This is a genomic window from Xanthomonas nasturtii (assembly GCF_001660815.1).
Classification (GTDB): domain Bacteria; phylum Pseudomonadota; class Gammaproteobacteria; order Xanthomonadales; family Xanthomonadaceae; genus Xanthomonas; species Xanthomonas nasturtii.
This window is the reverse complement of the sequence record NZ_LYMI01000024.1, coordinates 1-57,671: the sequence shown is the minus strand read 5'-3', so window position 1 is coordinate 57,671 and position 57,671 is coordinate 1. Positions and strand designations below refer to the sequence as shown.

Below are 57,671 nucleotides of genomic sequence, written 5' to 3'. Positions count from 1 at the left end.
GGGGTTCGACATCGCGGTCGAGCCGCAAGGCGCGTTTTATCTCTATGCCGATATCAGCAGATTTTCCGACGATGCGCAGGCGTTTTGCGCGCACTTCCTGGAGACCGAACATGTCGCCTTTACCCCCGGCATCGACTTTGGCTTCCACCGCGCCAGCCAGCACGTGCGCATTGCCTACACCCAGAGCCTGCCGCGGCTTGAGCAGGCGGTGGAACGGATTGCGCGTGGGTTGCAGCATTTTTGATGACATGACGCGCGGTTTGTACGGCTTATCGCTATAGCTGCGCTTGGCCGCAGCATCGCTCGATGCGGTCGATAAAAGCAGCTGTTTTCAGGCGCTGCAGTTGTACTTGTGCACTCATGGATGCCCGGTTCTGCGTGTGCCCGTACCCTCATCCGCCCTTCGGGCACCTTCTCCCGGTGGGAGAAGGAAATAACAAAAAAGCCCTGGGCCACTCGGCCCAGGGCCTTGTTCGACACAACCTATTGAAAAAAATCAAGTTGCGGATTTGCGTTCGATCAATACCGCATCAATCCGCCAACCGCTCCCACAGGAAGCTGTACGCCAGCGCTGCCATATGCGCGGCCTGCGCGTTATTGGCCGCGCCACCGTGGCCACCTTCGATGTTTTCGTAATAGGTGACGTCCTTGCCGGCCTCGATCATCTTGGCCGCCATCTTGCGCGCGTGGCCCGGGTGCACGCGGTCATCGCGGGTGGAGGTGAGGAAGATCACCGGCGGGTAGGTCTTGTTCGCATCGAACAGGTGGTACGGCGAGAAGGTCTGGATGAACTTCCAGTCGTCGGTGTCCGGGTTGCCGTATTCGGCCATCCACGAGGCGCCAGCCAGCAGATGGCTGTAGCGCTTCATGTCCAGCAGCGGCACCTGCACCACCACCGCGCCGAACAGTTCCGGGTACTGGGTGAGCATATTGCCGGTCATCAGGCCGCCGTTGCTGCCGCCCTGCACGCCCAGGTGCCTGGTGGAGGTGATCTTGCGCGCCACCAGATCCTTGGCCACCGCCGCCATGTCTTCATAGGCCTTGTGGCGGTTCTGCTTGAGTGCGGCCTGGTGCCAGCGCGGGCCGTATTCGCCGCCGCCGCGGATATTGGCCACCACGTACACGCCGCCCTTTTCCAGCCAGGCGCGCCCCAGACCGCCTGAGTAATTGGGCGTCATCGAAATTTCGAAACCGCCGTAGCCGTACAGCAACGTCGGTGCGCTGCCATCGAGCTTCAACGCCTTGGGGCGCACCAGGAAATACGGTACGCGGGTGCCGTCCTTGCTGGTGGCAAAGTGTTGCTCGATGGTGTCCTTGCCGGCATCGAAGAACGCCGGCATGGTCTTGAGCGGCTGCGGTGCAGTGCCCACGTCCACCCACGACAACGTGGTGGGAGTCAGGTAATCGGTGACGGTCAACCACAGTGCGTCGCTGTCGTCGCTGTCCACCGCGCTGACATCGACCGTGCCGAACGCAGGCGCACCGACGAAGGCGCTTTTTTTCCAGCCATCCTGCGATGGGGTGACAACGCTCAGGCGGTTCTTGACGTCTTCCAGCACGTTCAACACCAGATGCGACTTGGTCCACGCCACACCGGCCAGCGAGGTGGTGTCGGTGGGCTCGAACAGCACCTCGATGTTGCGCTTGCCGGCCATGTAATCGTCAAAGCGCGTGGCCAGCAGCGAGCCGGACTTGTAGGTCTTGCCGCCCACCGTCCAGGGCTCGCGCAACTCCAATGTCAGCCACTGGCGCTTGACCGACTTGCTGGCCGAATTGGGCACATCCACCTTGACCAACTTGCCATCGGCGCCCTTGAAATACAGCTCGTCGTTGTAGAAGGCCAGGGTGCGGCTGACGAAGTCGCGCTCGAAGCCGGGCGTGTCGTCGTGCATCGCCGCGATGTACATGTCGGTCGGCTTGCCTTCGTACACCACCGAGGCGGCGCTGAGCGGCGTGCCGCGCTTCCACTGCTTGGCGATACGCGGGTAGCCGGAGCTGGTCATGCTGCCGGCACCGAAATCGGTGAACACATAGACCGTGTCCTGGTCGATCCAGCCCAGCCCACCCTTGGACTCCGGGCGGAAGAAGCCGTCCTTGACCCACTGCTTGCCGGCCAGATCGAACTCGCGAGTGACATCGGCATCGGCGCCGCCGCGCGACAGCGCGATCAGGCAGCGCTGGTACTCCGGGCGCAGGCAATCGGCGCCATGCCAGACCCAGTTCTCGCCCTCGGCCTTGTTGAGCGCGTCCAGGTCGAGCACCGTTTCCCACTTGGGCGCCGGCTTGCGGTATTCGTCCAGCGTGGTGCGCCGCCACAGGCCGCGCTCGTGCTGCTTGTCCTTCCAGAAGTTGTAGTAGTACGCGCCGATCTTCTGCACGCCGGGAATCTTGGCGTCCGAATCCAGCACTTCGCGGATGCTGGTCTCCATCTGCTTGAACGCCGGCGTGGTGGCCAGGCGCGTTTCGGCCTTGGCGTTCTGGGCCTTGACCCAGTCCAGCGGCTTGGCGCCGGTGACATCTTCCAACCAGGCGTAGGGATCGTTGGACACGGCGGTTTCCTCTGCAGAGACGGCGCCAGCGGTGATCAGGCCGGCAACCAGGCAGATCGAGGCGAACTTGGGCATGTATTTTTCCTGAAAAACCAATGCCGGAAAACCTAACACAGCCCTTTGCCCGGCCTCCCCTGCCGAAGGTCAGGCAGCCCGCGCAGGTGTCGCTGTCCGCGAAGCGACACGCCGGCGCTGCGCCTGCGGACCGCGCCGACGCGGCAAGGCCCGCCGCTGGCCCGACCGGGCCAGCGTGGGCAGCGCGAAGCGGTGCAAGCTCCACCAGGCCAGCATCGGCATGCCCACCAGCCACAGCGGCAGCCAGCCGATCCACTCGCTGTGCCCACGCGCAGCCGGCCACACCAGCACCAGCGCCAGGCCAGCGAGGGCGATCTGCCGCACCGGGCGCAGCACCCGCGGATCGGGACGGTCGGAACGAGAGGAAGGACGATGCGACATGGCGGCACTCCGTGGCAGAAGGGATGAAGACAGGCCGGCAGAATTGCCTGCCTCCATCTCACCGATTGCGACCTGGGAGGCGAAAGGTTGAGCCGCGCGGGGTCCGGCGCTGCATGATGTGCTTTGCGGCGGGGATTGGGGATTGGGGAGCGAGGGCTGAGAGTTGGCCGCGCCGGCTTTCAACCTTCTGCAATACCGCCTTGCGCCGCACCGGCCGCGCCAGACCAACGTCCATCGCCCTCCGGCCGGCAACGATCTACTGCCGATGACGCTGTCGCCGACGCCAGACCGGGCCGTTGACGCGAACTTGCCCCCTGCATGCGGTAGTGTGCTGCACCTATTGCCCCTTTGTGATGTTGCGATGCGCCTGACCGTTACGATCGCCCTCGCCTTCCTGCTCGTCCTCGGCCTGCCCGTGGCGCACGCCAAGGACACGTCCACCGCCGAGCCGGCGATCGATCTGTCCAAGATCATGGGCACCTGGTACGTGATTGCGCGCATGCCCAACCCGGTCGAGCGCGGCCACGTGACCAGCCGCGACGAGTACACGCTGGTCGAAGACGGCAAGGTGGCGGTGCGCTATCTGTACCGCGACGGCTTTGGCGAGCCGGAAAAGGAAGTCAGCGCACGCGCGTCGGTGGATGCGGACAGCGGCAATCGCGATTGGCGGGTGTGGTTCTACAAGGTGATCCCGGCCAAGCAGCGCATTCTGGAAATCGCACCGGATGGCTCATGGATGTTGATCTCCTATCCGGGACGCGATCTGGCCTGGATCTTCTCGCGCAAGCCGGACATGAGCCTCGACCAGTACCGCGCGCTGGTCAACAAGATGCGCGACGACTATTCCATCTACACCGACAAACTCAAGCGCGTGCCGCAGCTGCGCGAGCAGGTGGACCGCCTGGGCTTTGAAGTGCCGAACAAGCGCTGAGCCAGCGCTGCCGGTACGCTTCGACGGCTTGGCCACGCACTTGGCGTGCAAGCGTCATCGCGCAGGCGCCGGTGACCAGCGCTGTGCGAGCGGCAAAACCGTCGGCAGTGCACCTGCGGCGAATAGAGTGCTCGCCAGCCTGGATGCCGCTGAAGACCGCACCACATGCGCGCAAGACAAACGTGCGGACGCGGCCAGTTCGGCTCAGTCGTAATTGCTCAGCGCCAGCGACAACAACGCCTTGGCCTGTTCGCGTAGCGAGATGGGCTCGACGATCTCCGCATCCGAGCCGTAATGCAGCACGTCCATCAGCAACTCGCGCGAATTGCTGTACGGCAATTTGAGCTCGTAACGGCCATCGGGCAGGAACCGCCCCTGCTGCTTGGAATGCCAGTGCTCGTCGGCCACCCAGCGCGCGGCCTTGGCGCTGAACACGATGGTCGCCCAACCCTTGGGCGCACCGGAAAAAATGCCGTAACTGGCGGCAAGTTGTTCGTCCAGTTCGCTGTCGGGCACGTCGCGCGGCGCGGTCTCGAGCAGGCGCGCGTGATTGATGCGGTCCACCGCAAAGCTGCGCACGCCGTCGCGGCCGTGGTCCCAGGCATCCAGGTACCAGTTGTCGCGGTAGTGGGTGATGCGCTGCGGCGACACCGTGCGCTTGGTCGATTCGTCGGTGGAGCGCGCGCGGTAATCGAAGCTCAGCTGCTTGCGCTCCAGCACGCCCGAGGCCACGGTGCGGAAGCTGGCTTCGTCCAGCTTGCGGCCGCGGTGCGGAATCACCCGTACCCGGTCCACCGGCCATTGCGACACGCCGGCCTGCGCAGCCAGCAAGCCTTCGATACGTTGCTGCAGCGGCGCCAGCATCGAGGACAGCACCCCGCCACCGGTGCGCGCGAGCAATTGCTGCGAGGCCAGCAGCGCGTGCAGTTCTTCCGAGCTCAGCCACAGGCCGGGCAATTCGAAGCGATCGCTTTCGCCGGAGAGATAGCGGAAGCCGGATTCGCCGTCGCCTTCCACCGGCGCCATCAGCGCATCGCGCAGAAACGCCAGGTCGCGGTACACGGTTGCACGGGAACAGCTCAGCTCATCCTGCAGCCGCGCCACCGTGACCGGGTAGCGTGCCGACTTGAGCAAGCGATGCAGGGAGTTGATGCGTTCGTAGCGGTCCATGCGTCGATTATGTCCGAGTCTTTGCGCGACGGGGTGAGCGTCGCCGTCAGGGGATTGGGATCGGGGATTGGCGACAGGGCCAGGTTACGTCCGGGGCAGGTGCGTGGTCTGCCGTGTCGGTCGCAACATCCACCCAGCAGCATCCACGCGTGTCGCCGTCGCCGCTTGCACGCACGCAACTCGGCAGGTCGCTCGGCGCCACGCCACCTGCGGCGCCCGAACCACCGCCACCGGTTGCCATCTGCACGCAACCTCCCGGGCCACTGCGATCCCGCCACGTCGCGCACCCGGATCTCTCTTGCCGCCGCCAGTTTGCACGCCACCTGCCAGAGCGCTCCGGCCCAGCCCGCTTGCCGACCGAACCCCCAATGAAGCGCGGCGTTCATCCGGTTATGACGTGCCGCACAGTCCGTTATCATGAAATCGCTTTCACCCCTGCCCTGTCCCTCAAAGCGAGCCGCCCATGTCCCGCCGTGCCCCGTTGTCTGCCCTGTTGCCGCTGTTGTTGATCACGCCCGCCGTGTGGGCCCAGGCGGTCGCACCGGCGCCGGCAGACCCGGCCGCAGCGCTGATGCCCTCGCCCTGGGGCGGTAGCAGCGGCGAGCTTGGTTACGCCGCCGCGCACGGCAACAGCACCACCGACAGCCTCAATGGCCGCGTGCGCCTGCGCTACACCGACGGCGACTGGATCCACAGCCTGGATGCCACCGCGCTGCGTTCGAGTTCGGAATACACCAACACCAACGACGACGGCAGCACCGAGCGCGAGCGCCAGACCACCGCCGAGCGCTACACCGGCAGCGTCGGCAGCGCCTTGCAGCTGGGCGAACACCGCCAGCTCACCGCCACCGGCCGCTACGAACACGATGACTTCGCCACCTACGACCGGCTGGCCACCTTCGGTATCGGCTACGGCACGCGCCTGATCAACGCCGATCGCTTTTATCTGGACGCGCAGGTGGGCCCGGGTGTGCGCCGCGCGCACAACAGCGACGAAGACCGCAACGAGACCGGGCTGATCGGCCGTGGCCTGTTCGACCTGAAATACACCGTCACCGACAACACCGATCTGATCAACACGCTGCTGGTGGAATCGGGCGAATACAACACCTATGCGCAGAACGACTTCGGCGTACAGGTCAGCATGAACTCGCATTTCGCGCTCAAGGCCGCCTGGCAGATGCGCCACAACAGCGAGGTCAGCGACGGCGACAAGAAGACCGACACGCTGACCACGGTCAACCTGGTCTATACCTTCAAGTAAGAGCAGCTACCAGAACGTCGGAACGCACTGCAGGTCGTCAGCGGCGTTACAACTCGGCCAGCAGCTGGGCGGCGCCCTTGTCGAACAAGCCTTGCGCGACGCGGCGGCCAAGGTCTTCGGTGTCATCGGCGCTGCCTTGTGCCTGCGCGTGGATCAGCCGGCCGTCGCTGGCGCTGCCGACCATGCCCTGCAGGAACAGGCCCTGCCCTTCCCAGCGCGCGAACGCGGCCACCGGCACGTGGCAACTGCCGTGCAGCGCGCGATTCATGGCCCGCTCGGCTTCCACGCAGGCGCGCGTGCGGCCGGCATCCAGCACTGCCAGCAGGCTGTGGATGCGCGCATCGTCGCCGCGGCATTCCACCGCCACCGCCCCCTGCGCCGGCGCCGGCAACCACTCCGGCGCGTCCAGCCGCGCACTGATGCGTGCGTCCAGGCCGAGCCGCTGCAGGCCGGCGCAGGCCAGCACGATGGCGTCGTAGCCGCCGTTGTCGAGCTTGGCCAGACGCGTGTTGACGTTGCCGCGCAGGTCGATCAATTCCAGGTCCGGGCGCGCGGCGCGCAGCTGCGCCTGGCGGCGCAACGAGGAGGTGCCCACGCGCGCGCCCAGCGGCAGCGCCTGCAGGCTGGCGTAGAGATTGGACACCAGCGCATCGGCGGGGTCGCCGCGCTCCAGGATCGCCGGCAGCACGAACGGGGCGTCCAGTTCCATCGGCACGTCCTTGAGCGAATGCACCGCGCAATCGGCCTCGCCGCGCAGCATCGCCAGCTCCAGTTCCTTCAGGAACAGGCCCTTGCCGCCGATCGCCGCGAGCGAGCGGTCCAGCACCTCATCGCCGCGGGTGCTCATCGGCACCAGCACCACCTCCAGTCCGGGATGGTGCTGACGCAGCGCGGTGGCGACGTGGTCGCTCTGCCAGAGGGCGAGCGGGCTTTTGCGGGTGGCGATACGGAGCGTGGTCATCCCGGCATTATCGCGGAGCCGGCGCGGAACTCACAGTTGACGTAATTGATCGCGCAGGCTGGCCACGCAACGCCGGCTCACTTCCAGGGGCTGCGGCACGCTGCGCAACACCGCGTGCACCTGGCCATCGCCGCTGCGGCGCAGCTCCACCAGTTCGTCGCGGGCCACCAGACAATTGCGATGGATACGCACCAGGCGGTCGGCAAATTCGTCCTCCAATGACTTGAGCGACTCTTCGATCAGGTCCTCGCCACGGGTGTGGTGGACGATGACGTACTTCTCTTCGGCCTGCAGGTAGCGGATGTCGCCGATGGCGATCAGCCGCAGGCTGCCACGCAGGCGGGCGCACAGATGGGTGCGCAGCGGCCTGGGCGCAGTGCCGGGCGCGCGGCCGGCCAGGAAGGTGGCCACTTTTGCCAGGGCCGCGGCCAGCCGTTCCGGGCGCACCGGTTTCATCAGGTAATCCAGCGCGGCCGCATCGAATGCCGACAACGCGTGCTGGTCGTAGGCGGTGCAGAACACCACCGCCGGTGGCGGCTGGCTCTGGCGCAGCAAACGTGCGGTTTCCAGGCCGTCGACACCGGGCATGGCGATATCCAGCAGCACCAGATCCGGGTGCAGGTGTTCGCACTGCTGCAACACTTGCTGGCCGTTTTCGGCCTCGCCGATCACCTCGACCTGCGGATGCTCGCCCAGCAGCATGCGCAGGCGCTCGCGCGCCAGTGGCTCGTCATCGGCGATCAGCACCCGCACTTGCGTGGCCGTCATGGACTCCCCCTCGCTGCAGTGACTTTCCCCTCACGGCAGCGGCAATGTGATCTCGCAGGCATAGTAGCCTTCAGTCCAGCTGGCCGCCATCCGTGCCCCGGCACCGAACTGGAACGCCAGCCGGTGCGAGATGCTGGCCTGGGCGTGCCCGGCGCCGGCCAGCAGCGGCAACTGGGTGCCGGGCTGCGGGGCCGGGTTGACGATACGGATCTGCAGCTGGTTGCCGCGCTGACGCAACGACAGGTACAGCGTACCGCCCTCGGGCATGCGCGAGACGCCATGCAGCACGGCATTTTCGACCAGTGGCTGCAGCACCAGGCGCGGCATCGGCAGCTCCCAGGGCAACGGCTCCTGGCGGTGCCAGCGCACCTGCAGGCGCTCGCCCAGGCGCAGCGATTCGATCGCCAGATAGCGTTCGGCCAGTTCGCATTCGGCACGCAGGGTCGAGACGCCCTCGCCGGCCCCCAGCGCGGCGCGGAACAGATCCGACAGATCCAGCACCGCCTGCTCGGCCACCACCGGGTCGCGCCGCAGCAGGCTGGCGATGAGGTTCATGCTGTTGAACAGGAAGTGCGGGCGGATGCGCGCCTGCAGGGCGTCGGCCTTGGCGCGCGCGTTGGCCTGCACCTGCGCCTCCCAGCGGTCGCTGACGTAGAAATAGCGCAGCGCCAGCGCAGTGATCAACACCACCGTGGCCGCGCTGCCCAGGGTGAACCGCCAGAAGCCGACCAAGGGGCCAAGCGGCGCCTGGCCGAGCACCGCATACAGGCCATGCACGATGCTGGCCCCCAGCACCGCCACCACCGCGGCAGTCGACAATGCGGCCAACCCGCCCAGCTTGGGCGGCAACCGCGACAACCCGGGGCGCAATACGCACAGCAGCACGCTGACCGCCAATGCCAGCCACAACGCCAGGCCGCTGGCCGAGATAAACCGCGACAGGGTGATGCTGCGCGCGGCGCCGGCATCGGGCACCAGGGTCACCACCAGCACCACCAGTTCGGCCAGGCCCAGCATCGCGCCCAGCCGGGGCAGCCGGCACAGGTCCGGCATCCAGGCGATCTGTGGCGCGCGCTGGGCCATGGGCTCAGGCGGCGGTGAAGCGCGCCTGCATCCAGTCGCGCAGGGCCTCGATCTCTTCCAGACAGACCTGGTGCCCCATCGGATAGGTGTGCCAGTCCAGTGCGAAGCCCAGCGTGCGCAAGGTCTGCATGCTGGCCTGGCCGGCCGCGAGCGGCACCACCGGGTCGGCGGTGCCATGGGCCATGAACAGCGGTTGGCGCAGGGCCGCCGGCTGCAACTGGCTGGCGGCCGCGGCCGGATCCGGCAGATAGGTGGACATGGCGATCAGCCCGGCCAGTGGCACGCTGCGCTGCAGGCCAACGGCCAGGGTCACCGCGCCGCCTTGCGAGAAACCTGCCAGCAGGATGCGCTCCGGCGGCGTGCCGCGGGTCTGCTCATGGGCGATCAAGGCTTCGACCTGGGCCACGGATTCGGCGATGCCGGCCTTGTCGGCACGGCTGGCGAAGTCCATGCCGACGATGTCGTACCAGCCGCGCATGCGCACACCGTTGTTGATGGTGATCGGGCGGATCGGCGCATGCGGGAATACGAAGCGCAGCGCCGGCCATTGCGGGCGCACCAGCTCCGGCACCATCGGGGCGAAATCGCTGCCATCGGCGCCCAGGCCGTGCAGCCACAGCACGCTCCATTGCGGGTTCGGTCCGGTCTCGCGTTCGATCACTTCCAGCATCATCCAGCTCCGCTTGCGGGCTGGGCATTATGCCTTGCGCGACACGCTGGCCCGATCACGCCACGGCGGGGCGGCAGGAACGCAGTACCGGGAGCCACGCGCGTCTCGGCGCGCGCCGATATCGATCGCTGGTGGACGATGCCAGCGCGCGCTCAGATCAGCGAAGGTTCCAGTGCGGCGGCGCGGCGCAGCTCGGACGCACGCACCAACACCTTGGGTGGGTCGAGCTCTTCCGGGATGCAGAAGATGCCGGCGCGGCGCAACGCCAGGCCACTGCGACGCAGCGAGGTCAGCGCCACCACCGGGATCGACAACGCCATGCCCACGATCACCGGCGCCATCCAGGCCGCCAACGACGGCGACACCGTGTAGGCCACCGCGCCCATGAACAGGCCGAACACGGTCAGCCCGCCATAGCTGCGCAGCAAGGCTGGCCAAGAGAGTTTGCCGTCGTCGCGCACCTGGGCATCCCAACCGGAATCCTTGCCGGCCAGCACTTCGAACACGCCGCGCGACTGCAGGTACATCACCACCGGCGCCATCAAGGCGGCCAGCACGGTTTCCAGCAGGATGCTCAGCATGGCGCGGATGGCACCACCGCAGGCGCGTAGTTCGCGCGGGTTGAGCAGCAGCGCGATATAGCCCAGCAGCTTGGGCGCCAGCAGCACGAACATGGTGCAGACGAAGATCCAGATCGCATTGCCCTGGCTGCTGCCATGCCAGTAGCGCGCTGGCGAGAACGGCAGGTTGCCGGCCAGATCGATACCGCCGCCCGCCAGCGGAATGCCGATGCCGATCAGCATCAGCAAGCCCCACATCGGCGCAGTGAAGTAATGCCCGATGCCGATCAGCATGTGCATGCGGCTGATCCAGTGCAGGCCCTTGGCGCTGACCACCTTGGCGTGCTGCAGATTGCCCTGGCACCAGCGGCGGTCGCGGATCAGCAGGTCGGTCAGTGTGGGCGGGCCTTCTTCGTAGCTGCCCTGCAGGTACGGCACCATGTGCATGGCCCAACCGCCGCGGCGCATCAGCGCCGCTTCGACAAAGTCGTGGCTGAGCACATGCCCGCCGAACGGCTTGCGCCCGCGCAACGACGGCAGACCGGCGTGATCGGCGAAGGCCTGGGTACGGATGATGGCGTTGTGGCCCCAGTAATTGCTTTCGGCGCCATGCCACCAGGCCACGCCGAAGGCGATGATCGGCCCGTACACGCGGCCGCCGAACTGCTGCATGCGGGCGAACAGGGTCTGGCCGTTGACCACTGCCGGCAGGGTCTGGATCAGGCCCACGTCCGGGTTGTTTTCCATGCCGGCAACCAGCCGCACGATGGTGTCGCCGGTCATCACGCTGTCGGCGTCCAGGATCAGCATCTGCGGGTAGCTGCCACCGAAGCGGCGCACCCAGTCGGCCACGTTGCCGGCCTTGCGCGCGGCATTGTCGGCGCGGCGGCGGTAGAAGATGCGGCCGTGCCCGTCGACGCGGTCGCACAATTCGTTGTAAACCAGTTCTTCGGCAGCGCCGATGTGATCGCGGGTGGTGTCGCTGAGCACGAAGAAATCGAAGTGCTCCAGCTGGCCGGTTTCGGCCACCGATTCGTAGATCGCCTGCAGGCCGGCCAGCAGCCGGCGCGGGTCTTCGTTATACGTCGGCATCAGCAACGCGGTGCGCGAGCGCAGCGTGGGCAGCGGTTGTTCCGGGTCGATGCCGAGCTTGCGCCCGGCGCGCGCCACCACAGTGACGAAACCGGCCACCGCGCTGGCAAACGACATGGCGATCCAGGCGAACAGCAGCACGAACAGACCGAGCAGGCAGCCTTCCAGCACGCTGATGCCGTCGGGCCACAGCACGCTGAGCATCACCCACACTGCAATGGCGGTGGTGGCGAAGGTGCCGCCGATCAAATAGAAGCGCCGCACGCCGATGCCGACCGGCGAGGTGCGCTGGTGCGGAACCTGCAGCTTGCCCTCGCGCAGGTTTTGTTCGGGCATCGCCAACGGTGCTTCCGGCGGCAGCGTGGGCTGGCCGGCATCGAGGGCGGAAATAGGGGGCATTGCAGTTGGTGCGGGGGGAAGAGTCACGGTGCCATCCATCAGGGCTGCCCGTCGCACGGGGGCGACAGTGCGGGCTGAAACGGGAGATCCATCCCCGCCATGCAGTGCGATATCGCCTGGCACGCGGCCACGCGGGCAAACCCGATGGCGTGCGACCAAGACGCTCTGAAACCACTCCGATGCACAAGCTCTCCTGGCTGCGACCTGACGTCGCAGCGCATCTTAAAGAATCGACCGTTAAAGGAACGAAGGCCGCAGTTGCGGTCTCCGCCCCTCCCGACGAGGACCGCGCGGCAGACTACGCCGCAGCGACCGAACGCAACCCCAACAGATTGCAGCCTGCCACACGCGCTGTCACGGGCCGCTTGTCAGGCTGTCACGAAGAAGATGTGCAAGTGGTGTGCCATGACGTGCAATCGGTTGCACTGACGGAGCGTTGGCGTTGGGTTGTTGCGTTGCTTGGATGCGGTCAAAGACCGGGGATCAACGCAGGGCTGGTCGAGTGCGCGGTGCCCTCACCGCTCGCGGGACACACCGTTAATCCGTCCCGGGAGGCTCGCTGGCGGCATCCATGCCGCCAACGGTCCCGCAATCGGCAAGGGCACCGCACCAGACAGTTGACGGGTGCCTTCATGGTTACTTGCGCGCCGCCTCGCTGGCATCGCGGGTGGCGCGGAACTCCGAATCGCTGCTCCAGTTCGGCCACTGCCGCGAATCGGCCAACTGCTGGCCCAGCGTGTACAGCACACCCAGATCGCGTGCGGCGCCGGCGAAGGTCCAATCCGGCTTCCACTCGTCGCCTTGCTGGTGATAGCGCTTGGCGGTGTAGTCGTCCGATGCGGCCTTGCCTGCCGCCACGCCGCCTACTTCCCAATCCTGCCCGGCTGCATACGACAGCGCCGGCACGCCGCGCTTGGCGAAGGAGAAGTGGTCGGAGCGGAAGAAATACCCGGCCTGCGGCTTGGGATCGGGCGTGTAGCGCAGTTTGGATTGCGCCGCGGCGACGCTCTTCAGTTGGTCGAGCAGCTCGAGTTTTGCGGTGCCGTAGATGCCGAAATCGCGCGAGGGCACGAACGGGTTCATGCCGTCCATGTTGATCACTGCCACCGTGGTATCCAGCGGGTAGAGCGGCTTGGAGGCGTAGAACTCCGAGCCCAGCAGGCCCTTTTCTTCTGCGGTGACGGCCAGGAACACCACCGAGCGCTCGGGCTTTGGCCCCTTGGCGAAACCACGCGCCAGTTCCAGCAGTGCGGCGGTGCCACTGGCGTTGTCCAGCGCGCCGTTGAAGATGGTGTCACCGCGTGCGTCCGGCTTGCCGACGCCGATGTGGTCCCAGTGCGCGCTGTAGATCAGCGTCTCGTTCGGGCGCTTGCTGCCTTCCAGGCGCGCCACCACGTTGTGCGAGGTGATCACGTCGGATTTGACCTGGTAGCTGGCGCTCAGCCCCTGGCCCTTGAGTTCCACCGGCTTGAAGCCGCGCGTCTGCGCCTGCTTCTTCAAGGTGTCGAAATCCAGCCCGGCCTGCTTGAACAGGTCGGCGGCCAGATCGCGCTGGATCCAGCCTTCCAGGGTGGGATGCGCGGCGCGCGGGTTGTCGCGCACCACATCGAACATGGTGTTGGTGTTGGAGCTGGCCACGGTGTCCCAGCCATAGGAGGCGGGCGCGGTTTCGTGCACCACCAGCACGCCGAGCGCGCCCTGGCGTGCGCCTTCTTCGTACTTGTAGGTCCAGCGGCCGTAGTAGGTCATGCCGGCACCGTCGAAGGCGCCCTTGCCGGTTTCGAAATCCGGATCGTTGATCAGCACCACCGCGATCTTGCCCTTCAGGTCCACGCCCTTGAAGTCGTCCCAGTCACGCTCGGGCGCCTTGACGCCGTAGCCGACGAACACCAGCGGTGCGTTGGCGATGTCGACCTTGGACGAGCCATCCAGCGCGGCGCGGATGGCGATCTGCTTGCCCTGGGTCAGCGCCTGCGGCTTGCCGGCATGCTGCAGGGCGATGGTCGGCGTGCCGGCGATATCCGCGCGGCGCAGCGGCACCGCCTGGGTCCAGGCGCGCGTGCCGTTGGCCAGATCGCCCCCCGGCTGCAGGCCGGCGGTGGCGAACTGCTTGCTCAGGTAGGCAATGGTCTTTTCCTCGCCGGCGGTGGCCGGACCGCGGCCTTCATAGGCGTCGGAGGCCAGCTCCTTGACGTCGCGCGAGATGCGCGCACCATCGAAACTCGGCGTGGCCGCCATCAGTGCGGTCGAGACCGCCATCGCCAGAAGTCCTACGGCAACTCGCTTCATTGCACACCCCGTATCACGGATAGCGCTGGAGTGTAGCCAGCATCGCGTGTGGGCCGATACATGCCGGCGTGCCGATGCGTCGCTGCGAGTGCGATCTGCGTGGATGAACGTTGGTGCCTGTGTCAGCCGCGCGCAGGCCGCGAGCCGGTTTCAATGTGGCGCGATGGCTCAGAACAGATCGACGCAGGCCACCGGTTGCACGACCTGTTGCAATTGCCCGCCGGCGATCAATTCGGCATAGACAGCGGCGCGATTGCGGCCGTTTTGCTTGGCCCAGTACAGCGCCTTGTCGGCCTCGTCCAGCATTTCGCTGATCAGCCGGCCATGGGTCAGCGCGACGATGCCGGTACTGAGCGTGACCTGGCCCACCTGCGGGAACAGGTGCTTGGCCACGGCCAGCCGGAACCGTTCGAACAGACTCACGGCAGTGTCGCGGTCCACGCCGCGCACTACGATCACGAACTCTTCGCCGCCGAAGCGAAACAGCAGATCGTCCTGGCGAAATGCACGCTGCATCAACTGGGCGACCAGCAGCAACACCTCGTCGCCGTACAGATGCCCGAAGGTGTCGTTGACGCGCTTGAAGTGATCGATGTCCACGATGCCCAGCCACACGCCCTGCTCCGTTGAAGAGTCGGCACCACCGGCAAACAGCCGCAGGATCACATCGTCGAAGGTCTTGCGGTTGCGCAGGCCGGTGAGTGCGTCGCGCTGGGCGTCGTCGAGCAGGCTGCGGTAATTCTGGAACAAGCGCGTAAAGCCCTGCAGCATGGCCTGCTCGGCAACGCCGGGAATACGCGCGCCACCCACTCGCAGGCAGGTGCGGATGCCGCGCGCTTCCATCATCGGATAGACCAGCAAGGCGCGGCCGTCTTCCTGCAGCTGCACCACCTCGCCCGGCCCGTGCACCTCGGCCAGCTGCGCACGCGTCTGCGCATCGTGGATATCGGCCACCGTCAGCGACAGCCGGCCGTCTTCGCGCAGGCGGGTTTCGGCCATGCTGCGGCCGTCCGGGGCGATGCGCAGCAACGAGAGTTCTTCGGCCGCGCAGACCTCGCGCACGGTGCGCAACAGGCTGAGATCGAGCAGATCGGCGTCGCGGATGGCGGTCAGGTCCACCATGCGCTCCAGCAACGGTGCGTTGGTCATGGCCGCGCCAACCCGTGCACGGACATGGGCCCGCAGTGCCGGGTAAGGCACGCAGGCACACATCTCGGGGTGGAACGCACTGGCATCACGGCAACGACTGGCAATGAGGATGTCGGATCATCGGCGTTGCCCACCCGAACTTGAGCTTGCCCGCAGCTGCGCTCAGCGCACGGACAGCCCGCAATGCGCGCGCCGCATGCACGCTGGGCGCGCCCCTGCGTAACCGCAGTTCAGGGCAACGCCGACTCCAGCGCGTCCTCGCCCAGCGCATGCCGCTGCATCAGGCGCCGGCTGCCGGCGTTCAACCCTTTCACCTGCACCTCCAGATCGTGATGGCGCAAGCGCTGCACCACCTTGTCCAGGGCCGCGACCGCGGTGATGTCCCAGAAATGCGCGCGGCCCACATCGAGCAGCACCGCGCGGCCGGGCACCTCGCGTGCGTCGAAGGCGTCGATGAACACATCGGCCGAGGCGAAGAACACCTGCCCGCGCACGGTGTAGGTGCGCACGCCGTCCGCGCCGTCGCTGTGGGCAATCTGCAGCAGCCCGGCCACCTTGAAGGTGAAGAACACCCCGCTCAGAAGCACGCCCACCGCCACGCCGGCTGCCAGATTGTGGGTGATCAACGTCACCGCCACGGTGGCCAGCATCACCACGCTGGAGGTGCGCGGATGGGTGATCACGGTGCGCAGCGAGCGCCAGTCGAAGGTCTCCGCCGACACCATCACCATGATCGCCACCAGCGCCACCACCGGCACCTGCGACACCCACGGTTTGAGCAGCACCATCAGGATCAGCAGGAACACGCCGGCAAACAACGTGGAGAGCCGGCCACGGCCGCCGTACTTCACGTTGCCCACGGTCTGCCCGATCATGCCGCAGCCGGCAATGCCGCCAAACAGGCTGGCCGCCGCGTTGGCGATGCCCAGCCCGGTGCATTCGCGGTTCTTGTTGCTGGGCGTATCGGTGAGTTCATCGACCACGCGCGCAGTCATCAGCGATTCGAGCAGGCCCACCATGGCGATGGCCAAGGCCGGCAGCGCGATGATGCGCAGCGTCTCCAGCGTCAGCGGCACCGCCGGCCATTGCAGGAACGGCAGCGCGTTCGGCAGCTTGCCCAGGTCGGCCACGGTCTTGAGCGGCAACTGCAGCGCGCTGCCGGCAACGGTGAGCAGCAGAATGCATAGCAGCGGCGAGGGAATCGCCGACAGGCCGGGCACGCGCAACCGCGGCAGGCCGTAGATGATGGCCAGGCCCACGCCGAGCATGGCCCACGTGGTGAGGTTGGCGCCCAGCAGGTGTGGCAGTTGCGCGGCGAAGATCAGCACCGCCAGCGCATTGACGAAGCCGGTGCGCACCGAGCTGCTGACAAAGCGCATCAACACACCCAGCCGCAACAGCCCGAACAGGATCTGCACCGCACCGGCCAGCAAGCCGGCGGCCAGCAGATACGGCAGCCCGTGCGCGGCCACCAGCGGTGCAGCCACCAGCGCCACCGAGCCGGCCGCAGCAGAAATCATCGCCGGGCGTCCGCCACAGAACGCACTCACGATGCCGATCACGAAGGAGGCGAACAGGCCGACCTGCGGGTCGACGCCTGCCACGAAGGCGAAGGCGATCACTTCGGGAATCAGTGCAAATGTTGCGACCGCACCGGCCATCAGTTCGCGCGCAGGTGAAGCGCGCCATTGCGCCAGTTCGGCACGCAGGAAAGACATCGGGGACACTCCGGGGACAAAAAGGACAGCATGCGGAAAGTGCGCAGCGGCGATAGTGTGCGGGAAAGCGACCGCGCCCGCAGCCCACCTGTGACCTGTGCGCCAATGCGCTTTTTTGTGGCTGCGATCACGCCACGCGACGCGGCCGCAGACCAAGATGCCCCCCTTCGCCGCGCTCGGTTGTCGAGCTCGGCTATTTAGGGAGATCATCATGTCCATCTTCAGAACTGCAAGTACGCTTGCGCTGGCCACTGCATTGACGCTGACCGCCGCACCGGCCTTCAGCTATTCCATCAGCAACAACAAAATTGTCGACGACAACGGCAAGGTGGTGCAGCTCAAGGGCGTCAACGTCTTCGGCTTCGAGACCGGCAATCACGTCATGCATGGCCTGTGGGCGCGCAACTGGAAGGACATGATCGTGCAGATGCAGGGCCTGGGCTTCAACGCCGTGCGCCTGCCGTTCTGCCCGGCCACGCTGCGTAGCGACCAGATGCCCAGCAGCATCGACTACAGCCGCAATGCCGACCTGCAGGGCCTGACCTCGCTGCAGATCCTGGACAAGGTGATCAACGAGTTCAACGCACGCGGCATGTATGTGCTGCTGGATCACCACACCCCCGACTGCGCCGGCATCTCCGAGCTCTGGTACACCGGCTCCTACACCGAAGCCCAGTGGCTGGCCGACCTGCGCTTTGTGGCCAACCGCTACAAGAACGTGCCGTACGTGCTCGGCCTGGATCTTAAGAACGAACCGCACGGCGCCGCGACCTGGGGCACCGGCAACGCCGCCACCGACTGGAACAAGGCCGCCGAGCGCGGTTCGGCCGCGGTGCTGGCCGTGGCGCCGAAGTGGATCATCGCGGTGGAAGGCATCACCGACAACCCGGTGTGCTCGACCAACGGCGGCATCTTCTGGGGCGGCAACCTGCAGCCGCTGGCCTGCACCCCGCTGAACATTCCGGCCAACCGCCTGCTGCTGGCACCGCACGTGTACGGCCCGGATGTCTTCGTGCAGTCGTACTTCAACGACAGCAACTTCCCCAACAACATGCCGGCCATCTGGGACCGCCATTTCGGCCAGTTCGCCGGCAAGTACGCGCTGCTGCTGGGCGAATTCGGCGGCAAGTACGGCGAAGGCGATGCACGCGACAAGGTGTGGCAGGACGCGTTGGTCAAGTACCTGCGCAGCAAGGGCATCAACGAAGGCTTCTACTGGTCGTGGAACCCCAACAGCGGCGACACCGGCGGCATCCTGCGCGACGACTGGACCACCGTGCGCCAGGACAAGATGACGCTGCTGCGCACCTTGTGGGGCACGGTGAGCAGCACCACGCCGACGCCGACTCCCACACCAACCCCGACGCCCACGCCCACGCCTACCCCAACGCCGACGCCGACGCCCAGCGCTGGCTTCAGCACCAAGGTGACCGTGGACAGCCAGTGGAACGGTGGCTATTGCAATCGCGTGCAGGTCACCAACACCGGCACCGCCAGCGGCACCTGGACGATCTCGCTACCGGTCACCGGCACCGTCAATAACGCCTGGAATGTCACCTGGTCGCAAAGCGGCAGCACGCTTAAGGCCAGCGGCGTGGATTTCAACCGCACCCTGGCTGCCGGTGCAAGCGCCGAATTCGGCTTCTGCGCGGCAGGTTGATCGACACGCGCTGGGCATGCAGCTCGCGCCCAACGGTGCAGCGCAGACTGCAGCAGTCTGCGCTGCACGCCATAGCGACATGCAGCACGTTTGATTGAGGCATGTCGTTGTTGCAACCGGGCTGACTAAAGCAGATGTCTGTAGAAACAAAGCAGGAGCGCCCTTGAGCGCGATGCAGCGTTGTCGATAACGCCGCATCGCGCCCAAGGGTGCTCCTACATGGCAGTGACGCAGAATGTCTCGCACAAGCAGGCGCTGCCGCAGATAGTGTTCAACACCTGCGTGCATCAGCCGCTATCTATTACATGCGCTTCGGCGCGTTCTGGATGGCGTTGCCATGCTCGTTGTCTCCCTGTTACGTCGTCACGTTGCCAATCTGCCGCTCACTCGCAAGTTCGTGCTGTTGTGCACGCTGTTGACGGTGGGCGTGATCCTGCTGGCGATGGCTGCCGCACGTCTGCAATATCTGGACCTGGTGGAGGCGCGCAAGCTCAGCGTCAGGACCGAGGTGGAGATGGGCCTGACCGTGATGCAACACTACGCCGACAAGGTCAAAGCCGGTGAACTGAGCCTGGACCAGGCCAAGGAAGCGGCGCGCACCACGCTGGCGGACATGCGCACCAACGATGGCGTGGATTATTTCTTCATCGTCGACCCGCAGATGCGCATCCTGATGCATCCCAAGCGCGCCGTCGGTACCGACATGAGCGACTACAAGAGCGATGCCGGGCAATACGTGTATCGCGACATCAAGACCGCCATCGACAGCGGCGACGGCTTCAGCTATTACGACGCACCCAAGCCGGGCAAGAAAGAACAGCTGCCCAAGATCAGTTACGCCAGGACCTTCCCGGCCTGGAAATGGGTGCTGGTGATGGGCGTCTATGCCGAAGACATTCAAGTGCAGGCCTGGGGATTCACGCGCACCTTGACCTTGATCGGCGGTGCATTGGTGGCGCTGGTGATCGGCCTGTGCTGGTTGATCGCCTCGGCCATGGCCGCGCCGCTGCGTGCCGCCTCGCGCACAGCGGAAGCGATTGCCTCGGGCCGCTTCGACAACGACATCCGGGTTGAATCGCGCGATGAAACCGGCCAGCTGATGCACAGCATGCAGCAGATGCAGAACCAGTTGCAGCGCTTCAACGGCGAGATGCAGACCATGATCCGGCTGCAGCAGGGCGAGAACATCGCACACCGCATTCCGGAGGATTTCCCCGGCGATTACGGCACGCTGGCGCACGGCGTGAACACGGTGGTGTTCGAACATCTGGATGCCATCAACGAAGCGATGGACGTGATGAGCGACTACGGCCGCGGCGATCTACGCCGCGACATGCGTCGCCTGCCCGGCCAGCGCGCCGCCGTGCATCAAGCGCTGGATACCGTCAAAGAGAATCTGTCGGCCATCAACAGCGACATCGCGCGTCTGGCCGATGCGGCTGCACGCGGGGATTTCTCTGCGCGTGGCGAGCAGGCCCGCTACCAGTTCGCGTTTGCGGAAATGGTGCAGGCCTTGAACCGGCTGATGCAGCAGGCCGATGCCGGGCTGGACGATGTAGGCCGCATCATGGCCGCCATCGCCGACGGCGATCTGTCGCAGCGCGTGGAGTCGCATTACGAAGGCGCGTTCGGGCGTCTGGCCGATGCGGCCAACCGCACCGCCATTCAATTGACCAGCATCGTGCAGGGCATCCAGCATTCGGCCGAGATGATCAACACCGCAGCAGGCGAGATCGCCAGCGGCAATGCCGATCTGTCCACGCGTACCGAACATCAGGCTGCGAATCTGGAAGAAACCGCCGCCTCGATGGAAGAACTCACATCCACCGTCCGCCAGAACGCCGACAACGCGCGCCAGGCCAATCAGTTGGTCAAGGGCACTGGCGAAGTGGCCGAAAGCGGTGGCCGCGTGGTGCAGGAAGTGGTGAGCACCATGCAGGCGATCACGCGCTCGTCGGCGCGCATTTCCGACATCATCGGCGTCATCGACGGCATCGCCTTCCAGACCAATATCCTGGCGTTGAATGCGGCCGTGGAAGCGGCGCGCGCGGGCGAACAAGGCCGCGGCTTTGCCGTGGTGGCCACCGAAGTACGCGCACTGGCGCAGCGCTCGGCAGGTGCCGCCAAGGAAATCAAACAGCTGATTTCCGATTCGGTGGAGAAAGTGGCGCAAGGCTCGAACCTGGTGCAACAGGCGGGCAGCACCATGACCGAGGTGGTCAGCTCGGTGAAGCGCGTCACCGACATCATGGCCGAGATCACCGCCGCCAGTACCGAACAAAGTGCCGGCATCGAACAGGTCAGCACCACGGTGATGCAGCTGGACGAAATGACCCAGCAAAACGCGGCACTGGTGGAAGAAGCCACCGCGGCAGCGCGCAGCATGGAAGACCAGGCCGCGGATCTGACCCGTGCGGTGGCGGTGTTCCAGCTGGTGCCGGCGCAGGCCCCGGTGCATGCGAAGCGGCGAGTGGCCGAGCAGGCAGCCTAATGATGCTTAAGCCCCTCTCACTGCAGGAGAGGGGTTGGGGTGAGGGTGGCCCGAAGGCCGAATCTGCATCAGCAAGCGCTTTAGATGCATCTGCATCCGTACCCTCATCCGCCCTTCGGGCACCTTCTCCCGGGGGGGAGAAGGAATAGCGAAGCTACGCGTGCCAAGACCCCTCTCCCGCCGGGAGAGGGGTTGGGGTGAGGGTGCCCGGTAGCCGGAAGGCGTCAATGCACGCACCAATGCATTACTAAACGAAGAGATGCATCGACGAACAAGCATACATACCGACAGTCGGCGCTGAATCGGGAATCGGGAATCGACAAGTATTTATCGCTCGTCAAAAGATGGGCGACCGCCATCACCATCGGCAGACGTCCCTCATCCGCCCTTCGGGCACCTTCTCCTCCATGAAGGAGGACAATGTCCCGAAGGGAGAAGGAACTGCCTTTCCGCTCACTTCAACGCGCAGCGTCGCGGCCATTTATTGCGGCATCCTTGCTGCAGCGCGCATTTTTTGCCGCATACATCGCCTCGTCTGCCGCATGCATCAGGCTTGCAGTGTCGGCGTGGTCGCCGTGTTGCCAGGCAACCCCGATGCTGGGCTGGATCGGTAGCCGCTGCTCGCCGAACAGGGCACCAGCGGCGGCAGCATGACGGATGCGATCGGCGACCCGTGCGCAGTCGGCGTCGGGCGTTTGTAGATTGTCCAGCAGCACCACGAATTCATCGCCGGCCAGACGCGCCACCAGGTAACGGCCTTCCACCGCGCGTTGCAGGCAATGGCCGAACTCCACCAGCACTGCATCGCCGGCGCGATGGCCATAGGTATCGTTGATCCGTTTGAAGCCATCCAGATCCAGGAACATCACCGCCACCGCACGCTGCAACTGTTGCGCCTGCAGCACTGCTGCCTGCAGCGCCTCGGTCCAGGCGTGACGGTTGGGCAGGCCGGTCAGCGCATCGCGGGTGGCGCGCTCGTGCATCAGGCGGTGCAGTGTCTTGTGTGCGGTCACGTCCTGCGCCATGAGGAAAAACCCGTGTGCGCCGGCCAGCATGCGCCCGGTTTCCGGCACCAGGGTGATCTCGACATCGCGCGCGCTGCTTCCCACATGCAATACATGTTCGAAACTGGCGCGTTGCCCCTCGGCCACTTGCGCCAATGCGGTGCGTGCGGCCGCACCGAGCGGAGCGCCGAGCAGACGCGTGATCGTCGAGCCGACCAGGCTGGCCGGCTCGACGCCCAACCAATCGCGGTGCGCTTCATTGGCGAACAGGCAGCGTTGGCTGGCATCGAACTGGCTGACCAGCGCCGGGGTCGCGTCGCTGATCGCACGCAGGCGCGCTTCGCTTTCGGCCAACCGCTCGGCGGCCACATGGCGCTCGGTGACATCCTGGATCTGCGAGACGAAATGCACCGGCGCACCGCTGCCATCGCGCACCAGCGACACCGACAACTGCGCCCAGATCACCGCGCCCTGCTGGCTGATGTAACGCTTGCCCAGGCTGTAGCTATCGCGCTTGCCGTCGATCAGGTCCTGTACCAGTTGCAGGTCCATCTGCAGATCGTCGGGATGGGTGATCTGTTGAAAGGTCGTGCGCAGCAACTGCTCGCGCGGATAGCCGAGGATGCTGCACAAGGATGGATTGACGTCGCGCCAGGCGCCGTCCAGCGAGACGATCGCCATGCCCTGCGGCGCGGTTTCGAAGGCGCCGGTGAAGCGTTCGGCGGCCAGCTGCGCGGCGGCCTGCGCCTGCAATTCGGCGGTCACGTCGATGGCCATCGCCAGATACCCGGCCAGGCCCTGCTGCGCATCCTGGATGACGTTGAAACACAGCCGCACGCGACGCAGATCGCCGTCCTTGCCCACCAGCGTCCAGAGTTCTTCGGCCAGCACATCGCCGGCGGCGGCCGCAGCCAGTTTTACGTACGACGGTGGCGACAACGCCAGCGTGGCCATGTGGCGCTCCAGCTCGGCCGGCAGATGGAACTGCGCCGGACAGCTGCCCAGCACTTCATCGGCCGCGTACCCCAGCAGTTGTTCGGCACCGGGATTGAACAGCTCGATGCGCCCTTGCGGATCGAAGGCGATGATCGCCACGTCCTGCGAGGCATCCACCAGCGCCTGCAGCCGCGCGCGCTCGGCAGACAGCGCCGCCGATGCATCCCGGAGCTGGGTGATGTCGTGCATGACGCACACCGCGCCCAACGGTGTGCCCTTGTCGCCGACCACCGGGTCCGCATTGCACAGCACGCTGCGCGCCGGCTGGCCGTTGGCACGGATCACCAGTTCGGCATTGCGCACGTGTTCGCCGCGCCAGGCGCGCAACAGCGGAATGGCCTCGGTGGGCAACAGGTTGTTGCCGTCGGCCGTATAAAGATCGAAATGCTGCGCCCATTGCGCCGGTGGCAGCACGCGTGGGTCGGTGCCATGCCATTGCCGCGCGGCATGGTTGAACTCGCGCAGTAGCCCGTCGGTGCCGCAGGCCACCACGCCGTCGGACATGGCTTCCAGCAACATGCTCAAGGTCTGCCGCTGCGCCTGTGCATCGAGGCGGTCGCGGCGCGCTTCGAGCTGGTTGGCGGCCTGGCGTGCGAGGCGGATCAAGGCCTGCTTCTGGTGTTCGTCGAGCAAGCGCGATTCGGTACTGAGCGTGCACAAGGTGCCGTAGGCGTAGCCTTCGCGCCCGATCAGCGGCACGCCAACGTACGAGCGCACACCCGGCGCAGCAGTCACCAGCGGGTTGTTGACGAAGCGCGGGTCGGCCGCGGCATCGGGCACTTCCATCAGCTCACTGCCCATCACCGCGTACGAGCAAAACGACACGCTGCGCGGGGTGCCCTCCAGATCGGTACCGCAGCGCGCCTTGAACCATTGGCGGTCGGCATCGAGCAAGGACACCATTGCCATCGAGGCGCCGGCGACATGCGCCGCCAGCCAGGCGATATCGTCGAACTCGGGCTCGGCCTCGGTGTCCAGCATTCCCAACCGGCGCACCGCGTCCACGCGCAAGGCGTCGTCGGCGGGAATCGGTACGGGCGGCAACAGGACGGTCATGACGTGGTCGGTGTTCGGCATCTGGGCAAGGTAGGTCGCCCCAGGTAACGGCGAGGCGACGATCAACTTGAGCGGGCCCGGCCGTGCTCGCTTGCAGCCTTGAAGATGGTGTCGACATGCGCGAGAGGGCCGCAGCGGCCGAACCAGCAAGCCGGCATCCGTGCCAGGCGACCGAGGTGTTGCCGCCATGGCCCCTTCACCGCAGTCACGGCCGCCTGCCCCACCCCGTGCCCAACAGCATTTGCGGCGCTGCCAAGCAGCCACTACCCTCGGCCGATTGCCCCCTGCTCTGGAGTGTCACATGCTGCGTCCGCTGTCCCTGTTGATCGCCGGTGCGCTTGGTGTCGCCGCCGGTACCGTTGCCCCCGCCGTCGCTGCCGCCCCGGCCAGCCTGTCCAGGAGCGCGGCCAGCAGCGCCATTCCCGACATCGCCTACACCCGCTTCACCCTGCCCAACGGCCTGACCGTGGTGGTGCACGAAGACCACAAGGCACCGGTGGTGGCGGTGAGCATCTGGTACCACATCGGTTCGGGCGACGAGCCGGCCGGCAAGACCGGTTTTGCGCATCTGTTCGAGCACCTGATGTTCTCCGGCTCGGAGAACAACAAGGGCAGTTTCTTTGCGCCGCTGGAACAGGTCGGCACCACCGACATGAACGGCACCACCTGGTTCGACCGCACCAACTATTTCGAAACCGTGCCGACCACCGCGCTGGACACCGCGCTATGGCTGGAATCGGACCGCATGGGCCACCTGCTCGGCGCCATCGGCCAGCAGGAACTCGACACCCAGCGCGGCGTGGTACAGAACGAAAAGCGCCAGGGCGAGAACCGCCCGTATGGCCGCGTGGACCAGAACATCCTGTCCAACCTGTTCCCGGCCAACCACCCCTACCAGCACGACACCATCGGCTCGATGGAAGACCTGGACGCGGCCTCGCTGGCCGACGTCAAACAGTGGTTCAACGACAATTACGGCGCCGCCAACACCACCCTGGTGCTGGCCGGCGACATCACCGTGGCGCAGGCGCGTGCCAAGGCGCTGCAGTATTTCGGCGACATCCCGTCCGGCAAGCCGGTGGCGCGCCAGCAGCCGTGGGTGACCCCGCTGGCCGCGCAGAAGCGTGGCGTGCAGCAGGACCATGTCTCGCAGCCGCGCATCTACCGTACCTGGGCCGCGCCGCAGTTGGGCACCGACGACATGATCCAGCTGGATCTGGCCACCACCGTGCTGGGCGGCGGCAAGACCTCGCGGCTGTATCAGCGCCTGGTCTACCAGGACAAGCTGGTCGATGACGTGTCCGCGTCGGTGCAGCCGTTTGCGTTGTCCAGCCAGGTGCAGATCCAGGCCGACGTGAAGGACGGCGTGGACCCGGCCAAGGTCGAGGCGATCATCGACGAAGAGCTCAAGAAGTTCATCGCCCAAGGCCCGACCGCCGACGAATTGCAGCGCGCGCAGGTGGCCTACCGCGCCGGCTTCGTGCGCGGGCTGGAAAAGGTCGGCGGCTTCGGTGGCAAGGCGGTGATCCTGGCCGAGGGCCAGGTCTACCGCGGCGACCCGGGCGCCTACAAGCAGGATCTGCAGCGCGGCCAGGCCGCCACCGTGGACAGCATCAAGCAGGCGTCGGCCACTTGGTTCGGCAAGGGCGACTACCTGCTGACCGTGCTGCCGGCCGGCAAAAACTTCGACCCGGCCGCCGAAGACAAGGCCGTGGTTGCGCGTGGCGAAGAAGCCGGCAAGCCGGCGCCAAAGCTGCCGGCCGCAGGCAAGTACACCGTCGCCGCTTCCAACGTGGATCGCAGCAAGGGGGTGCCCAAAACCACCCAGTTCCCCGACCTGAGCTTCCCCAAACTGCAGCGCGGCAAGTTGAAGAACGGCATCGAGGTGGTCCTGGCCGAGCGCCACACCATTCCGGTCACCCAGGTCGAGTTGCTGTTCGACGCCGGTTATGCCGCCGACCAGGGCAGCAAGCTCGGTACCGCCAGCTTCAGCGCCGCGCTGATGAACGAAAGCACTGCCGCGCTGGATTCGGTGGAAGTCGCCCAGCGCAAGCAGCGCCTGGGCGCGATTACCGGCGTCGGCTGCGATCTGGATAGCTGCAGCGCCTCGCTCAATGCCCTCAACGACCAGTTGCAGCCCTCGCTGCAGCTGTTCTCCGACATCGTGCGCAACCCGGCGTTCAAGGCTGCCGACATCGAGCGCATCCGCGGCCAGTGGCTGGCCGGCATTGCACAGGAAAAGACCCAGCCCAACAGCCTGGCGCTGCGTGCGTTGCCACCGTTGTTGTTCGGCCAGAATCATCCGTATGGCATCCCACTCACCGGCAGCGGCACCGAGGCGGCGATCAAGAGCCTCAACGCCAAGGACCTGCAGGCCTTCCACAGCCAGTGGCTGCGCCCGGACAACCTGCGCATCCTGGTGGCCGGCGATACCACGCTGGCGCAGATCATCCCGCAGCTCGATGCTGCCTTCGGCGACTGGAAGGCACCCAGCACGCCGTTGCCGAAGAAGAACCTGGCCGATGTCGCTGCGCAGCCCAAGCCGCGCGTGTATCTGATCAACCGCCCGGATGCGCCGCAGTCGGTGATTCTGGCCGGCCTGCTCGCACCGTCCACCAAGGCGCCGGACAACCTGGCGATCGGCGTGGCCAATGGCGCCTTTGGCGGCACCTTCACCTCGCGCCTGAACATGAACCTGCGCGAAAACAAGCGCTGGGCCTACGGCGCCGGCACCCGCATGCTGGATGCGCAGGGCCAGCGGCCGTACATGTTCTCCGCGCCGGTGCAGACCGACAAGACTGCCGAGTCGGCCAACGAGATCCTCAAGGAGGCCACCGCGATCATCGGCGACAAGCCGCTGACCACCGAGGAGATCGAGAAGATCAAGAACCAGCGCATCCGCGCCCTGCCCGGCAGCTTCGAAACCACTGGCGCGGTGCTGGGTGCGATCGAAGGCATGGTGCAGTTCGACCGCCCCGATGATTACGTGCAGACGCTCAAGCCGCGCCTGGAAGCGATCGACCAGCCGGCCGCGCAGACCGCCATCAAGCAGATCATCGCGCCCAACGCGATGACCTGGGTGATCGTGGGCGACCTGAAGAAGATCGAAGCCCCGGTGCGTGCGCTCAAGCTGGGCGAGGTGCAGGTGCTGGACGTGGACGGCAAGCCGGTCAAGCGCTGATCCTGCCTGTCGCACCGGGTGCGCTGCGTGCGGCGCGCCCGGTGCCAACCCGGGCACGGGGCGATACACGCGCAGCAGCAAGCCCATCGCCACGCAGGTCATCAGCACCGACGAACCGCCGGAGGAGATCAGGGGCAGGGCCAGACACGGTGTACGCGTTGACGCGATGGCCGCGGTTGTCGGGAATTTCGGCAGCTGCGGCGCAGTGTCGCCGCTGCAACCAATTCTGGTCAGCGCCCGCAATCGGGTTCGACGGAGCCAGGGCACAGCTCGCGCATCAGCGCGCAGCGCGATCCTGTCGCGCGATCTACTTGCCGGATCGCGATCCGGCGGGCGTAGCCGGTACGCGCATCTTCATTGCCACGCGTGCCTGCAGGTTGCGCTGTTCGATTCCTCTCCGAACACCAGTCGTTTCCGAACACGAGTCGTTTGCTTATGAGCCACCTTCACTTCTCTCCCAGGCCGCGCACATGCGTGCGGCCGCATCCACGCCGCATTACCGGCCCTGCCGGTATCCTGGCGGCTTCCTCGTTCGCGCTCGCCTGGCTTATTCGATGAAAGACATGCCCCTGGCTGACGAAGCCTCTCGCCAACAGGTCCTGGATGGCTATCGCATTGTCGACAGCCTGCCCGAGGACACCTATCAGGACGTCGTGCAGGTCGCAGCCTCCCTGTGCGACACACCGATTGCGCTGATGTCGCTGGTGGATCGCGACCGCCAATGGTTCAAGGCCCAGTTGGGCCTGGGCCTGCAGAAGACCGACCGCAGCCAGGCAGTGTGCGACCACGCCATCCGCAGCCCCGAGCAGCTGATGGAAGTCTCCGACCTGCGCCAGGACAGCCGGTTTGCCGATATCTCGGTGGTCACCGGCGACACCGGCGCGCGCTTCTATGCGGGCATGCCGCTGGTCACCTCCGACGGTGTGGCACTGGGCACGGTGTGCGTGCTCGACACCGAGCCACGCACGCTCACCGACATCCAACGCACCGGCCTGCAGGCGCTCGCGCGCGTGGCCATGCGCCTGCTCGACGAGCGCAAGCGCGAACTGCAACTCGAACGCGATGCCATCCTGCAACCGGCCGCCCCGGTCGCCAGCCAGGCCGTTGCCGACACCGGCTACCACCTGGTGATACTGGAAGTGCAGGAATTGGCCGCACTGGCCGAACGCCAGAGCGAGCGCCTGCTTGGTCGCACCTTGCAGCAACTCGACCAGGCGTTCGCCGCCCTGGTGCAGGGGCCGGGCAACAGCATCGACCGCGTCACCGACAGCGCGGAATTCATTGCCGTGCTACGTGGCCCGGATGCCGAACGCACGCTGCAACGCCTGCGCGAAATCGCCCAGCAGCAACATGCGCTGGGCCTGACAGTGTTGTTGGGCGAAGCGCAATCCACCAGCGTGGACGAGGCCATCGGCCAGGTCTTTCTGCGCGCCGAGGTTGCGTTGAGCGCGGAGAAGGATCGTTACCGGCAGAGCCTGGCGTAGGCACTGCTTTGCAACCGTACCCGCACCCACCTCGCCCGACTGATTGGCTCTCCAATCGCCATGGTCACCAGCCGCTGACGCGTCAGTGCGCCACCACCACTCACCCCACCGCGCACTGCTTCAATTGCCGGTCCGCGTACCACAGCGCGCGGCGGGCGAGGTCATAGGCGCTGTCGGCCTGGCGCGGCAACATCTGCGCGGCCATCACCGGGTCGGCGCCGTTGTTCAAGGCGTGCTCGGCACGCTCCAGATCGCCCAGATGCGTGCGCACCGGCGATAGCAGCGACGTGCGCCTGGATGCGTCGCAGCGCGCGCTGCGTTGCTCCAGCGCCGCCAGGGCCTCGCGGATGCGGCGGCTGGCTTCGCCCTTGAGATCCGGCGGCGTTTCGTGCGCGATCGGCGCCGATTTGTACGCGTCGCCGGTCGCTTCGCTGCCCATTTCGGCCTGATTGCCGGCCAGCGCAGGATTGAAGCGCACATCCGGCGGCGGGCGGGCCTTGGCAACCTGGGTCTGCGGCCCATTGAGCATGTCGTTGAACTTCTTCATGCCGCGATTCATTTCCTGCATCGCCACATCGCCCAGCGTGCCGTCGCTCTTCCAGTCCTTGGCGAAGCGGGTGTCCTGGTACTGCACCGGGTTGACCCGCTCCATCACGTTGCGCGCCTTGCCCTGCGCGCGCGCGTCGGTCATGCCCGGCGGCACCGCGCTGCCGGTCTGCGCCATCGGGTCCACCTGCGCCATGCGCAGCCGTCCTTCGCGGGTATACAGCTGAGCCGCCATGGCGTCGCTGGCGGGCGCATTGGCTGCCGCCACCTGCCGCTGCGGTGGTGGGGTACGCGTGGGTGGCGGCGCCGTGCGCGCAGCCGATGACGCCGCAGCGCGCGGTTTGCGCTCGGGCTCCTGCGGCGGTTCCTGCGGTGCCGGCGGCGTCTGTTGCGGCCGCGGCACGAAATACACCTGCAAACTGTCGTCGTGTTGCACGGTTTCGCGCGGCGGCGGCATGTACAGCAACAGGCAGGCAAGAAAGAACAGGATGGCGCCCGTGCATGCGACAGCGGCGACATGCGGGACAAGCGCTTCCTTCCTGCGGGTAATCACAATGCGGGAGACCGATGAAATGAGAGTGCGGATGCCACACCCGAACCCCGGTGTGGGGCATGCAAATCTAGCGGGCGCAGCGCAGGCGCGCGTTTGAAATTCGTTGTCTGGCCGGAAAGGGCCAGCCGCCATTCACATTGCGCGGCAGGCGGGCGCACGCGGATTGGCTGCACGTATGCACGCGGGAATCGCACGGCCACTGAGCGCAGCCGGCGAACGCGCGCCCACGGTGCCTTGCGGATGCACCCGGATGCGCTGCAGCACTGAATTCTTGATGATGTCACCCACGCTGGCATGTGGTCTGGTCGAGCCGTGCATCGGCGGCCAGCATCGCGGGCGCGGCGACAGTCCGTCACCTTTCCTGTGGCGCGCCGCTTGCAACGACCGGGGCGCACGGACGCTGATGCGGCATCGCTCAAGCTGCCTGGATCCGCGCCGATACGGCTGGATTGATGCAAGTGACGGCAACACGCCGGATCAGCTTGCTGAATCCAGTCGTCTCCGCGCGAAGCCTGTCGGCGTGCCGGCACCCTCGACCGGTCCCGCCCGCCACTTCGGTCGTTTACCATGCCCTACGCCACTGCCCGTTCTGGAGATGTCATGAGTTCTGCCGCGCCCCCGTGCTGCACGTCGCTGCTTGGCCTGTCGCTGAGCATGTTTGTCGCGCCATGCACGCTGACTGCCGCGCCGCTGGACACTCCTGTCGTCAACGCGCCGGCGTCCACGCCGCCCACGCCCGATGTGGCCTACCCGGAACTGTTTCAGGCCGTGCAGCGCGGCGAGCTGTTCGACGATCAGAAGCATTTCGTCGACTTCCTGCCGCTGCGCGACCCGGCGTTGATCAACGCCGACTATCTGGCCCAGCACGACCACCCCGGTTTCGACCTGCGCAAGTTCGTGGACGCCAATTTCGAAGAGTCGCCGCCGGTGCAGACCGACGCGATCCGCCAGGACACCGCGCTGCGCGAGCACATCGACCTGCTGTGGCCCAAGCTGGTGCGCAGCCAGAACCACGTGCCGCCGCACAGCAGCCTGCTGGCGCTACCGCACCCGTACGTGGTGCCGGGCGGGCGCTTCCGCGAGGTGTATTACTGGGATTCCTACTTCACCATGCTGGGCCTGGTGAAGAGCGGCGAGACCACGCTCAGCCGCCAGATGCTGGACAACTTCGCCTACCTGATCGACACCTTCGGGCATATCCCCAACGGCAACCGCACCTACTACCTCAGCCGCTCGCAACCGCCGTTCTTCTCCTACATGGTGGAGCTGCAGGCCGGCGTGGAAGGCGAGGCGGTGTATCAGCGTTACCTGCCGCAACTGCAAAAGGAATACACCTACTGGATGCAGGGCAGCGATGACCTGCAGCCCGGCCAGGCGGCGCGCCATGTGGTGCGCCTGGCCGACGGCAGTGTGCTCAACCGTTATTGGGACGAGCGCGACACGCCGCGCCCGGAAGCCTGGCTGCACGACACCCGCACCGCCGCCGAAGTCACCGATCGCCCGGCCGCCGAGGTCTACCGCGACCTGCGTGCCGGTGCGGAGAGCGGCTGGGACTACACCAGCCGCTGGCTGGCCGACGGCCAGAACCTGCGCACCATCCGCACCACTGCCATCATCCCGATCGACCTCAACAGCCTGCTCTACCACCTGGAACGCACCCTGGCCCAGGCCTGCGCGCAACCCGGCGCAGACTGCACGCGCGATTACGCCGCGCTCGCGCAGCAGCGCAAGCAGGCCCTCGACGCGCATCTGTGGAACAAGGCCGGCTACTACGCCGACTACGACTGGCAGACGCGCACGCTGAGCGACCAGGTCACCGCCGCGGCGCTGTATCCGCTGTTCGCCGGTCTGGCGTCGGACGATCACGCCAAGCGCACTGCCGGCACCGTGCGCAAAACGCTGCTGCGCCCGGGCGGCCTGGCCACCACCGCAGTGAAGACCGGCCAGCAATGGGACGAACCCAACGGCTGGGCGCCGCTGCAATGGGTGGCCGTGGACGGCCTGCGCCGCTATGGCGAAGACGCGCTGGCACGCACCATCGGCGAACGCTTCCTCGCCCAGGTACAGGCGCTGTTCGCACGCGAACACAAGCTGGTCGAAAAATACGGCCTGGAAACCGATGCAGCCGGCGGCGGCGGTGGCGAATACGCCCTGCAGGACGGCTTCGGCTGGACAAATGGCGTCACCTTGATGCTGTTGAACTTGTATCCAGGCAAGGCGGCCAAGGCGGCGCCGGCAAGGCGCGTGCGCAAGCCCGAAGCGGCAACGCGCTGAATGTCTGGACCCACCCTCCTTGTAGAGAGGGTGGGAAGCAAACAGTTCGGCTATCCACCGGATGTACCCACATCAGTCTCAGGTTCTTCTGGTGTCCTTGTCAGTGGCCCCAGAGATTTTTGATTAGACGAGACTTTCAGTGGATCCCATATAGCTAGTCGATGACCCGAACCAATACCGAAAACACTAGCTGCAGATACTTTTTCTGGAATTGAGTCATTCTTTTCAGCATATTTGTCTACCGCTCGCTGCAAAAGAGATGATGCACCGGCATTGCAGTTTCCTACCTTGTCAGATTGATGAGGTGGCAGCCGCTTAAATCTTGGGGTGGATGCGACCAGATGATCACGAATCTGGGGGGTAGCTCTCGGTTTAGAGAGTTCAGAGGGGACCCCGCTTCCATCGCGACCCAGCAGCTCGTCCTGGTAAAGACGATGAAGCATGAATTGTCGCTTGGCTTCTAATAAGTCAATACTATCTACCTCACGTATTTGCTTCAGCCTAACCTTGCGCCGGATATCTTTGGGAAAGCTCTCAAACGCTCTAAGATCCCGCTCGGGTGCGGCTGGCTTTGCGGCTCGGTAATCATCGGAAATTTTTGGCCACATTTCCATCGTAGACTTGGGCAAAAGACGATATATGGAAGAAATCTCAGCATTCAGCACCAACTGATCGACTTCCCCTCCCCTGACTCGAGAATATGCATTGTAAAATTCCTCGCGACTAGCAAAGGACTCACCAGCTAGTGCAGAAATCGCTGCCCGGATAGGCTCCGACAACTTGGAGCCGACCTTCGTATTTTCCCCAGCGACAAGGCGAGCGAGCAGCTTGTCATCGAGAACAACAGGGCCACGTTTCGGATCGCCCCCAACTCCATATAAAGTCGCACCGCTTTTACGTCCCCGGTCTGGGTCACCAGCGACGATGTAACCATGCGTAGGAATCACGTAACCCCGCGTATTCCTGTTGACGTAATACACAGGAACACTACGCAGTACATCAGTACCTCTAAATTTTAGCTCCTGAAGTACTGTCTCAAAGGCTTCCCGCCTTTTTCCTTCTGGGAGCAGCGGGAACTTACCGGGATGTCGTGCATCTACCACTTGTCCATCTTCGTCGCAGCGGAAGTCGATCAAGGCTGTTTTTTCATTGACAACACGCGTAGCCCTCATCCAGCCATCGCCTAGATCGAGCATCGTTGCACCCGGCCGACCGTTTCCATCAGCCATAAATGCGACGAAAGCCTGAACGCGAGATTCGGGATCCCGCATACCCAATAAGGATTCAATCTTGTGTCCGATTTTACCGAAAACTCCAGAAGCCTGAGTCCAATTGACACGCTTTTTTTCTGAATGAAGATCACAGTGCTGCTTACCGCTTAATCCGCCCTTTAATTGCACCGTGCGACTTTCAGAATAGCCAGGAGATGCACGTCTGGGAGCAGTACCTAGACCTTCAAAATGAGATTTGTCAGAATTTAAATCCTTGCCAGGAAGGCCTTCGGCTGAGGAAGAAGATGCATCGCTAACAATACCTTCAGTAGCATTGGAAAAATTCATAGACCTCTGATGGCTATTTCTAATATCCATAATATATTACCTAAGTTATTAACCCGATAATTAAAATTGTTGTGATCCGCGTAATAATAGATCAGCGAATAAAGAATAAATCTCCCACGTAGAAATGTGCCATTGCATGCGCAAATTCATCAAGTTGAGCGAACGTACTCGGCTCTGCGCCGTCGAGATGGCCTGCATTCTTTGCGTCGGAGTCTACGAACGCAGGCGCCTCATCGAACCGCCGCGTATCATGCGCACTCTTTCACTCCAGGACGGACCCATGGCCGTACGCACGCTCAACGAATTTCTCGCCCATTCCAAGGAAAAGGACGTCAGCCCCGATCCGTTCGAACTGGAAAACCCGCACCTGCTGGAAGTGCGCCTCAACGGCATGGCGTGGTCCAAGGCCGGCGCCATGGTGGCGCGCACCGGCAACGTCAAGTTCACCCGCGAGGGACTGCTGGAGCAGGGCCTGGGCAATCTGCTGAAAAAAGCCGTCAGCGGCGAAGGCATGCAGCTGATGAAGGCCGAAGGCCAGGGCCGCGTGTATCTGGCCGACCTCGGCAAGCTGGTCACGCTGCTGCGCCTGAATGGCGAGGCGATCTTCGTCAACGGCAACGACGTGCTGGCGTTCGAGTCGGGCGTCGAGCACAAGATCAGCATGATGCGCAAAGTGGCCGGCATGCTGTCCGGCGGCCTGTTCAACGTGCGCCTGAGCGGCCACGGCATCGTGGCGATCACCTCGCATTACGAGCCGCTGACCCTGCCGGTCACCGCTGCCAGCGGCCCGGTGTTCACCGACCCCAACGCCACCGTCGCCTGGTCGGGCACGCTGACCCCGGAGCTGGTCACCGACGTGTCGATCGGCACGCTGTTCGGCCGCGGCTCGGGCGAAAGCCTGCAGATGCGCTTTGCCGGCGAAGGCTGGGTGGTGGTGCAGCCCTACGAAGAAGCCAGTTTTCAGGCCAAGGGCTGATGCTGTCGTGCCCGGCTGCGCGCTGCGTGGCCGGGCAACTGACTGGCACCGACGTCATGCGCAAAGCTGCGTACATGGTTTGCCGAACCTGAAGTCCTGGCGCGTCGGTTCCGTCGAATCTGCTTGGCTGCTCTGCTTGACCAGGTCCGCACCTGCGCGCCTCACACCCACCCGCGCTTGCGAAACCATGCCAGCGGAATCACCACGCTCAGCGCGATCACGCCCAGCGCCCAGAAGTAGGCATCATGTGCCTTGAGCTCGGGCATGTAGGCGAAGTTCATGCCCCAGATGCCGACCAGCACGGTGGGCGGGATGCCGACCACCGACGCCACCGCCATCACCTTCATCACGTTGTTCTGGTCCATGTTGATCATGCCCAGCACGCTGTCGAGCAGGAACTCGATGCGGTCGTCCATGTGCTGCTGGAATTCGCTCAAGGTGGTCAGGTCCTTGTGCAGCAGGGTGATGCGTTTGGCCGCATCGGCGCCGAACCAGTCCGGCGTGGCGCCATCCAGATAGGTGACCAGACGCAGCAGGCCCTGCCCGGCGTTGTGCAGGCCGCCGAGCTGGCGGCCCATGCCGCCGACCTGGTGCAGCATGCGTTCCAGATCCTTGGTCTTGTGCGGGTTGTCGAACACCAGCCGCGTGGTGTCGGTGACCGCCGCTTCGAGCGCTTCCAGGCGGTCTGCCAACCGCCCGACCAATTGGTCGAACATGCGCAGCAGCAGGTCGTCCGCACTATGGCAGGGCTCGTGCTCCAGGCGCGCGGCCAATGCCTCCAGCGAGCCGATGCGCTGCTCGCGCTGGGTCACCAGCATGGTCGGCGACAGCGCAAACCCCAGCGGCGCCGTGGGGCCGTCGTCATCCTGGAACCGCGGCACATTGAGAAACAGCACATCGCCCTGGCGGCGCACCCGGCTGCTGAATTCGATCTCGCCAATCGCCGCGCGATCGGGCAACGCAAAGCCGACTTTTTCGGCAGCTTGCGCCAGCTCCTGCGGGCTCGGCTGGCACAGGTCCACCCAGCAGCCCTGCGCGTGGTGAGTTCCGGCAATCGGGTGGATCGTGATCATGCGGCAGGCCGTGGCGATGGATGGCGGCGAGCATCCGGCCCCGCTCCATCGCCGTCAACGCCACCCCACACGCACGCTCAGCTACCAGTGGCCTTCATCGTGGCGCCGTGCAGCCGCGGTGCGGCCAGGCGGTAAGGGGCCGCTGCGCAGCGACCGAACCTGCGAGCCCTTCGGCAGTGCACGTGCCGGTGCGTGCGCTGGCAATGCCGTGCCGCCCGGGCACTGCCGGCATGCCGGAGCGCGCCGGCAGTGTCACGCCTCTGGCTCAGGCGCGCGCCTGCCGCCCCTTCACCGCATACCCGATCGCCAGGATCAGGAACCACACCGGGCTGGCCAGCAACGCCTGCCGCGTGTCGGCCTGCAAGGTCAGCAGCACGATGACGAAGGCGAAGAACGCCAGGCACACGTAACACATCAAAACACCGCCCGGCATCTTGAAGTGCGAGGCGGCGTGCTGCTCTGGCCGCTTGCGGCGATAGGCGATGTAGGCGCACAGGATCAGCGACCACACGAACATGAAGAGTACCGCCGACAACGTGGTGACCAGCGTAAATGCAGTGACAAGGTTGGGGATCAGGTACACCAGCATCGCGCCCAGCAGCAGGCACACGCAGGAGAACAGCAACCCGCGTGCCGGCACTGCCGCACGCGAGAGCTTGGCAAAGCCCTTCGGTGCATGCTGTTCTTCGGCCAGGCCGTAGAGCATGCGGCTGGTGGAGAAGATGCCGCTATTTGCCGACGAGGTGGCCGAGGTCAGCACCACGAAGTTGATCAGGCTTGCCGCGGCCGGCACGCCGGCCAGCACGAACAGCTCCACGAACGGGCTCTTGTCGGCCACCACCTGCCGCCACGGCGTTACCGCCATGATTGCGATCAGGGCAAGCACATAGAAGATCAGGATCCGCACCGGAATCGAATTGATCGCCTTGGGCAGGTTACGGCGCGGGTCGGCGGTTTCTGCAGCGGTGGTACCGACCAGTTCGATGCCGACGAAGGCGAACACTGCAATCTGGAAGCCGGCAAAGAACCCGCCGATGCCCATCGGGAACATGCCGCCGTCGTTCCACAGATTCGACAGCGAGGCCACGTTGCCCGACGGCGAACGGAAGCCCCAGGCCACCAGGCCGCCGCCGGTGATGATCAACGCGGCGATGGCGACGATCTTGATCAGCGCAAACCAGAATTCCATCTCGCCAAACAGCTTCACCGTGACCAGATTCAATGCAAGCAGCAACAGCACGCAGGCGATGGCTGGTATCCACGGCGCCAATCCGGGAAACCAGAACTGCGCGTAGGCCGCAATGGCGATGACATCTGCAATGGCGGTGATGATCCAGCAGAACCAGTACGTCCACCCGCAGAAAAACCCGGCCCACGGCCCGAGCAGATCGGTGGAGAAATCGATGAACGACTTGTACTCCAGGTTGGACAGCAGCAGCTCGCCCATTGCGCGCATCACGAAGAACAACATCGCGCCGATGATGAGATAGACGAACAGGATCGATGGCCCGGCCAGGCTGATCGTCTTGCCCGAGCCCATGAACAGGCCGGTGCCGATCGCCCCGCCAATGGCGATCAGCTGCAGATGGCGATTGGACAGGCTGCGTTGCAGATGAGCGGGCGCGGACGGGTCGGACATGGGCACGGCACCTGCAAGTGAACAAGCCGTCAAAAATACGAGATTGCGGCAGCGCGCACCAGGGGGCGCATTGCGACAGCCACCAAGCGCTGGATGCGCCCGCATACGCTTGGCGCGGTGCCCCATCGTGGTGCGTTGGTAGCCGTACGCCGTCCTCTGTCTCGCCACGCTGAGATGGGCGCGTTTGCGCTGCGGTCGTTGGGCGCAATGACTGCCCATTGCAAGCAAAGCGCACCTGCCGGCGTGCAGATTGTGCGTACGCGCAAACAGCGGCATGTGTGCTGCTTGGCCTGCAGCGCCCGATACACGGGCACCACGCGACCGTGTGCAGGTGATCGCTCCGATAGCGGAGCACCGCATGACGCGCTGCCCCACAACACGCACTGCAGCGCCGCATGTAGCGCGCCACGAATGCAGCCTGCTCGTCAGATGGCACGCATGCCGCGCGCAAACAGCGACCCCCATTCCAGTGCGGCCGCCTGCATCAGCCAAGCGCCACGCTCCTGCCCGCTTCCTTGACTGCGCGCACGGACCGCGGGGGGCGTTTGCTGGTCTCCTGCGCGGGCCCTTCCCACAGGAGACTCCCATGCAATCCCATTCTCGCCTGCTGCTCGTGCTGGCGCTGCTGGCACCCGTCACCGCGCTGGCCGTGCAGGTCGATGCACACGGACGCATCGTCGACACGCGCGGCCAGACGCTGCAGATCCGCGGCGTCACCTGGCCCGGCTTCGATCGCGCAACGCATGTGGCCGCCGGCTTGCAAGGCAACACGCTGCAGCAGCTGTTGGATCAACTGCAGGCCGCCGACATCAACGCGCTGCGCCTGCCGGTCTGTGCAGCGACACTGCAGGCCGCCAAGGTAGCCGCCACCGATGTTGCCGGCGAGCCAACGCTGCGCGGGCTGAATTCCGTGCAGGTGCTCGACGCCGTCGTACGCGCCAGCACCCAACGCGGCATGCAGGTGATGTTCGCCTTCGCCGATGCCGGTTGCGACGACAGCGCGCCGCAGCTGAGCACGCAGCAACAGGCCTGGATCGACGGCCTCACCACGCTCGCGCGCCGCTATGGCAAGACCGCCGGCGTCATCGGTCTCGACCTGGGCAGCAGCGGGTATCGCAACGCCACGTGGGCAGGTACCGCTGCGGAGGCGGACTGGAATCGCGTTGCCACGCGCGCGGCAACGGCGGTATTGCAACAGGCGCCAGGCTGGATGATCGGCGTGGAAGGTGTGGGCAACAACGCGGTGTGCAGCGACTCGGCGCGCAAGGCCGCCGGCAGCAATCTGCAGCCGCTTGCCTGCGTGCCGCCGCGCATTCCCGCCGCGCATCTGGTGCTGATGCCCAAGCTGGCAGGGCCGGACCGCGATGCGGCCGATGCGTTTGCAGCCAACGATTTCGCCAGCGCATTGCCTGCCACCTGGCAACGCGACTTCGGTCAGTTCGCAGCCGATCGCGCTGTGGTGCCGGTCAGCATCGGTGGCGGCCTGGGCGATGGCGACCCGCGCGACCCGGCGTGGCAGCACGCATTGAGCAGCTATCTGGCCACCAACGGCATGCGCAGTGCCTTTCTCGGTAGTTGGGAAGTGGGCAACGCCAACAACGGCGGCCTGCTCGCCCGCGATGGCACACCGCGCGCAGACAAACTGCAGGTGCTGCAGCAGGCCTGGGGCATCTCGGCAGCCACCGCTGCGACAGCGGCCGCGAAGACGGCGCGCACGGCCGATGCCAGCAAGGCCAGCAAGGCCAGCACCTGGAACAGCACCTTCAGCGGCACTGCAACCTATACCGGCTCCGGCTATTCCGGCGGCGCGCTGTTACTGGATCCGATCCCGAGCACCGCGTTCATCACTGCGCTCAACCCCACGCAATTGAACTTCGGCGGCGTCAAGGCTGCACTGGCAGGCGCCTATCTGGAAGTGACCGGCCCCAAGGGCAAGACCACCGTATACGTCACCGACCTCTACCCCGAAGGCGCATCCGGTGGGCTGGACCTGTCGCACAATGCCTTCGCGGCAATTGGCAACATGGTGGACGGGCGCATCCCGATCAGCTGGAAAGTGGTGCGCGCGCCGATCACCGGCAACGTGCAATACCGCATCAAGGAAGGCAGCTCGCGCTGGTGGGCGGCGATCCAGGTGCGCAATCATGCTTACCCGGTGGTAAAGTTTGAAGTGAAACAGGGCAGCACGTGGAAGAGCCTGCAGAAGATGGACTACAACCATTTCCTTGGCGAACAACTCGGCAACCAACCCTTGTCCATCCGCATCACCGACATTCGCGGCAAGGTCATCGCCGACACGATTCCCGCATTGCCGGAAGACGGCAGCAAACCGGCGTATTTCGAGCCGGGGCATGTGCAGTTTCCATGAGCCGGCTACAGGCTATTTCAGGCATGTTGCCGCCCAGACGCTTTTCAAAGATGGAAACTCAAAGATGGAAACCCTCTAGGAGTTAGCAAGAAGACTTTCCACGTTTGAAAACATCCTGCGAACAAGTTGAGAACAACAAGTCTCCTCACAACGCGCGGCGCCTAGTCCCTCTCCCGTCGGGAGAGGGGTTGGAGTGAGGGTACGCGCGAAGCCTCATGACATCGAAGTTGCACAATCACACTCAACCACCAGCAAGCCCACCGCCCACGCGCCCGGGCAGCGCGCCAGCATCTTCCTGCTCCAGATCGCCCACCTCATCATTCAAGCCACCGCGCCGCGGCGGTTGTTCTTCCAGCGGCGTGTCTTCTTCGTTGGTATCCGGATCGGGCGTGCCATGTGCAAGCACGCCAGCCTTGACGCTGGTCATGGGCCGCGCAGTGCGTGGATTGAGGTGCATGGGTAACTCCGGTGGCGTGCGAGATGAGCGTCAACGCTAGGCCGCAGGGCGCTACAACACCGTGAGCCTGCGCACAGGGGCCGTGACATCCTGTTGACGTCGCGCGGCGAGACATCCGGCACGAGCACGATGGCCACACAACCACACGACGACCTCTCGCGCACCTGTGCTCCGCAGCAGACCGCCACTTCCAGGCCGGCAAGCGCGCCAGTCCTGGCATGCATCCAGTGGCTGTTGCAGCACACACGGCTCACGCCGCCGCTACCATGCCCACTCCCTTCCGAGAGCACGCCATGCGCTATCGCACCTGCATGGCCTTGCTAAGGCCAGCGGCGAATATCAGCGCATCGTTGGGGACTGGCGGCAGCCCCGCTAAGGAAGGCGGGATTGGAGATTGGGGATTCGCAAAGCAATAGCGGCCGTGTCGCGTCGCATCGGCCAATGCTGTTACGAATCTCCAATCCCGATTCCCCAATCCCGGCCCTCAAACAATCTTGGTCCGCCGCCACCACCGCGATACCTGTTCCTCGCGCACCAGGGTGAACAAACCAGCGCCCAGGATCAGCGCGATGCCCACCGCCATCGGCCAATCCAGATGGTCGTGAAACAGCAGGTAGCCGAAGGCGATCGCCCATAGCATCTGGCTGTATTGCGTGGGCGCCACCACGCTGACCGGGGCCATGCGCGTGGCGTACATCATGCAGATGGCGGCCAGCCCGGCGAGCAGCCCGTAGCCTGCCAGCAGGCCCCACTGGTACAGCGTGGGCCAGACGAAGCTCGGCAGCATCATGATGCCGCCCATCACCAACGGGCCGATCACACCGGCGCCATACAAGGTCAATCGTTTCTCGCTGTGCCCGGCCATGCGCAAGGTGATCACCGAAATGGCGCCGACCAGGCCGCACACGATCGCCGCCACATGCCCGTGGGTAAGATGACGAAAGCCGGGGCGCAGCACGATCAACACGCCGATGAAGCCGACGATCACAGCCGACCACCGCCGCCAATGCACTTCCTCCTTGAGGAACACCACCGACAGCACGGTGACGAAGATCGGCATCAGGAAGATCAGCGCGAACGCTTCGGCCATCGGCAAGGTGGTGAAGGCGATCACCGAGGTGAGGTTGCCGATGGCGCCGGTGAGTGCGCGCAACAGCCACAGTGCCGGTTGCTTGGCCATCACCAGCTCGCGCAGCTGGTCGTCGGGCTTTTTCAGGAACGGCACCGCCAGCAGCATCAGCAGCGCGCCCAGAAACAGCACTTCGTACACCGGCAGCGTGCCTTCGAGCAGCTTCACGAACGCATCGCTGATCGAATAGGCCGCATAGCAGGCGAACCCCAACAACACACCCTTCAGCATTGCCCACGCTCCACGATTGACGCCGATCGGACGAGATGTCGAAGCGGACCGCACGCAGTATGCGGTGCGGCGTGTGTCAGCGGAACGGCGCGCGCAGTCGATCCCGGCGATGCGTGCGGGCACTGCGCCGGGCCCACCGGATGCCCGGCCGCTACAGGTCGGTTACGATGCCTGTCCCGTCCTTGCATCCGTGCGGCATCGTCCGCGCGCCGCACTTAGAGCTGTCAGCCGTGCCCCATTACTCCGGCCCACTACTCATTCTCTCCGATGCCCAAGCCCTGCTTGGCGCGCGTGGAAGTGGTCTGACTCACTGGACCGGGTCGCTGGACCTTGGCCGCAGCACCGACACCGCCCAGCTCGATGCGCAGACCTGGCAATGGCGCGGCCGGGGTTACCCGTATCCAGGCAAGCTCAAGGACCGCACGCTGTACTTCTGGGATGGCGACGATTTCGCGCCGATCTCCCGCTACAGCGGCGCGCTGATCAAACTGGTGCCCACCGAGTGGGGCGCGCCGACTTTCGAGATCGACGGCATCAAGATGCTGCCATCGGCACAGCTGTCGCCATTCGAGGATGCGCGGCGCAAGGTGGCGTTGGTGGATCCGCGCGGCAAGACCGTGCTGGATACCTGCGGCGGTCTTGGCTACTTTGCGGCCTGCTGCCTGGAGGCCAGCGTGGCGCAGTTGCTCTCGTTCGAAAAGAACGCCGACGTGCTGTGGCTGCGCACGCTCAATCCATGGTCGCCGGATCCGGACGATGCGACGAGCGGTGGACGCCTGCAGCTGACCCATGCCGATATCGCGCAGCACATCACCACGCTGGCAGACGGGTCGGTCGACGCCATCCTGCATGACCCGCCGCGTTTCGGCATTGCCGGGGAGCTGTATTCGCAGGTCTTCTACGACCAGCTGGCGCGCGTGCTGCGCCGTGGCGGCCGGCTGTTCCATTACACCGGTGCGCCCAACAGACTCACCAGCGGGCGCGATGTGCCCAATGAAGTGAGCAAGCGCCTGGCCAAGGCAGGCTTCACCACGCAACTGGCGTTGGACGGTGTGCTGGCGACGCTGCCCGCGCGGCGCTGAGTGGGTCGAGTGCGCGATGCCCTCACCGCACCAGACAGTTGGCTGGTGGTTTCTTGAAGAACAGAGGGCGCCACGCCAGACCCGCTATTTGGTGCTTTTTGAAACGTGGCGCACCCACCCACTCGACTGGTCCTTGCCCGCCCACCGTCGCGGGACCTTGAGCGGCATGGATGCCGCGCCAGAGCTACATGGACGTACTTGCAGCGTGTCCCGCGATGGTGGGCGGGCAAGGGCCCTGCAGCGAGCCAGCAGATCAGGCGGCAGACCGGCGCGAAGTCGTTTTGTTGGCCGCTCTAGGCCACTGGACGGATCTGCGATGCTGCCCCGCCCTCGACACGGACGTTGCATGCGCCCCCATTTGATCGCTGTCCTGCTGGCGTCGCTGTTGCTGGTCACCGCCGCACCCGCGCGTGCGCAGACGGCATCGGCCTCGCCAAGCGCACCAGCACAGCCGATGTCGGAAGTGACCGCACGCTATCCCGTCACCACCGCCACGCTGGCGGGGCGCGTGATCCGGCTGGGCGAACGCGATGGCAGGTGCACCGTGGTGCGCGATGGCGAAGTGCTGGTACTGGGCATTGGTGCGCCGTGCTACTTCAGCATCGATCGCAAGCGTGCGGCACAAGTCCATCGCTTCCAAGGCAGCGACATCGTGCTGGTGCAGCACGCGCATCCCACCTCACAACCGGGCTGGGATGTGGCCGTGTATGGGCCTGTCTGTGCCTTCGAAGCGCAATCGGTGCGCGACGTTGGCGGCGTGCTGGAACCCGGTAGTGTCGCCAGCTCCTGGCATTGCGATCCCACCGCAGGCGCCGACCAGAAGCAGTTCGTCTACAGCTACGACACCTGGCCCATGCGCGATGCCAAGGCGCCGGCACGCAAGCGGAAAACGCCTTGATCGCTGCATGACGCTGCAAGGGCGGCGCAGCGATGCACCACCCAAGCTCGCAACCGGTATCAGCGGCGCCATCAGCGACGGCGGCAGCGTCCCTTCCAGGTCGCATACGCAAACCCACCGATGAGCGCCAGCGGCACGCAAGTCAACAGTGCGTCCCACCCGATGGAAATCCAGAAACGATGCGGATCGTTTTCGGCCAGAAAGATCCTGGCCGCTCGGCCACGGATGACGCTGACATAGCGGCCTTCCACGATCGCGTCGAGCAGCAGCCACAAGCGACCGCAGCACGCGAACACCACCAGCACAGCCACACCGCCGACCACCCAATCGGTGATGCGCGCTGTAGTGCGCGCAGGCCCAGGTTGCGGCGATGTGCGGCGTTGCTTCAAGCGGAGCTCTCGGGTCAGGACGGTGCAGTTTACGCGCACTGATGCTCGCCACTTCGTGCCATACAAGTCCGCCATATAAAAACCAACTGTCACGACAGATGCGTTAATCGTCGATTGAATCGATGGCCAACAGCTGCTGTAACCGCAACTGCGGCTACAGCATGCGGGATTTGAAGCTACGCCAACGCGTTGCGCGCAGTGGTCTGCTGGGCGCCAAGCACACGCACTGTCTGTCGCCCATGACGAGGCCAAACACCCCGCGCCCGCAGGTTGGCTATACAGTGATTGTGTAGCCACTCTTGCTGCAGCACGGCGCCAATGACCTTTCCCTGCAAGGTGCGCGTCAATTGCAGCAGGTACAATGGCCGCGCAGCACACTCGTACGAGTGACATGGAACGCTCCACGCTGCATTCGTCTCAGGGAAGATGGACGGCAGGGATGCACTGCGCCGTGTCTGGACGCTTCCTTGGGGTTTCGCTGGTCCGCCATGGCATTGGCGGCCGCCTCGTAACCAAGGATCTTTCCCTTTGAAGACGTTCACCACCAAGACGTTCACCACCTTCCTGCTTGTTTCTTTCAGCCTGCTGCTGGCGTCCTGCGGCGGCAGCACCGGCAGCGGTGCATCCAAGCTCTCCTCCAGCGAATACCTGCTGCACAACATCTCGGTCTGGAATGGTGCAGTGACCATCATCGACCCATGGGTCTCCGGCGATCGCGGACAGAGCCTGATCGCCGATGCCGTCGCACTCAAGCCGCTGGACAGTTACAAGACCGCACTGGGCAGCCAGCGCAAGGCACTGGCTGCCAATGCCCAGGCCAACAGCGCGGTGGCCTCCGGCGTGCCGGACAATGCCAAGGACCTCGACGCCAAGCTGACCGCCTACCTCAAGAGCGCCGATGCAATGATGGCCGCGCTCGAACGCGTCGCGGCACTGCCCAACGGCTATAGCAACACCGAGCTGGCGCCGCTGGCCACGGACCTGGAAACCGTCTCTGCCCAGCTCAACACCGACATGGCAGCCTTGAATACCGCGCAGCGCGCGTATTCCGCCGAGCACAAGATCCCGATGCAGCAAGTGCAGCAGTAAGCACGGCGTCGTTGCGCGCGCCCTGCCGGTCACTGCATGTGACGTGCGGGGCGCGCGCAGGGTGCCGACGGCCTTGCCCCGGTGCACGCACCGGCAAGCGATGCGCACCTTGAGAGCATTCGAACGCGGCATTGCGACAACGCCGATGCGGCCACGCTGCATCGGCGAACGCAGCGCGCATCAAGCGCTCAGCACACCGCCCATTGATCGCGCCCGGCGGTCTTGGCGGCATACAGCGCAAGGTCGGCCTGGCTCAGTAACGTATCCAGCCCGGCGCCCGCGCTGACGCGCACCGCGCCCATGCAGAAGCGCACCGGGTGGTCGGTGGGCAGGCCGGCGATGTCGATCGCCGCCACCGCACTGCGCAAGCGGGTAAATACCGCGGGAATCTCTTCTTCGCCGCAGCCCGGCAACACCAGCAGGAATTCTTCGCCGCCCAGGCGGCCCAGGCGATCCTGCGTGCGCAGCGCCAGCCGCGATGCACTCGCCAGCGCCTTGAGCACTGCATCGCCGGTAGCGTGCCCGTGCACGTCGTTGATCTGCTTGAAGTGGTCCAGATCGATCAAGGCCAGCATGCACGGCGTCTGCGAGCGCAAGGCCTGCTCGATCTGCTGTTGCGCCTCGGCGCGGATGGCACGCCGGTTGGGCAGGCCGGTGAGTTCGTCACGCATCGCCAGCCGCGACAGCTGGCGACGGTGGCGTGCGCCGAATGCCAGCACCACCAGCGCGCCAATCAGCAACAGGCATGCCGCGCACAACGCGATCCACAACGCGCGTTGGCCGGCTTCGCGTGCCTGCAGCGCCAGTTGCGCGGTTTCGCTGCGGCGGCGCAGTTCGGCGGTTTCGGCGCCGCGGCGTGCATCGTCATAGCGCGCCTGCAGCCGTAGCATCACGGTGTCGCGCTGGCGGTCCAGACTCTGCGCGCGCAGCGTGTTGGCGCGCTGCAGTTCCTGGTAGGCCTCGGCGTGGCGCCCTTGCGATGCCAGCGCCTGGGCGATCGCGTCGACCAGTTGCGCGCGTCGGTTCAAGGTCAGATTGGGGTCGTCGGCGGCCTTGGCGGCGATGATTTCGTCATCGAGATTGCCCGCCTTCAATGCGATCAAGGCCTGCAGCAGAACGGTGTGGCATGCCGCCACGCGAGCGATGTTGCCTTGCTTCTGCATCAGCGGCAGCGCCTCGCGCGCCATCATCAATGCGGCGGCGGCATCGCCGGTTTCGATCAGGGCTTCGCTGGCACTGGTCAACGCTGCGGCCACGCCGGCCTGGTCGCCCAGCTCGCGGCTGAGCGCCAGCGCGCGCCTGAAATGCAGCAGCGCCGCTTCGGGTTGGCGTGCCGCCAAGGCCGTGCCGAACTCGTATTCGATCAGGCTGCGCTGGAAGCGTGCCGGCTGGTCATGCAGGCGCGCAAGCGCACGCTGCAGATAGTCTTCGGTTTCGTTGTCTTCGGCGGCACGGCCACCGACGCGGCTGGCCAATGAGCCCAGTTGCGTCAGCGCATCCAGTTCCAGGGCCAGGATTTTTTCGCGTGCGGCACATTGGTAGCTGGCCTGCGCCGCGCTCCAGGATTCATCGCTGCTGCCGGAAGCGAGCATGCTCCACATGTCGACCGATTCCACTTCGCACAGCAGATCGTTGCGCCCCAGGACGCGCGCGCGTTCGCGCAGCGCTTCCAGCCGCGCCACCATCCCGCGATTGGGGTTTTCGCGCACATCGCTGAGCGCCTGCACGATGTCCAGCCACAGCTGCGCCTGCCTGGCGCTGCCGTGCAACTGGTCGAGCTTCCCGCGCGCCTGCGTGAGCACGACCTGGCGGCGTTCGTTGTCTTCCAGCGAAATGAGCACGCGTGCCTGCGTCAGCAAGGCCCAGAACTCGGCATCCACATCGTGACTGCGACGGGCCTGCTGCAGGGAAGCCTGTGCGATCTGCAACGCCGCCATGGGGTCGTCGATTGCTGCCGCTTCAATGGTCTTCCACGGCTGCGGCTGCGCCGACACCACCGCGCTGCTCAGCAACAAAACAAGCCCGGCAAGCACGCGTCGCCACCGGGTTGCCGGCATGCTCATGGAACCGTCACGGCGATAACGGGCCGCAGCGTGCGCGCGCCCTTGGGGCGCCATGTCCGCTCCGGTGGCGGCTTGCTGGTTGCTGCGGCATCTCACGCACTCCCACGGTTGGACAGCGATGGAATCGGGTGGAATCTGCGGCCAAATGGCCGTGATCCGGATGTCATGCAACTGCAATGATGACCGGCAGGCACGACGGGGCACGTGATCGACGCGCAAGGAGTCGAGCTCGTTATCGGCCAGGGTGGTCCAGTCTTGAATCGGGATGACGCCATGCGCAGCTGCCGATGCCAGGGGCCTGCATTGGCGCAGACCTGCCGCGGACGTTGTATGTGGCACGGGGTCACCAACTGCCGCGAACATGTTGCCGGGGCGCCGAGGGGCGCTCGCTGCACGAGTCAGCAGTCGTTTTCGCGCGGACAGTTGCAGCCTTCGACTCAAGATGAAAGCCCCCACAGGCGCGCCACGTAAACTGCCGCACGGCAGCTGCCGCCCCTTGTTCTTCCGGAGACGCCGTGACCTTGCCCCTTCCCCGTCTGCTCACACTGCTGACCATCGCCTTGCTGTCGGCATGCGCCACCCAGGCCCCGCGTGCGCCGCAACGCACGCCGGATGCGGTGAAGGCCGATATCGCACGGCGCCTGCCGGCGACATTGCCCGACCGCGCCGGCTGGGCCAGCGATGTGTACGTGGCGCTGTCATCGCAGGCGTTGGACACCAGCGCCGAGCACATCTGCGCGGTGCTGGCGGTGACCGAGCAGGAGTCGACCTACCAGGCCAACCCGGTGGTGCCCAACCTGGGCAAGATCGCGCGTGCGGAGATCGACCGCCGCGCGGGTGCGCACCACATCCCCGGTTTCATGGTCGATGCCGCCTTGCGCCTGGGCTCGCCGGATGGGCGCAGCTATGCCACGCGCATCGCTGCCGCGCGCACCGAGCAGGAACTGAGCCGCATCTTCGAAGACTTCACCGGCAGCGTACCGCTGGGCGCGCGCCTGTTCGACGGGCTCAACCCGGTGCACACCGCCGGGCCGATGCAGGTGAGCATCGCCTTTGCCGAACACCATGCGCAGCGCTATCCCTACCCGCCCGGCGACTCGATCCGCCACGAGGTCTTCAGCCGCCGTGGCGGGCTGTGGTTCGGCACCCAGCATCTGCTTGGGTACCCGGTCACCTACGACGCGCTGTTGTACCGCTTCGCCGATTTCAACGCCGGGTGGTACGCCAGCCGCAATGCCGCCTTCCAGGCCGCGCTGAGCAAGGCCAGCGGTATCGCGCTGACACTGGACGGCGACCTGCTCACACCCGGCGCCAGCCTGGATGCGCCCGGCAGCACCGAGCGCGCCGCGCGCAGCCTGGGCAGCCAACTGGCGATGAGCGACCGCCAGCTCCGGCGCGCACTGGAAGCCGGCAACGCGGCCGATTTCGCAGATACCGAGCTGTATCGCCAGGTGTTCGCACTGGCCGAGCGCAGCGCCGGCAAGCCGCTGCCGCGCGCCGTGCTGCCCGGCATCACCCTGGAAAGCCCAAAGATCACCCGCACGCTCACCACCGCCTGGTTTGCGCAGCGGGTGAACGAGCGCTGGAAGCGCTGCATGAGCAAGTAAGCGCGCGCGGGTGCGTCAGCTGCAGCACCTGCTCGGCGACTTCTGTGCGCCGATTGAATCCACTACGCAGGCGATGCCGCGTCGCTCGATGAGAAGCAAGACTTCCGGCAGAGGCACGCATGGCGGGCAGCGGGTAGCATCGTGCGGCCGCGCCGACCGCGTTGCGCGCTCCTTTCGTCCCGGAGACTCCTACATGCCCACCCCGTTGCCGCTGCGGCACCTGTTCGTCGCCATCGCGCTGGCCGCCCTGCCTGCACTTGCCAGCGCGCAGGCCCCTGCCGTCACCGAGGCTGACTACGCGCGCGCCGAGCGGCTGATCAGCTATGCCGCGCAGCCGCTGGTCGACCATGCCCTCACGCGCATCGATTGGCTGGATGCCACGCATGTGGTGTATGTCGATCACGACGCCAAGGGCAACCACCTGCTGCAGCTGGACACCGCCACCGGCAAGAGCGCGCCGCTGTTCAAACAGGCCACGCTGGTCGCTGCGCTCAACACGCTGCTGAAGACCGGCGACAAACCGCTCAAGGCCGACACCTTCGCACCGGTGGTCAAGCGCACCGCCGACGGTCGTTACCGCCTCAACGTCCGCGATACCGCCGTGGTCTGCGATGCGCGGGCACGCTGCAGCAAGCTCTACGCAAAGGACAAACCGGAACCGGGCGTGCTGTCGCCGGATAAACGCAGCGAAGCCTTCATCCGTGACTGGAACCTGTGGGTGCGCGATCTGGCCAGCGGCAAGGAAACCCAGCTCACCCGCGACGGCGTGAAGAATTTCGGCTATGCCACCGACAACGCCGGCTGGCAGCATAGCGATAACGCCATCGTGGCGTGGTCGCCGGATTCGCAAAAAATTGCCACGTTCCAGCAGGACCAACGCAAGACCGGCGACATGTATCTGGTCAGCACCAAGCTCGGGCACCCGGAACTGCAATCCTGGAAATACCCGCTGGCCGGCGACAAGGACGTGACCATGATCGAGCGCGTCATCATCGACGTGCCCACCCGCAGCGTGCTGCGCCTGAAGACACCGCCGGATCAACACCGCTCCACCCTATGCGACGACGTGAGTTGCTCGCCCGGCCTGTGGGACGACGTGAAGTGGGCACCGGATGGCAAGACGCTGGCGTTCGCCTCCACCTCGCGCTTCCACAAGCAGGTCTGGCTGCGCATCGCCGATGCCGCCACCGGTACGGTGCGCACCGCGTTCGACGAAACCGCCAAAACCTATTACGAGAGCGGCCAGGTCGCCGCCAACTGGGCGTATTTGCCCGGTAGCAACGAGGTGGTGTGGTTTTCCGAGCGTAGCGATTGGGGCCAGTTGTATCTCTACGATCTGGCCACCGGCAAACCCAAGCGCGCCATCACCAGCGGCGAAGGCAACGTCACCGAGGTGTTGCGCGTGGACCCGGTCAGCCGCACCGCGTGGTTCATGGCGGTCGGTCGCTCGGCGAGTGTAGACCCCTACTACCAGCAGCTGTGGAAAGTGAGCCTGGACGGTGGCGCGCCGGTGCTGCTGACCCCGGAAGTAGCCGATCACAGCGTGAAGTTGTCGACCGATGGCGCGCGCTTCGTCGACACCTATTCCACTTCGGTCACCCCGCCCGTCACGCTGCTGCGCGACGCCGGCGACGGCCGTACCGTCAGCACGATTGCCAGCGCCGACATCACACGTCTCAAGGCTGCAGGCTGGGTGCCGCCGGTGCCCATCACGGTGAAGGCGCGCGACGGCAAGACCACGCTGTACGGGCTGATGTTCAAGCCCAGCAACTTCGACCCGACGCGCAAATATCCGGTCATCGATTACGTCTATCCCGGCCCGCAGACCGGCTCGGTCCGCGGCCGCAGCTTCCTGGCCGGCCACGGCGACAATCAATCGCTGGCCGAACTCGGCTTCATCGTGGTCGCCATCGACGGCATGGGCACGCCGTGGCGCTCCAAGACCTTCCACGACACCTGGTACGCGAACATGGGCGACAACACCTTGCCCGACCAGGTCGCCGGCTTGAAGGAACTGGGCAAACGTTACCCGTGGATCGATCTGGACCGCGTCGGCATCTGGGGCCATTCCGGCGGCGGCAACGCGTCCACCGCTGCGATGCTGCGCTACCCGGACGTCTTCAAGGTGGCCTGGTCGGAAAGCGGCAACCACGACAACCGCGGCTACGAAGATGATTGGGCCGAGAAATATCACGGCGAGCACATCGTCAACAAAGACGGCAGCTCCAACTACGACGACCAGGCCAATGCCAACCACGCCAGCAACCTCAAGGGCCGGTTGATGCTGGTGCACGGCACACTGGACGACAACGTGCCGCCGTATCTCACCTTGCTGGTGGCCGATGCCTTGATCAAGGCCAACAAGAACTTCGACATGCTGATGCTGCCCAACGCCAAGCATGGCTACGGCGATCTCACGCCCTATGTCGCCCGCCGCCGCTGGGATTACTTCGTGCAGTACCTGCTTGGCGCAACACCGCCGGCGCAGTACCAGATGAAGCCGATGCCGAAGGACTGAGCGGCGAACACGCAATGTGGTTGCCGGTGCAGCGCGTTGAGGCCGGCAAGCGGTTGGCCGCGCTTGGTGGCTCGGCCACACGTGTCATCCGGGCAAACCCGGATGACCTGCGTGGCACTCACTTCGCCGTGCTGCCACCCAGCTGCTTGCTCAAGAACGCCAGCAAGCGTGTGTAGTACTCGCGGCGGTGCGGCTCGGTGTAGAACCCGTGGCCCTCGTTGGGGAAGTACAGCGACTCCACCGGCACGCCGGCACCTTTGAGCGCACACTCCATGCGTTTGGTGTGCTCGATCGGCGCGCGCTCGTCCTTGCCGCCGGCTGCAAGAAACACCGGCACCTTGATCTGGTTGGCCAGCGTCACCGGCGAGCGTGCCGCCAGTGTCTCGCGTGCGCCCAGCCAGTCGCCGGTCCAGTTCTTGGCCCAGCGCGCGTAACGCCCGTTATCGCGCGCCAGCATGTCCAGATCGTAGACGCCCACATACCCGGCCGCGCAGCGGTACAAGCCGGGTTCCTTGGCCACGCCCATCAATGCGGCATAGCCGCCGTAACTGGCGCCGTACAGACAGATGCGCGCGGCATCGGCAACGCCCTGCGTGATCGCCCAGCGCGTGGCGTCGGTGAGATCGTCCTGCATGCGGCCACCCCATTCCTTGGCGCCGGCAACCGTGAAGGCGCGCCCGTAGTTGGCCGAGCCACGGTAATTGACGCGCAATACCGCATAGCCTGCCGCCGCCAGCAGTTGCGCGTCGTCATCGAATTCCCACTTGTCGAAGATGCCAAACGGGCCACCATGCGGCATCACGATCAGCGGCAGCGGCTTGCCTGCATCGGCATGCAGCGGGCGGGTGAGATAGCCGTGTAGCTGCAGCCCATCGCGCGCCTTGAAACTGGCCTGCGTGCTCGCCGGCACCGCATCGGGCGGAAACCACTCGCGCCGACTGAACACACGGTCGGCATGCTTGCTGACCGTGTCGAACAGGTAGTAATCGCCGTTGTTGCGATCGCTCCACACATACACCAGCACCAGGCGACGGTCGCGCGTGGCCGAGGTGATGTACACCGCGTTGCCGTCGAAGGCCTTTTCCAGGCTGCGATACAGCTTGGCGGTCGGGGTCTGTTCGTCGAAAAAGCGGTTGCGTACGCGGTCGCTCATGTACGCCGCGCCAATCGGGGTGATGCCATCCAGATCGCGCAGGATGCGATCCGGGTCGACAGTGTCGTCGTGCAACAACGGCGTGGACTTGCCGGTGGCCGGGTCCCAGGCCGCCAGCACATCGGTCCCGGTGTCCTGCTCCACCTGCAGGTAGGCCACGCTGCCATCGGCAGAAAAACCCAGCGGAAACTCGCGGTGCTTGCTGCTGCCCGCATCGTTGATCAGCCGCCAAGGCGCATCGTCGTTGTCGCGGTAATACAGCTTGCTCGTGTTGGTCACATCGGCCCCGCTGGCGAAGCGGATGCGCCCTTGCTGGTCGGTCACAAAATCCGCCCGTCGCACCGGCGCGGTGGCCACGGTACTGCGCCGCCCGGTCTGGATATCCAGCTTGTCGACCCGCACATTCGGGTCGCCGACAAACGGAATCGTCGACACCAGGATGTTGCGCGCATCGCCAGGCAAGGTATCCAGCATGTAGGTGCCCGGGTCCAGATCCATCTTCAGCTGCGTGCCGTTGATGTCGGGATTGGTGCCATACGGGCTTGCCAGCAACCGGCTGTTCTTGCCGTCCGCATCAATGGCATGCAGCTGGCCGATCGCCATCGGTTCGTCGCGCGAGCCCAGCCGTTGCGCCATCGACACCACCATGCGCTCGTCGCTGGCCCACCAGAAATCGTCCACCACGCTGTTGGCGCCACCGGTCACTTTTGCCGTGGCCACCTTGTCCTTCCGTCGCACGATGCCGAGCACGGTGCGATCTTCCATCGGCATGGTGAGCGCGAAATAATCGCCGGTCGGCGAAATCTTGATCCGCTCGATCTGGTCGCTCTTGAGATACGGGGTCAGATCCAGCACCTCCTGCGCCTGGGCCGGCATCGCCGCCACTAACGCAAGCACACCCCCCACACCCATCGTCCAATGCCGCATAGCGCCCACTCGATCTGTCCTTGAGGCCACCATGGTGGCAAAGGTGCGTGCGTGCGTCCATTGCTTGTGCAAGCCTGTGCACAGGGATGCAGGCTGCAGGTGCGTCTACGACGTGCTGCCCCGGGGTAAGACGCGCACCTGCATGCGCGCCTGCGTCAGATGTAGCCCGCCTCCATGCGACTCATCGATGCAAGCGATCAGCGCGCGGCAGGTCGCCGCTGGCCCAGCAAGCCGATACGCCGGAACCACATCTCCAGCGGCACCGTGACCAGCGGCGGCAACGCGGCCAGCAGACTCAGGGCCCAGGCCCACCACGGCCAGCGCAACCGCAACGCCGCGATCACGCTGACCGCGACATAGAACAGAAACGCCGCGCCATGCAGGCGCCCGAACAACCAGACCACCAGCTCGGTGCTCTGCAGCCCGTACTTGAGCAACATGCCGAGCAACAAGCCGGCCCAGGTCAGCCCCTCGAAAAATGCAGCCAACGCAAACAGCCGGCCAATCGGCGACAACGCAGAAGACGCACGCATGCAACACTCCAAGACGGACAGGGGATTGCCGCGACGCGATGGCGGCGGCGACGCCCGCTGGCCCACTGAGTTTACAGGTGGTGACCGCAGCGGGTGCCGGTGCACCGCTGCCGAGCGTCCGAGCCCACTCCTGCAGTGCATCTGGCTGCAGCAACGCACCAGTCGCCCGTCCAGGCAATAATGCAGGTCTTGCTGTCCTCAGGCCCGCACCATGCGCCTCGCCCTGCTGCTCTCATTGCTGTTCGCCTTGCTGCCCGTCACGGCATCAGCCCTGCGCGTCGACGAGGGCGACCTGCTGTTCGTCACCGCCGCACGCAGCGGCCTCAGCGGTGCGATCGACGGCGCAACCGCAAGACCGGGCGCGCCCAGCTTCGACCATGTGGCACTGGTCGCGCACGAAGGGACCACGCAGATCGTCCTGCACGCCGACGAACAAGGCTCGCGCCAGCAGTCGCTGCGCACGTTCATCGACGAGGCGACCGCCAGGCATCGGCAGATCATTGTGTATCGCCTCGCGCCAGAGCATCGCCCTGCCATTGCAGACGCCGTCGCCCAGGCGCATCGCATGCTCGGCAAACCCTATAACGACACCTATGTGCCGAACGAAGACAGCTATTACTGCTCGGACTTCATCGAGCGCGCGTTCCGGGCCCACCATGTGTTTGCCCTGCAGCCGATGAACTTCAAGAACCTGCAGACCGGCAGGATCTCGCCGTACTGGACCGATTTCTACCGCAGCCGCGGCATGCAGGTACCGCAGGACGTACCCGGCAGCAACCCGAACGATATGGCGCGCGCACCAGCGCTCACCGTGGTCGCGAAATTGAACTGAGATGCGCGATCAAGGCGTCGAGACGTCGCCGGTGAGCGGCGCGGCGGGCTACTCCCAGACGCCGGGCACACCCTGGCGCAAATAGCACGCATCTCAACCACGGTTCGTGTCATGCGCACGCCCTCACCCACTCTCGGCACACTGGTTCGGCATTTGATCGAGTTGCTGGACGGCGACCTGGAAGCGGTCTACGCAAACGCGGGCCTGGCCTGGCGGCCGCGCTATACGCCGGTGTTGCGTGTGCTGATGCGGCTTGGCCCTGCTTCCATCAAGGTGCTGGCCCAGGAGATCGGCATTACGCACTCCGCTGCCAGCCAGACCGTGGCGCAGATGACCAAGCAGCGCCTGGTCGCGCTGAAGCCGGGTGCAGATGCACGCGAACGCATCGTGGTGCTCACCACCAGGACCCGGAAGATGATCCCCGCATTGCAGCGCCAGTGGGCAGCAACCAATGCCGCCGCCGCGCAGCTCGATGCGGAACTCTCCGTGCCTCTCAGCGCAGTGCTTGCCGAAGCCATCGCCGCCTTGAATCAACGCCCGTTCGCCCACCGCATCACCGCCGCTGCCACCGCAGCAAGCAGCACCACGCCCCCGTAACCGCAACATTCAAAAGGACTCGCGTATGCACGCAATGACGCAATCCAGTGCACCGCTCGCGGCACCGCCATCACGGCGCAACATGCAACCGATCGAGCTTGGCGAGGACGGACTGTTGCGGCCAGGCAAGCTGCGCTGGCTGCGCTGGCTGCGCGCCTGCGGCTGGGCGTTGCTGCTGTTTTTTCTGGTCGCCATTCCCACCGGCGTGGTGACGCGCTTTCTGGGCGGCTTCTGGCCGAAAACCAACGAGCCGGTGCAGTTTGCCGTCAGTTTCTTTGGCGCCTTGGTGGCGTTGGGTATCTATACGCTGGCAGTCCGTCTCGCCGAAAAACGCAGGCCACCGGAAATTGCACTGCGCCCCATGCTGCCGCAGCTATGCATCGGCCTGCTGGCCGGCGCGGCGATGTTCGCCAGCGTCATGGGCATCATGGCGCTGTTCGGGTTGTACGACATCCAGGCACTCGGGCCGGCATCGTGGAAGAGCTGATGATGCGCGCGGTGCTGCTGCGTCTGGTGTGGCGTGCATTCGGCCCATGGGCCGCATTTGCGGTGTCGTGTGCGGTGTTCGGTTTCACCCACCTGGGCAACCCGAATGCCACGGTCTTCGCCGCCATCTGCATCGCACTGGAAGCCGGCGTCATGCTCGGCGCGTTCTATGCACTGACAGGGCGCATCTGGGTTTCGATCGGTGCGCATATCGCCTGGAATTTCACGCAAGGCTATCTGTTCGGCGCCACCGTCTCGGGCATGGCGTTGGGTCCGGCCATTGCGCGCAGCACGCCCAATGCCACGGTGCCGGAATGGCTCACCGGCGGCGCGTTCGGCCCGGAAGCATCGCTGCCCGGCATGCTGGTCTGCCTTGCAGTGGGTGTGGCGGTTGTGTGGCTGGCCTGGCGTCGGGGCCAGTTCGCCAGGCAGTGATCCTGCGACGTCGCAGCGCAGGATGGTGATCGATGCGGTAGGGCAGCAGGCGTCTGCCGCAACGCCTACGCTGCAAACTCATTGCCCACCTGTAGCACGGTCGACGGCGCCGCCAGATGCTCCGGCGGCGCCGTCGTTCAAGGCAGGAAGCGACACCCGCACGCAACCGATGCGCGGCGTGCACAACGTCTTGCCAATGCCCACACATGCCACGCCCTAGTCTGCGCGCATCGAAAACACCGTGCCACGCGCAGTACATTCCGCCTGCGATGGTCGAGCACATGCAGAGGTGCACATGGCTTTGATCCACTCCATCCTGATGGGCGCTGTTGCCGGCATGCGCTCGATGACACCGCTGGCCGCCGTCGCCAACGCTGCACGCACCGGCAAGTTGCCGGCCAACAACGGCGCACCGGCATTGCTTGCCAACCCGCTGGCATCGGCCGGCATGTTGGCTTTGGCCGGCGGCGAGCTGGCGGGCGACAAGATGAAGACCGCTCCGGACCGCATCGTGCTCCCCGGAATGATCGCCCGCATCGCCACCGGCGTCATCGTTGGCACTGCACTGGCGCCGCGCGAGCAACGTGGCATTGCCGCACTGCTCGGTGCCACCACTGCGGTTGCCGCTGCCTACCTCACCTTCAACGCGCGCATGCGTGCGATCGAACGGTACGGCCAGACCAGCACCGGCGTTTTTGAAGATGCCATTTCGGTGGGCGCGGCGACGTTGATCATGCGCGATGCGGCGAAGCGATAACGCAGCTCCATTACTTGGGTGTAGTGCATAAAAGGTGCCGCTGGGAAGACAGGTCACGCCCGCAACTGCGTTTGTGCGTCAGCCTTGCGGCAACATCTGCGCACCGGGCTCACGACAGAGAGGTTGCCGCAACGATCAAGCTAGGTCCGGCCAGATGCCTCGGCAACCGCACTCCAGCCATGCGTCGCACTCCACATCCAGCCGCTGGGCGGCGCATCGCTGCCCTTTAGCCGGGCAAGGCAAGTGAGCGTTCGATCATCGTCGCTCCAACGCACGCTTGTCTGGCCCCGGCGCACGGGCAATCCGCTGAGCTGACGACGATCCACACTGATCTCAAACCATGGAGCAAACAACGGCCCCAGCGGATCATCCAGTGCCATCAGGTTCTCAGAACCTGTTCACGATCTTCGCAGATCAGTGCAGACTATGCGGATGCGCCAAAAGACCTATCCGAGTGACATGAGCCGGGAGCAGTTCGCACACGTGCTGCCGATCCTGGAACAAGCGCGCAAGCGCACCAAGCCACGCCGTGTGGATTTATATGAGGTGTGGTGCGCAGTGTTGTACGT

42 protein-coding genes and 2 pseudogenes (1 of these 44 running past the window's edge) are annotated in these 57,671 nt (G+C 65.3%); 21 read left to right on the top strand and 23 right to left on the bottom strand.

The features are described 5' to 3' along the window. A protein-coding gene (locus tag A7D16_RS10715) for a pyridoxal phosphate-dependent aminotransferase (RefSeq protein ID WP_064632493.1) crosses the window boundary here: on the top strand, nucleotides 1–244 show its final stretch. It extends 941 nt beyond the left edge of the window; 244 of the gene's 1,185 nt are visible here — the last part of the coding sequence; the start codon falls outside the window, past its left edge; the stop codon is at nucleotides 242–244. 286 nt (nucleotides 245–530) lie between these two features. Here A7D16_RS10715 and A7D16_RS10710 read toward each other — a convergent pair whose 3' ends face one another. Both A7D16_RS10710 and A7D16_RS10705 read right to left on the bottom strand, forming a co-directional pair. Continuing rightward, nucleotides 531–2,624, bottom strand: coding sequence for a prolyl oligopeptidase family serine peptidase (locus A7D16_RS10710; RefSeq protein WP_064632491.1), 2,094 nt, complete (start codon nucleotides 2,622–2,624; stop codon nucleotides 531–533). A gap of 69 nt (nucleotides 2,625–2,693) precedes the next feature. Next, the gene (locus A7D16_RS10705; RefSeq protein ID WP_064632489.1) at nucleotides 2,694–3,005 is read right to left on the bottom strand and encodes a hypothetical protein; all 312 of its coding nucleotides are present in this window, start codon (nucleotides 3,003–3,005) and stop codon (nucleotides 2,694–2,696) included. A 361-nt stretch (nucleotides 3,006–3,366) separates the two neighbouring features. Here A7D16_RS10705 and A7D16_RS10700 point away from each other — a divergent pair, with 361 nt between their 5' ends. Continuing rightward, nucleotides 3,367–3,936 carry a lipocalin family protein gene (locus A7D16_RS10700; RefSeq protein WP_064632487.1) on the top strand — a complete coding sequence of 190 codons (570 nt, stop codon included), beginning with the start codon at nucleotides 3,367–3,369 and terminating at the stop codon, nucleotides 3,934–3,936. A 204-nt stretch (nucleotides 3,937–4,140) separates the two neighbouring features. On the opposite strand, the gene A7D16_RS10695 is transcribed toward A7D16_RS10700, so the two are convergent. Beyond that, a complete protein-coding gene (locus tag A7D16_RS10695) occupies nucleotides 4,141–5,106 on the bottom strand; it encodes a helix-turn-helix transcriptional regulator (RefSeq protein WP_064632485.1) in 966 nt (321 codons plus the stop codon). A gap of 463 nt (nucleotides 5,107–5,569) precedes the next feature. On the opposite strand from A7D16_RS10695, the gene A7D16_RS10690 reads away from it, so the two are divergent. After that, nucleotides 5,570–6,370, top strand: coding sequence for a DUF481 domain-containing protein (locus tag A7D16_RS10690; protein WP_064632483.1), 801 nt, complete (start codon nucleotides 5,570–5,572; stop codon nucleotides 6,368–6,370). A gap of 46 nt (nucleotides 6,371–6,416) precedes the next feature. Here A7D16_RS10690 and hemC read toward each other — a convergent pair whose 3' ends face one another. The 8 genes from hemC to A7D16_RS10650 all read right to left on the bottom strand — a co-directional run bounded on the left by hemC (nucleotide 6,417) and on the right by A7D16_RS10650 (nucleotide 17,059). Then, nucleotides 6,417–7,331 carry a hydroxymethylbilane synthase gene (gene hemC, locus A7D16_RS10685; RefSeq protein ID WP_064632481.1) on the bottom strand — a complete coding sequence of 305 codons (915 nt, stop codon included), beginning with the start codon at nucleotides 7,329–7,331 and terminating at the stop codon, nucleotides 6,417–6,419. A 30-nt stretch (nucleotides 7,332–7,361) separates the two neighbouring features. Beyond that, nucleotides 7,362–8,099: a LytR/AlgR family response regulator transcription factor gene (locus tag A7D16_RS10680; RefSeq protein ID WP_064632479.1), complete on the bottom strand. Its 738-nt coding sequence runs from the start codon at nucleotides 8,097–8,099 to the stop codon at nucleotides 7,362–7,364. 30 nt (nucleotides 8,100–8,129) lie between these two features. Next, nucleotides 8,130–9,182, bottom strand: coding sequence for a sensor histidine kinase (locus tag A7D16_RS10675; RefSeq protein WP_064632477.1), 1,053 nt, complete (start codon nucleotides 9,180–9,182; stop codon nucleotides 8,130–8,132). Nucleotides 9,183–9,186: 4 nt separating this feature from the next. Continuing rightward, nucleotides 9,187–9,855, bottom strand: a complete 669-nt coding sequence (locus A7D16_RS10670) for an alpha/beta hydrolase (RefSeq protein WP_064632475.1) — start codon at nucleotides 9,853–9,855, stop codon at nucleotides 9,187–9,189. Between the two features lie 149 nt (nucleotides 9,856–10,004). Next, nucleotides 10,005–11,942 (bottom strand): glucans biosynthesis glucosyltransferase MdoH, encoded by a 1,938-nt coding sequence (gene mdoH / locus A7D16_RS10665; protein ID WP_064632473.1) that lies wholly within the window; start codon nucleotides 11,940–11,942, stop codon nucleotides 10,005–10,007. Nucleotides 11,943–12,539: 597 nt separating this feature from the next. Beyond that, nucleotides 12,540–14,192: a M28 family metallopeptidase gene (locus A7D16_RS10660; protein WP_064632471.1), complete on the bottom strand. Its 1,653-nt coding sequence runs from the start codon at nucleotides 14,190–14,192 to the stop codon at nucleotides 12,540–12,542. Nucleotides 14,193–14,360: 168 nt separating this feature from the next. After that, nucleotides 14,361–15,341 (bottom strand): GGDEF domain-containing protein, encoded by a 981-nt coding sequence (locus A7D16_RS10655; RefSeq protein ID WP_064632469.1) that lies wholly within the window; start codon nucleotides 15,339–15,341, stop codon nucleotides 14,361–14,363. 230 nt (nucleotides 15,342–15,571) lie between these two features. Further along, nucleotides 15,572–17,059, bottom strand: coding sequence for a SulP family inorganic anion transporter (locus A7D16_RS10650; RefSeq protein WP_064632467.1), 1,488 nt, complete (start codon nucleotides 17,057–17,059; stop codon nucleotides 15,572–15,574). 211 nt (nucleotides 17,060–17,270) lie between these two features. On the opposite strand from A7D16_RS10650, the gene A7D16_RS10645 reads away from it, so the two are divergent. Beyond that, entirely contained in the window at nucleotides 17,271–18,719 is a 1,449-nt protein-coding gene (locus tag A7D16_RS10645) for a glycoside hydrolase family 5 protein (protein WP_064632466.1), read from the top strand. 337 nt (nucleotides 18,720–19,056) lie between these two features. Then, nucleotides 19,057–21,210, top strand: a complete 2,154-nt coding sequence (locus tag A7D16_RS10640; RefSeq protein ID WP_064632464.1) for a methyl-accepting chemotaxis protein — start codon at nucleotides 19,057–19,059, stop codon at nucleotides 21,208–21,210. A 458-nt stretch (nucleotides 21,211–21,668) separates the two neighbouring features. Here the strand turns inward: A7D16_RS10640 and A7D16_RS10635 are convergent, their stop codons facing one another. After that, nucleotides 21,669–24,287, bottom strand: coding sequence for a PAS domain S-box protein (locus A7D16_RS10635; RefSeq protein ID WP_239686987.1), 2,619 nt, complete (start codon nucleotides 24,285–24,287; stop codon nucleotides 21,669–21,671). A 280-nt stretch (nucleotides 24,288–24,567) separates the two neighbouring features. Between A7D16_RS10635 and A7D16_RS10630 the strand changes: the two genes are divergently transcribed. Next, nucleotides 24,568–27,447, top strand: coding sequence for a M16 family metallopeptidase (locus A7D16_RS10630; protein ID WP_064632459.1), 2,880 nt, complete (start codon nucleotides 24,568–24,570; stop codon nucleotides 27,445–27,447). A 66-nt stretch (nucleotides 27,448–27,513) separates the two neighbouring features. Here A7D16_RS10630 and A7D16_RS24465 read toward each other — a convergent pair. Continuing rightward, nucleotides 27,514–27,600: pseudogene (locus A7D16_RS24465) on the bottom strand (FtsW/RodA/SpoVE family cell cycle protein); the annotation flags it as partial. Nucleotides 27,601–28,001: 401 nt separating this feature from the next. On the opposite strand from A7D16_RS24465, the gene A7D16_RS10625 reads away from it, so the two are divergent. After that, entirely contained in the window at nucleotides 28,002–28,931 is a 930-nt protein-coding gene (locus tag A7D16_RS10625; RefSeq protein WP_064632457.1) for a GAF domain-containing protein, read from the top strand. Nucleotides 28,932–29,031: 100 nt separating this feature from the next. On the opposite strand, the gene A7D16_RS10620 is transcribed toward A7D16_RS10625, so the two are convergent. Then, nucleotides 29,032–30,030 (bottom strand): hypothetical protein, encoded by a 999-nt coding sequence (locus tag A7D16_RS10620; protein ID WP_064632452.1) that lies wholly within the window; start codon nucleotides 30,028–30,030, stop codon nucleotides 29,032–29,034. A 600-nt stretch (nucleotides 30,031–30,630) separates the two neighbouring features. On the opposite strand from A7D16_RS10620, the gene treA reads away from it, so the two are divergent. After that, nucleotides 30,631–32,304 (top strand): alpha,alpha-trehalase TreA, encoded by a 1,674-nt coding sequence (gene treA, locus A7D16_RS10615; protein WP_064632450.1) that lies wholly within the window; start codon nucleotides 30,631–30,633, stop codon nucleotides 32,302–32,304. Nucleotides 32,305–32,354: 50 nt separating this feature from the next. Here the strand turns inward: treA and A7D16_RS22500 are convergent, their stop codons facing one another. Continuing rightward, nucleotides 32,355–33,863, bottom strand: a complete 1,509-nt coding sequence (locus tag A7D16_RS22500) for a type III effector (RefSeq protein ID WP_204377173.1) — start codon at nucleotides 33,861–33,863, stop codon at nucleotides 32,355–32,357. 280 nt (nucleotides 33,864–34,143) lie between these two features. On the opposite strand from A7D16_RS22500, the gene A7D16_RS10610 reads away from it, so the two are divergent. After that, the gene (locus tag A7D16_RS10610; RefSeq protein ID WP_064632448.1) at nucleotides 34,144–34,839 is read left to right on the top strand and encodes an AIM24 family protein; all 696 of its coding nucleotides are present in this window, start codon (nucleotides 34,144–34,146) and stop codon (nucleotides 34,837–34,839) included. Between the two features lie 161 nt (nucleotides 34,840–35,000). Here the strand turns inward: A7D16_RS10610 and A7D16_RS10605 are convergent, their stop codons facing one another. Then, nucleotides 35,001–35,912, bottom strand: a complete 912-nt coding sequence (locus A7D16_RS10605) for a CorA family divalent cation transporter (protein ID WP_064632446.1) — start codon at nucleotides 35,910–35,912, stop codon at nucleotides 35,001–35,003. A gap of 265 nt (nucleotides 35,913–36,177) precedes the next feature. Next, nucleotides 36,178–37,551 carry a D-serine/D-alanine/glycine transporter gene (gene cycA, locus A7D16_RS10600; RefSeq protein ID WP_064632443.1) on the bottom strand — a complete coding sequence of 458 codons (1,374 nt, stop codon included), beginning with the start codon at nucleotides 37,549–37,551 and terminating at the stop codon, nucleotides 36,178–36,180. 586 nt (nucleotides 37,552–38,137) lie between these two features. On the opposite strand from cycA, the gene A7D16_RS10595 reads away from it, so the two are divergent. Continuing rightward, nucleotides 38,138–39,919, top strand: coding sequence for an expansin EXLX1 family cellulose-binding protein (locus tag A7D16_RS10595; RefSeq protein ID WP_064632440.1), 1,782 nt, complete (start codon nucleotides 38,138–38,140; stop codon nucleotides 39,917–39,919). Between the two features lie 241 nt (nucleotides 39,920–40,160). Here the strand turns inward: A7D16_RS10595 and A7D16_RS10590 are convergent, their stop codons facing one another. Together A7D16_RS10590 and A7D16_RS10585 are read right to left on the bottom strand one after the other, a co-directional pair. Beyond that, nucleotides 40,161–40,376, bottom strand: a complete 216-nt coding sequence (locus A7D16_RS10590) for a hypothetical protein (protein WP_064632438.1) — start codon at nucleotides 40,374–40,376, stop codon at nucleotides 40,161–40,163. A 484-nt stretch (nucleotides 40,377–40,860) separates the two neighbouring features. After that, nucleotides 40,861–41,736: a DMT family transporter gene (locus A7D16_RS10585; protein WP_064632436.1), complete on the bottom strand. Its 876-nt coding sequence runs from the start codon at nucleotides 41,734–41,736 to the stop codon at nucleotides 40,861–40,863. A gap of 167 nt (nucleotides 41,737–41,903) precedes the next feature. Here A7D16_RS10585 and A7D16_RS10580 point away from each other — a divergent pair, with 167 nt between their 5' ends. After that, the gene (locus A7D16_RS10580) at nucleotides 41,904–42,818 is read left to right on the top strand and encodes a class I SAM-dependent methyltransferase (RefSeq protein WP_239686986.1); all 915 of its coding nucleotides are present in this window, start codon (nucleotides 41,904–41,906) and stop codon (nucleotides 42,816–42,818) included. 346 nt (nucleotides 42,819–43,164) lie between these two features. After that, nucleotides 43,165–43,716 (top strand): hypothetical protein, encoded by a 552-nt coding sequence (locus tag A7D16_RS10575; protein WP_064632435.1) that lies wholly within the window; start codon nucleotides 43,165–43,167, stop codon nucleotides 43,714–43,716. A 71-nt stretch (nucleotides 43,717–43,787) separates the two neighbouring features. On the opposite strand, the gene A7D16_RS10570 is transcribed toward A7D16_RS10575, so the two are convergent. After that, on the bottom strand, nucleotides 43,788–43,982 hold the full coding sequence (locus A7D16_RS10570) for a hypothetical protein (RefSeq protein WP_064632507.1): 195 nt from the start codon (nucleotides 43,980–43,982) through the stop codon (nucleotides 43,788–43,790). A gap of 651 nt (nucleotides 43,983–44,633) precedes the next feature. On the opposite strand from A7D16_RS10570, the gene A7D16_RS10565 reads away from it, so the two are divergent. Then, nucleotides 44,634–45,194: a hypothetical protein gene (locus A7D16_RS10565; protein WP_064632434.1), complete on the top strand. Its 561-nt coding sequence runs from the start codon at nucleotides 44,634–44,636 to the stop codon at nucleotides 45,192–45,194. Between the two features lie 188 nt (nucleotides 45,195–45,382). Here A7D16_RS10565 and A7D16_RS10560 read toward each other — a convergent pair whose 3' ends face one another. Further along, nucleotides 45,383–47,257: a GGDEF domain-containing protein gene (locus tag A7D16_RS10560; RefSeq protein WP_064632433.1), complete on the bottom strand. Its 1,875-nt coding sequence runs from the start codon at nucleotides 47,255–47,257 to the stop codon at nucleotides 45,383–45,385. A 515-nt stretch (nucleotides 47,258–47,772) separates the two neighbouring features. Between A7D16_RS10560 and A7D16_RS10555 the strand changes: the two genes are divergently transcribed. Both A7D16_RS10555 and A7D16_RS10550 read left to right on the top strand, forming a co-directional pair. Continuing rightward, nucleotides 47,773–48,864 (top strand): DUF1615 domain-containing protein, encoded by a 1,092-nt coding sequence (locus A7D16_RS10555; protein ID WP_064632431.1) that lies wholly within the window; start codon nucleotides 47,773–47,775, stop codon nucleotides 48,862–48,864. Between the two features lie 193 nt (nucleotides 48,865–49,057). After that, on the top strand, nucleotides 49,058–51,382 hold the full coding sequence (locus A7D16_RS10550) for a S9 family peptidase (RefSeq protein WP_064632429.1): 2,325 nt from the start codon (nucleotides 49,058–49,060) through the stop codon (nucleotides 51,380–51,382). Nucleotides 51,383–51,500: 118 nt separating this feature from the next. On the opposite strand, the gene A7D16_RS10545 is transcribed toward A7D16_RS10550, so the two are convergent. Next, on the bottom strand, nucleotides 51,501–53,447 hold the full coding sequence (locus A7D16_RS10545; RefSeq protein ID WP_064632427.1) for a S9 family peptidase: 1,947 nt from the start codon (nucleotides 53,445–53,447) through the stop codon (nucleotides 51,501–51,503). Nucleotides 53,448–53,659: 212 nt separating this feature from the next. Then, entirely contained in the window at nucleotides 53,660–53,995 is a 336-nt protein-coding gene (locus tag A7D16_RS10540) for a DUF3817 domain-containing protein (RefSeq protein WP_064632425.1), read from the bottom strand. A 211-nt stretch (nucleotides 53,996–54,206) separates the two neighbouring features. On the opposite strand from A7D16_RS10540, the gene A7D16_RS10535 reads away from it, so the two are divergent. The 6 genes and pseudogenes from A7D16_RS10535 to A7D16_RS22495 form a co-directional block, all read left to right on the top strand. After that, nucleotides 54,207–54,827 carry a YiiX/YebB-like N1pC/P60 family cysteine hydrolase gene (locus A7D16_RS10535; RefSeq protein WP_064632423.1) on the top strand — a complete coding sequence of 207 codons (621 nt, stop codon included), beginning with the start codon at nucleotides 54,207–54,209 and terminating at the stop codon, nucleotides 54,825–54,827. Nucleotides 54,828–54,938: 111 nt separating this feature from the next. Next, a complete protein-coding gene (locus tag A7D16_RS10530) occupies nucleotides 54,939–55,424 on the top strand; it encodes a MarR family winged helix-turn-helix transcriptional regulator (protein WP_064632421.1) in 486 nt (161 codons plus the stop codon). 82 nt (nucleotides 55,425–55,506) lie between these two features. Continuing rightward, nucleotides 55,507–55,911 (top strand): DUF3611 family protein, encoded by a 405-nt coding sequence (locus A7D16_RS24095; RefSeq protein WP_239686985.1) that lies wholly within the window; start codon nucleotides 55,507–55,509, stop codon nucleotides 55,909–55,911. Next, complete coding sequence (locus A7D16_RS24090; RefSeq protein ID WP_239686984.1) at nucleotides 55,899–56,345, top strand: CPBP family intramembrane glutamic endopeptidase; 447 nt, start codon at nucleotides 55,899–55,901, stop codon at nucleotides 56,343–56,345. The genes A7D16_RS24095 and A7D16_RS24090 overlap by 13 nt, the downstream gene beginning before the upstream one ends. Nucleotides 56,346–56,640: 295 nt before the next feature. Then, complete coding sequence (locus A7D16_RS10520) at nucleotides 56,641–57,102, top strand: DUF4126 family protein (RefSeq protein WP_064632419.1); 462 nt, start codon at nucleotides 56,641–56,643, stop codon at nucleotides 57,100–57,102. A 432-nt stretch (nucleotides 57,103–57,534) separates the two neighbouring features. Then, a pseudogene (locus tag A7D16_RS22495) lies at nucleotides 57,535–57,671 on the top strand (IS5/IS1182 family transposase); the annotation flags it as partial.

Excerpts from the sequence above, each read along its gene's own strand:
- A7D16_RS10710 (WP_064632491.1), bottom strand. The coding sequence starts at position 2,624 with ATGCCCAAGTTCGCCTCGATCTGCCTGGTTGCCGGCCTGATCACCGCT.
- A7D16_RS10705 (WP_064632489.1), bottom strand. The coding sequence starts at position 3,005 with ATGTCGCATCGTCCTTCCTCTCGTTCCGACCGTCCCGATCCGCGGGTG.
- A7D16_RS10700 (WP_064632487.1), top strand. The coding sequence starts at position 3,367 with ATGCGCCTGACCGTTACGATCGCCCTCGCCTTCCTGCTCGTCCTCGGC.
- A7D16_RS10695 (WP_064632485.1), bottom strand. The coding sequence starts at position 5,106 with ATGGACCGCTACGAACGCATCAACTCCCTGCATCGCTTGCTCAAGTCG.
- A7D16_RS10690 (WP_064632483.1), top strand. The coding sequence starts at position 5,570 with ATGTCCCGCCGTGCCCCGTTGTCTGCCCTGTTGCCGCTGTTGTTGATC.
- hemC (WP_064632481.1), bottom strand. The coding sequence starts at position 7,331 with ATGACCACGCTCCGTATCGCCACCCGCAAAAGCCCGCTCGCCCTCTGG.
- A7D16_RS10680 (WP_064632479.1), bottom strand. The coding sequence starts at position 8,099 with ATGACGGCCACGCAAGTGCGGGTGCTGATCGCCGATGACGAGCCACTG.
- A7D16_RS10675 (WP_064632477.1), bottom strand. The coding sequence starts at position 9,182 with ATGGCCCAGCGCGCGCCACAGATCGCCTGGATGCCGGACCTGTGCCGG.
- A7D16_RS10670 (WP_064632475.1), bottom strand. The coding sequence starts at position 9,855 with ATGATGCTGGAAGTGATCGAACGCGAGACCGGACCGAACCCGCAATGG.
- mdoH (WP_064632473.1), bottom strand. The coding sequence starts at position 11,942 with ATGGATGGCACCGTGACTCTTCCCCCCGCACCAACTGCAATGCCCCCT.
- A7D16_RS10660 (WP_064632471.1), bottom strand. The coding sequence starts at position 14,192 with ATGAAGCGAGTTGCCGTAGGACTTCTGGCGATGGCGGTCTCGACCGCA.
- A7D16_RS10655 (WP_064632469.1), bottom strand. The coding sequence starts at position 15,341 with ATGACCAACGCACCGTTGCTGGAGCGCATGGTGGACCTGACCGCCATC.
- A7D16_RS10650 (WP_064632467.1), bottom strand. The coding sequence starts at position 17,059 with ATGTCTTTCCTGCGTGCCGAACTGGCGCAATGGCGCGCTTCACCTGCG.
- A7D16_RS10645 (WP_064632466.1), top strand. The coding sequence starts at position 17,271 with ATGTCCATCTTCAGAACTGCAAGTACGCTTGCGCTGGCCACTGCATTG.
- A7D16_RS10640 (WP_064632464.1), top strand. The coding sequence starts at position 19,057 with ATGCTCGTTGTCTCCCTGTTACGTCGTCACGTTGCCAATCTGCCGCTC.
- A7D16_RS10635 (WP_239686987.1), bottom strand. The coding sequence starts at position 24,287 with ATGCCGAACACCGACCACGTCATGACCGTCCTGTTGCCGCCCGTACCG.
- A7D16_RS10630 (WP_064632459.1), top strand. The coding sequence starts at position 24,568 with ATGCTGCGTCCGCTGTCCCTGTTGATCGCCGGTGCGCTTGGTGTCGCC.
- A7D16_RS10625 (WP_064632457.1), top strand. The coding sequence starts at position 28,002 with ATGAAAGACATGCCCCTGGCTGACGAAGCCTCTCGCCAACAGGTCCTG.
- treA (WP_064632450.1), top strand. The coding sequence starts at position 30,631 with ATGAGTTCTGCCGCGCCCCCGTGCTGCACGTCGCTGCTTGGCCTGTCG.
- A7D16_RS22500 (WP_204377173.1), bottom strand. The coding sequence starts at position 33,863 with ATGAATTTTTCCAATGCTACTGAAGGTATTGTTAGCGATGCATCTTCT.
- A7D16_RS10610 (WP_064632448.1), top strand. The coding sequence starts at position 34,144 with ATGGCCGTACGCACGCTCAACGAATTTCTCGCCCATTCCAAGGAAAAG.
- A7D16_RS10605 (WP_064632446.1), bottom strand. The coding sequence starts at position 35,912 with ATGATCACGATCCACCCGATTGCCGGAACTCACCACGCGCAGGGCTGC.
- cycA (WP_064632443.1), bottom strand. The coding sequence starts at position 37,551 with ATGTCCGACCCGTCCGCGCCCGCTCATCTGCAACGCAGCCTGTCCAAT.
- A7D16_RS10595 (WP_064632440.1), top strand. The coding sequence starts at position 38,138 with ATGCAATCCCATTCTCGCCTGCTGCTCGTGCTGGCGCTGCTGGCACCC.
- A7D16_RS10590 (WP_064632438.1), bottom strand. The coding sequence starts at position 40,376 with ATGCACCTCAATCCACGCACTGCGCGGCCCATGACCAGCGTCAAGGCT.
- A7D16_RS10585 (WP_064632436.1), bottom strand. The coding sequence starts at position 41,736 with ATGCTGAAGGGTGTGTTGTTGGGGTTCGCCTGCTATGCGGCCTATTCG.
- A7D16_RS10580 (WP_239686986.1), top strand. The coding sequence starts at position 41,904 with ATGCCTGTCCCGTCCTTGCATCCGTGCGGCATCGTCCGCGCGCCGCAC.
- A7D16_RS10575 (WP_064632435.1), top strand. The coding sequence starts at position 43,165 with ATGCGCCCCCATTTGATCGCTGTCCTGCTGGCGTCGCTGTTGCTGGTC.
- A7D16_RS10560 (WP_064632433.1), bottom strand. The coding sequence starts at position 47,257 with ATGAGCATGCCGGCAACCCGGTGGCGACGCGTGCTTGCCGGGCTTGTT.
- A7D16_RS10550 (WP_064632429.1), top strand. The coding sequence starts at position 49,058 with ATGCCCACCCCGTTGCCGCTGCGGCACCTGTTCGTCGCCATCGCGCTG.
- A7D16_RS10545 (WP_064632427.1), bottom strand. The coding sequence starts at position 53,447 with ATGGGTGTGGGGGGTGTGCTTGCGTTAGTGGCGGCGATGCCGGCCCAG.
- A7D16_RS10540 (WP_064632425.1), bottom strand. The coding sequence starts at position 53,995 with ATGCGTGCGTCTTCTGCGTTGTCGCCGATTGGCCGGCTGTTTGCGTTG.
- A7D16_RS10535 (WP_064632423.1), top strand. The coding sequence starts at position 54,207 with ATGCGCCTCGCCCTGCTGCTCTCATTGCTGTTCGCCTTGCTGCCCGTC.
- A7D16_RS10530 (WP_064632421.1), top strand. The coding sequence starts at position 54,939 with ATGCGCACGCCCTCACCCACTCTCGGCACACTGGTTCGGCATTTGATC.
- A7D16_RS24095 (WP_239686985.1), top strand. The coding sequence starts at position 55,507 with ATGCAACCGATCGAGCTTGGCGAGGACGGACTGTTGCGGCCAGGCAAG.
- A7D16_RS10520 (WP_064632419.1), top strand. The coding sequence starts at position 56,641 with ATGGCTTTGATCCACTCCATCCTGATGGGCGCTGTTGCCGGCATGCGC.